The organism is Streptomyces malaysiensis subsp. samsunensis (assembly GCF_024519315.1).
Lineage (GTDB): Bacteria > Actinomycetota > Actinomycetes > Streptomycetales > Streptomycetaceae > Streptomyces > Streptomyces malaysiensis.
The window spans coordinates 1-57,671 of sequence record NZ_JANIIC010000029.1 but is presented as its reverse complement, the minus strand read 5'-3'; the positions used below and the strand labels follow the sequence as shown (position 1 = coordinate 57,671).

The following is a 57,671-nucleotide window of genomic DNA, read 5'->3' as shown; positions in this document are numbered from 1 at the left end:
ACGAATGCAGCCCCAACCCGACCACGATCCCGCCGACGAGGACCACGAACGAGCCGCTCAGAATGGCCGGCAGAAACACGAACGGCCATATGGCCGCGATCGCCGCGGCTACCGCGTACATCCGGCGGCGGTTGACGCGGTCGGACAGTGCCGCGGCGAGCGGGATGAGCGCGAGCTGGGTGGCTGAACCGACCAGTACCGCGATCAGTACTTGCGACGGCGTAAAGCCGGCCTCCTTCGTGCCGTACACGAGGCTGAACACGACGAACAGGGCGTACGTGACGTCCGGCCCCACCCGGGCACACGACGCGGCGATCAGGCCACGCCACTCGGTGGAGAGAACCTCACGGACGGGAGCGGACGGGCTCTCTCCCTTGTCGCGGATCGCGCGGAACACCGGCGTCTCCTCGAGCCGGAGCCTGATCAGCAGCCCGACCCCGACCAGGATCGCCGACGTCAGGAACCCGACTCGCCAGCCCCATGACAGGAAGGCGTCGTCTGACATCGACACCGTGAGCAGCGCCAGCATGCCGTTCGCCAGCAGATTGCCAGCCGGCGGACCTATTTGCGGGGCACAACACCAGAACCCACGCCGTTTCGGGTCGCCGAACTCGCTGGACAACAAGGGGGCCACCCCCAACTCGCCGCCGACGCCCACCCCCTGCGCGAACCGCAGCGACACCAGCAGGATCGGCGCGGCGATGCCGATCGTGCCGTACGTGGGCAGCAAGCCGATGACGAACGTGGCCACCCCGATCAACACCAGCGTCAGGACGATGACTTGTTTGCGTCCAACGACGTCACCGAGCCGCCCGAGCGCGAACGCCCCCAACGGGCGCGAGAGGTAGCCGACGGCATAGGTGGAGAACGCGAACAGCTCCGCGGCCGCGGAGCTGGAGTCGGGGAAGAACAGAACGGGGAACACGAGCGCCGCTGACGCGGAGTAGATCCCGAAGTCGTACCACTCCAGCGCGGTGCCGGACAGACTGGCCGCGAAGGCATTGGCGACCTGTCGGCGCTGCGGGGATGGCGGATTCACGGCTGTATCCGTGGAAGAGGAAAGCAGTTCTTCAGGCATGTTGTCTCCAGCCAAGCGAGGTATACGGAAGGTATATATGACTCGATGGCCAGGTCAAGGGCTCGTCGCCACCTGGCCGCCTCGCCGAAGAAACCACTACTCAGCGTTATATACGTTACGTATATGTCACTTTGGAAGGGTAAATATCAGCCATGATCACAGGCAAGGAAGGGGTCTCGGATTCGTTACTTCGCTGTGGATGCCCAGTCCGTCCGGGACCTGCGCGGCCGGCTCGCATCGGCACCGAGCCGCCGGTCCTCGGCGCCGAAGCGGTGCGGCTCGCCCGGATCCTGATGCGGTCCCACGCGGGGTATCTCGCGACGCTGTCCGGTTCTTGCGTGGTCAGCGCGGCATACGAACGGGCAGTTCGGTGGCACCCCGGAACATCCACCCGCGGACGATGATCTCGTGGTCGGGTTCGAGGCGGATACGGGGATGGCGAGCGAGCAACTCCTCCAGCGCGATGCGCGCGATCTGCGGCGCGAAGGCACTGCCCGAGCATGCGTGGCGGCCGGTGCCGAAAGCCAGATGACCATGCGCGGGCCGGTCGAGATCGTAAATCTCCGGTCGGCCGAACTCGGCCTCGTCGTGATTCGCCGAGCCGTAGCACAGCCACACCGTGTCGCCCTGCCGCAGCCGCACGTCGGCCAGTTCCACGTCTCGGTTGGGCACTCTGGAGGCCCCGCTGAACAGCGGCGACAACCAGCGCAGCCCCTCTGCGATGGCCTTCGGGAGCAAGGCTGGGTTCTCCACGACCCGGCTGAGTTGCTCGGGTCGGGTCGTCAGCCCCAGGAACGTGGACCCGCAAGCGTGGCCCGGTTCCTGGAGCCCTCCAAGCAGGATGATCAGCAGGGACGGCAGCATGTTCTCGATACTGCGTACCTCGCCATCAGGCATGCCGTCGTGCAGCCAGTGCGAGATCGCCGATTCGTCCGGCCAGCTGCGGAGCCGTTCGACCATGTCCCCGACAACTTCACGGATCTCCGCCGCGGCGGCGTCGCCTTCTTCGTACGCCTCGGGGTCGACCAGGCCGCGCGCTGCGGCATGGGACAAGCTGTGGAACCAGCGCTGGAGCCGATCGGTACTGATGTGGGTGAACCCGAATCGGTCCGCCACGCAGCGCACGCTGACCGGTTCGAAATAGTCGGCCAGCAGATCGACGAGTGTTCGCCCGGCCAACTCATCCAAACGAGCACGGGCCGCCGCCCGCACGGTGGTGTCCAGGGTCGGCTTGAAAGCACGCGGACGCAACGGCGGGTCGATCACTCGCCGCAGTTCGCTGTGCGTCTGCCCCTCCGCGCTCAGCACGTTGGGCTGACCGAATACGCGATCGTGGGCGGGACTCGTGCCGCCCCGGAAGTGCTCGGCGTCCTCGGCGATCTCGTGACAGTGACGCCAGGTGGTGGCGATCCACGCGTTGAGCGCCGGTACCCAGGCGACCGGCACCTCCTTGCGCAGCCGGGAGAGGACACGGTCCGCATCGGTTTCCAGCTCGGCCAAGGTCATGTTGTCCAGCCAGCCGACATCGACGGACATCGCCGTCCTCCTAGAGGTCGAGGGACAGGTAGGGGGTCAGGGAACGAGAGGTGCAGATCATCATCGCGTCGCCGGACGCGCGTTCGTCGGCGGAGAGCACGTCGTCGCGGTGATCGGGGATTCCCTCCAGTACCGCCGTTTCGCAGGTTCCGCACGTGCCGGTGCGGCAGGAGGACAGGACCTCGACGCCCGCCTCCTCGACCACTTCCAGGATCGACTTGTCCGGCGGAACCTTAAGGGTGCGGCCGGACTGCGCGAGGCGGACCTCGAACGCCTCACCCGTGGCAGGTCCCGCGGGCCGAAACCGTTCGAAGTGGACCGTGCTCCCCGGCTGCTCGTCGACGCGTTGCCGAACCGCGTTGAGCAACGGCTCCGGTCCACAGCAGTAGACCTGGGTGCCGTCCTCGGCACCGCACAGTGCCGCGGCCAAGGGAAGCAAGCCCTGCTCGTCCTCCGGGTACACGTGCACACGGTCGCCGTAGCGGGCCAGCTCGTCCAGGAATGCCATGGAGGCGCGACGCCGCCCTCCGTAGTAAAGCTGCCACTGGGCCCCCGAACGTTCCGCCTGCGACACCATGGGCAAGATCGGCGTGATGCCGATGCCGCCCGCGATGAAGACGTACCGACGGGCCGGCACGAGCGGGAAGTCGTTTCGGGGCCCGTCGATACGCAGTACCGACCCCGGGGCGACCATGTCGTGCAGATATCGCGATCCACGGCCGGCCGGCACTCGCAGCACGGCGACTCGCCAAACACCACTGTCCTCACCGCCGGTCAGCGAGTATTGACGGCTGAGCCCAGGTTCGAGCGCGATATCGACATGGGCGCCGGGGGTCCACGCCGGTAGGGGCCGGCCGTCGGGATCACTCAGCGTCAAGGCGACGACATTCTCGGCGATGCGTTGCTTACGGGTCACCAACAGGTGCATGAGCGGCCTCTCCAGTCCTATCGCGGCGTGACGACGACCGGAACTCTCTACCGGTCAGGCAGGAGCACGATCTCGATAGACCCGAGGTCATGGGAATCCCGCCCGGCGACGCGGATCGCCGTGACAGTGACAGCGCCCGGCGAACCGCGTCGAAGTCATACGAGAACACGCGCTGCAGTCCGGACTTCGGAAAACATCGGGGCGTCCAGGCGCAACGGCGTCACCGACGCGGCACTAGGCCGTCCATGGCATCGCGAACCGCGGTGAGGGGGGAGACAGGGGGCTCAGGCGTAGGCGCCGTGAAGCGCGCTCGGGTCGAGCAGGCCTTCGGCCTGGCGGCGGAGCATGTCCGCGACATCCGGTGTCGACGACAGCAGAAAGCGGTCCTCGCGCAGCCCCTCGACGTAGGCCCGGCCGATCTCCTCCGGCTGCTGGACGTCGTACGGCACCTTGTCCTCGATGGCTGCCGCACTGTCATCGCCCTGATTCACCGGGACGCCGTAGAACTTGATGGTGCTATCGAAATTCGTCGCGGTGTGGTCCGGAGCCAGCAGAGAAACCCCTACTCCTTGGGGCCGTAGCCACTCGGCGAGGCACTGCGTCAGACCGACGATGGCGTTCTTGGAGGTGATGTACGGCGCGGCCATCGGCGAGATCGGATGCCCGGCGACGACTCCGAGGCTCGATGTCGTGTTCACCACATGCCCGCGGCTCTTCTTCAAATGGGGCAGGAAGGCCATCACGCCGCGTACCTGGCTCAAGACGTTGAACCGCAGCACCCGCTCCCACTCCTCAAGTGGGATCTGGTCGGGAGCCCCGGCCACGCCGATACCCGCGTGATTATGCAGGAGATCCACTCGGCCGAACCGCTCGACCACCTGATCGGCCAACGCCTGCACATCACGGTCGCTTGTGACGTCGCAGCGAATACCGACCGACTCACGGCCCAGTGCGCGAATCTCCTCGGCAGCTTGTGCGGCGCCCTTGGCATCAATGTCCGCGATCACCACCGTACTGCCCTGGCGGGCGAGCCCGGCGGCGCACGCACGGCCGATCCCACCGGCTCCGGCGGTGATCACCGCTACCTTGTCAGCGAACTCCATGGGTACTCCTCGTCGTTGAGTGAGACAAAAGGTGATGGGTTATGAATCCGCATGCCTGAAGAAGAGGGCAAACTAGGGGACGACCAGTCCACCGTCTGCCAAGTAGGTCGCACCGGTGACAAAGGACGCGGCGTCGGAGAGCAGGAACACCGCTACATTGGCGATTTCCTGCGGGTCCGCGAGGCGGCCGATCGGGGTCTTGCCAACGATCATTTCCATTGTCTCGTCGTTACTGAGCCAGTCCAGCAGCATCCTTGTACGGGTCGCGCCGGGCGCGAGACAATTGACCCGGATGTTGCGGTCCGCGTAATCGAGCGCCGCGGCCTTGGTCAGTCCGACGATGCCATGCTTGCTGGCGATGTATGGAGAGAGGAATTTCTCGCCGATAACGCCCCCCACCGACGCCGTGTTGACGATGGCACCACCACCACTGGACAGCATGGCGCTGATCTCGTACTTGAGGCAGACGAACGTGCCACGCAGATTGACGTCCACCACCCGGTCGAAATCCTCGATGGTCAGTTCATGCAATGGTCCTTCGGCGTGCGCTCCGGCATTGTTGAAGGCGAGATCGAGGCGACCGTATTGGTCGACCGCCGCTTGTACGAGACCTTCCACCGAGTCCGGATCAGCGATGTCCACACAAACACCAGTCGCCTCACCTCCCGCCTTCTCGATCTCTTTCACGAGTGCGTCGAGTTCGTCCAGCGAACGCGCTCCACACACGACCGCGGCCCCTGCCGTGGCGAGGGTCCGCGCCGCGGCGGCTCCAATACCGCGACCGGCCCCCGCGACAATGGCGACACGGTCGCGCAGATCAACCTTGAGTTGAGTGGCTCCGGGTGCAAGCTCAGGATTCATGACGATCCTCTCGACGAGGCCATAAATTCGTCGCCAGCCAACGTCAACGCATTGATCCGGTGCATCCAGTGGGTGCTCAATATGCCGGCGCGCTCATCGACTGGCAGGACAGATAGGCCGCGCAATGTCCTTTACGGCATTCTCCGTACTGCGACCTTGCTCACACCGAACGGTAGGCCCAGCACATACATAAAGGCAATTATCATTTTCTCTATGCATGCTTAACCGATGCCTTATGTGCATCAGCACGCCGCCGACCGCCCCGTCGCGCGAAGGCCGGCGACGGCTACTGGTCGCTGATCAGGCGTTCGAGGTGATCGAGGTCCTCACGCAACATGGCGATCACGGCGCCCGGACTGTCGTCTCGCAGCTTCCGGTGGTCGGCGCGCTGTACGCCGGCCACCGCCATGTCCGCGAGGAGCTCGGACACGGTGTCGATGTCCACGCTACCGCCAGGGTGATACCACCATGCCACCCAATTGCACATGCCAAGGATGCCCAGCGCCGCGACGCGGGTGTCCACGGGGCGGAAACGTCCAGCCGTCACACCCTGGTCGAGGACGTTCACCACCGCGTCGAGTACCGCGTGCCGTGCATCGGCGTGGGCCTTGGCGACATCGGCGGGCAGCTCCGCCTCGGACTTGACGAGCAGCCGGAAGCGGTTGGCGTGAGTAGCGATACGGGTGGCCACCGTGCGGACCAGCATGCGGAGCTTGTCGGCCGCGTCCAGGTCGTCGCGGCCGCCGATCTCCTTCAGCGCCGCGGCCGGGGCCTGGACTACCTCTTCGACCAGCTTGGCGAGCAGCTCGTCCTTGCTCTTCACGTAGTAGTAGAGAGCAGGGCGCGTCAAGCTCATCGCGTCGGCGACGTCCTGAAGGCTGGTGCCCGCGAAACCACGTTCGGCAAACAGACGGGTAGCGTGCTCAAGGATCTCGTTTTCCACAAGCTCACGTCGAGATGTCCCTGAGCGTCCGGCCGGAGTCCGCGGGCCGCCGCTGCGGTCGCTGTTCGTCGCTTTGGGCACGGCGACAGCATAAACCGAGGCGAGCCCGGCGTGCGGCGATCACCCACGCACGGCTTTCAACGCGGCCGAAGGGCGCGTGCGCGCCTCGTCGGCGATGCCCTGCACCGGTACCCGCGATCCGGTGACTCAGAACTGGCCGGACCCGTGTCGGGTCAGCCGAGTGGGAACCGTGCCTCGAGCCATCTGCCGATCTCGGCAGCCGCAAGCGTGGCGCCGGTCGGTTCTCCCTTGGCGATCGGACCGCCGAAATGGGTTCCGGCAACCCGTACCGTCGTCACGTCGGACGCGCCCAACGCGGCAGACATCGCGGCGATGTCGGCCGGGAAGCACGCCTGGTCTCCGGACAACTCGACCAACAGGGTCGGCGCCACGACGCCGGGAGCGGCACGGAGGAAACCAGCGTTACTCGAGGTCGCTGACCACGTCGAAAGCCAGGCCTCCGCTGTGGCGATGCGCCCGAAACCGATGAGCCCGTAGTTGGTCACATCCGGGCGACGCCCGAAGAGGGAGCCGTACGGCCGGTCGTTCGGGTCCAGGGTGAGGTCGACACTGCGCAGATCCGCATCCGTGCGAAATACGGTGAGGATGCGCGGAGCCAGTGCCCGCCGCCGGTCCTCCGCGGCCCCGGTGCGACGGAAGCGCGCCCGCGCCTCTTCTGCCTCGGCCACCCGCTCACGCGCCATGGCGTCGATTCGGCGGATGCGTTCGAGTTGGGCTTCTCGGTAGCGCGCGACGAATTGCTCGGAGTAGGACGAAGACGCGGGCGGCTCGGCAAACCCGTTCGATGACGCATACGGGTTCAGGTCCTCATTCACCGAGAGCGGATCCTGCTCATCGGTGACCGAGGGGTCGATCAGCCGGGACAGCAGGACCCCCTGGCCAGGGTGCGGTGCCATGAACACCGCGCCATCCGGTGTCGGCAAGTCGGCCTTGTCGAGTCCCGTCGGACGGTCGGCGGCGGTCGTGGCCAACCGGCTGTGCGGCGGGAGACCGGCCTGCTCGTGATAGAAGGCGAACAGCGCTCCGCCTCCGGAGTGACCCAAGGTGACGACGTGCTCGAACCCACGCTCGCGCAAGAACAGTTGGCCCGCGGCCATGTCAAGCAGGGCTTGCTCGTGCACGAGCGCCAGATCGTTGTTCACCGATCGCGTTCCCTGGGTCCAGACGGCGGCCCCGCGGGCCAGCAGCTCCGCCACCAGCGGATGATGTGTAACGTCCTGACGTGGGTGAGCAAGGCAGACAACGGTCTGCGCACCGGGCACGCTCCGCAGTACGCCGTCGACCGTCGCACCATCGGCGGTTGTCAGCCGGTGCAGGCTCGTCACGGTCCCCACAGGCGGTTCGGCCGCGGTGAGGTAGCGCCCGGCGCCGAGCCGGGTGGAGCCCATGGCAGATTCGGTCATAGCGGGTCCGCCCGCAACGCGTCCTTGTCCCACTGGCTGATCACGCAGCCGGTGGTTCCGGCGATACACGAATACCAAACGGCGTGGCGCATCGCCGTGGCACGGCGGTCGATGACGATCGTGGCATCTGCCGACACCTCGAAATACGGGCCGCGCCGCTGGATCTTCACATCGTCGAGCTGTTCGGCCACCTTGATCGCCCCGGTGTTCTCAGGTACGTCGAGGAGGTAAAGAGCAATCACGAGACGCTCCCTGCCCGATCAGCGTGCTCGCGCCGCTCGGCCTCCCATGCCTCCGCGCGCGTGACGATCAGTTCCGCCTTCCGGGCAATCAGTGCGGCCATGCTCGGATCGGGGCCGGCGACGACATCGAGCAATGCCTCGATGGTGAGCTGCGCGTCGAGATCTTCCTGAGGAAGAACAGGCCGTAGCGCTCGAGTGATCTCGAACATGTAGCCGTTCGGATCGTGCGTGTAGATCGACTCTATCGTCTCGTGCTGTATCTGTAGCTCGACGGGCCACTCACTGGCGTCAAGGCGCCGCCGGTACTCGAGCAGATCCTCCTCGGTGTCGACATGAATGGCCAGGTGACGGGAGCGGACGAAGAAGTCGGGAACATCGGCCCCGAAACGGGCGTACACGTCCCCCTTCTCCGCCGGGTGTCCAGCGACGTCAGTGTCGAGACCGAAGTAGTAGAAGAACGCCAGCCGGTCATCGTTGCCGATATCGAAGAAGAAGTGGATGAAATCCGGGTGGCCTTCGGGGCCCCAACCGGCCGCGCAGATTGAGTGCACTACCGGGAAACCGAGGACATCGCGGTAGAACCGCACCGTGCCGGCCGGATCGAAGGTCGGGAACGCGGCATGGTCGACACCACGAACTACGTGGCGCAGTTGAGACATGGCTTCCTCCATCACACTCAGGCCGGGACAGTTGCGCCGGAGCCCAGCAGGCGGCCGGCACCGGGGAGTACGGGTGGCAGGTCCAGGGGGCGCAGCACGCTGTATGCGCCGGCCGTCGCCGCGGGCAGCACTGGCAGGCCGAATTCCGAACCGGGCACGACCAGTCCGACCCGGCGGATCCCCATTCCGTCCTCCCGCCATCCGCCCGTGTTGACATTCTCATTGAATATTCTACGCTTCCGTAAAAGCTGTCAAGTTGAGGAGGGCACAGAGTGGACGCGCGGCGGATAGCGGTGATCGGGGGCGGCCCGGGCGGGCTGTATGCGGCGCGTTTGATCAAGCTGGCATGCCCGTCCTGGGAGGTCACGGTCTACGAACGGAACGTGGACGGGCGGACCTTCGGATTCGGTGTGGGACTGACCCCCAGCACGCTGCGGAGCCTGGACGAGGCCGACCCCGACTCCGCCGCCGACATCCGTCGAGCCGGGCACGCCGGTCACGGGATGGAGATGCGTGTAGGGGCCGGTGTCCGGCTGCCCGGCGGGGGCAACGTCGCCATCGGGAGAGCCGTGCTCCTGGACATTCTCCGCATACACGCGGTGCGCGCGGGTGTCCGGATGGTGACCGCCCATGTGGACCTGCCCGATCTCGAGGCGGATCTCATCGTGGCCGCGGACGGTGTCCGCAGTGGTGTGCGTGAGAAGCTCGCGCCAGAGTTTCGTGCCCAGGTCGAGCTCGACGACGCGCTGTACCTCTGGGCGGCGACCGACTTCGCACTGGACCACGCCACTTTCGTACCGGCCCACACTCCGCACGGCGTTTTCGTCGTCCATGCCTATCCGTACGGGCCGGATCGCAGCACCTTCCTCGTCGAGACCGACGAGGCGACCTGGCGGAGAGCGGCACTCGATGTCGCCGACGCGCACACGGAAGAGGGCAGCTCCGACGAGCGGAGTCTGGAGTACCTGGCAGACGTCTTCTCCGACGTTCTCCTGGGACATCGGCTACTCGGAAACCGGACCCGGTGGCAGCGGTTCGCCACCGTGCGCTGCGGGCGCTGGTGCCACGACAACGTCGCGCTGCTCGGCGATGCCGCGCATACGGCGCACTACTCGATCGGCTCGGGCACCAAGCTGGCCCTCGAGGACGCCATCGCCCTCGCCCAGGCCCTCGTCGGCGAGGCTTCGATCGCTGCGGCGCTCGAACGATACGAAGCCATTCGCCGACCCTGGGTAGAGCGCTTCCAGGCGATCGCCGCCCGGAGCCACGTCTGGTGGAAGAACTTCCCCCGACGGCTCGATCTCACCCCCGCTCGCCTGATGACCTCATACATGACACGCGCCGGAAACGTCACGGTGGACCGTTTCGCCGAGTGGCATCCCGACGTGGTCGCCGACGCCGCCACCGCCTTCGGCGGTGAGGAACTCTCAGCCGAGACCGCCGCCGATCCGGCACAGCTCGCCAACGCCGTCCTCGGCAGTTCGATACCAGGCATAGGGCGAAGGGTGGTGGACTGCGAGGACCTCACGGCCTTCGCGGTACCGCTGGCCGAGTCCGTCACCGACCCGTGGGGTCCTGAAGGGGCACACGTCGTGGCCCGGGCCCGCGGCATGCTGGAGGCCGGCGCCCGGATGCTCTGGCTGACCGGCGACGGGGGGCGCCCCGCCGCGCTAAGCCGCTGCGATCTGGCCGAACGGCTGCGGCTCGACACAGGCGCCGTCGTCGGGGTCGACCTGCCCGCCTCTCTGGCGGCCGATGCCGTGGGTGCCCTGCTCGGAGCGCGCGCCGACCTCGTTCGCTTTCGTTGAAACCAGAGCTGCTCCGTTCCACGGCGGAGTTCACGGCACCATCATCGTCAGGTCCAAGGAGGGATCCATGACGCGCCACGGTCTTGTCACTCACCCTGCCGCCCTCGTCGAGCGATACCGGCGCGCGGGAGCCTGGAGCGACTCCACGCTGATCCAGCAGTGGCAGAAGATTGCGGACGCCTTTCCGCGGAAGGAGTCGGTAGTAGCGCCCGACGGCCGACTGACCTACGCCGAGCTCTCGGTCGCCGGCGACCGGATCGCAGCGGGTCTGCTCGACCTGGGGCTTGTACCCGGCGAGCGTGTCCTGTTCCAGACAACCAACAGCATCGGCGCGGTGCTGGCGTGGTTCGGGGTATTGAAGGCGGGACTGGTGCCGGTCTGCACTCTGGCCGCGCACCGGCACCATGAGATCGAGGCGATCGGACACCGGGCCGCCGCGGCAGCGCACCTGGTGGAAGTGTCGCCCAAGTTCGACATGCAGAGCTTCGCCGCCGAGATGGCCGAACGGGTCCCGAGCCTGCGCGTCCAGCTCACCGTCGCGGCCGAGCCGGGCACCGCCGGCGTGCGCATCGAGGACCTCGCCGGTGAAGGCGACCCCGCTGCCGCCCGCGAGCGCGTCGAGGCCGTGCAGGCGAGTCTGGACCCGGACGACGTTGCCGTTCTGCAACTGTCCGGAGGAACCACGGGGACCCCGAAGCTGATCCCCAGGCTGCACCACGAGTACTGGTGCAACGCGCGAGAATACGCGCGAACGCTCGGCTGGGACGCCGGCGCCCGCGTCGCGCACGTGCTCCCGATCGTGCACAACGCCGGCATCGTCTGCACGCTGCACGGCGCCCACAGCGTGGGCGCGACGGCACTGCTCCTCCCGCCCGTCGCCGATGTGATCCTGCCCGCCATGGCCGGCGAACGCATCACGGACATCATCGCCGCGACGCCCATGGCGGCATTCGCCGCGCCCATGGTGCAAAGCGCCACTCATCTCCGCCGGGTCATCATCTCGGGCTCGAAGCCGCCTGAGGGCATGTTCGAGGTCTTCGAAGGAGCCGAAATCTGGGTGGGCCAGCTGTATGGCATGGCTGAGGGCTTCTTCAGCGTGACCCCCCTGTCCGCCCCCCGGGCGGCTCGCCGCTACTCGGTCGGCGTCCCCCTCAGCCCACTGGACGAGGTCGTCGTCCTCGCCCCTGGTACGGAGACCGAAGTACCCGACGGCGAGATCGGCGAGTTGTGCGTCCGCGGCCCATACACCATCCGCGGATACTTCGACGCACGTTCCACCGAAGAGGCTGAGGAGACCGTTGCTCACAACGCTCGCGCCTTCACCTCGCAGGGCTTCTACCGCACCGGCGATCTGGGCATGACGCGGATCGAGGACGGTTACCGCTGTTATTCGATCGAGGGCCGGATCAAAGACGTCATCAACCGCGGCGGGGAGAAGATCAGCGTCGACGAACTCGAGGCACTCCTGGCCGGACACCCGGCGATCGCGGCCGTCGCCGTCGTGGCGATGCCTGACGCGCGGCTGGGTGAGAAGGCATGCGCCTACATCGTTCCCCAGCCAGGATCGCCGGTCGATCTTGCCGACATACAGCACTACTTCGCCCACCGCGGCGTAGCGAAGTTCAAGTGGCCGGAACGCGTCGAGAAGGTCGATGCCCTGCCACGTACGGCCGTCGGCAAGATCGACAAGAACGCGATGCGCGCCGACATCGCGACACGGCTCGCCACACCCGCGGCCACCACACCGTAAGCGCGAGTACGCGACGCGGCTGTTCGCCCAGCGAGGGTTCACCGACACCGGCGTGGACAACGGGAGCACACCGAGGGTCACCGGGCATGCGTGCCGAGTAGCGGTTCGCCCTGGCTTCGACGCGGCCCTGGACGCTCGGGGCCATTCGTCACGCAAGGGATGCCGTCCACCCATGGAGCATATGCAGCCAGATTGGACATAATGGACGCAGCGTTCTGGGCAGTAGCATCGCTAATGAGGAGCGAGATGAACGCCTTCAGCGATCATGAGCGAGGCGGAGCGTTCCCGTTCGGCGACGCGGCGGCCGCCCTGGTCGATGGCAACGGCATCGTACGGGGGTGGTCCCGAGCGGCCGCGCGGCTGCTGGACCGCTCACCCGCGGACGTGTGCGGTCACTCGCTCCGGCGGCTGCTCGTCCAGGAACCGGATCCGACGTGGGGGTCTGGAAGCGCGGGGCAGGCGCTGCTACGGCATGGTTCCGACCGCGCGGTGGAGGTCACCTTCGACGTGCTGCCGTTGGACGGCACGCCTCACCTTCTCGTCCTGGCTGCGCCCACGCACCGCGTCACCGGCTGGGAGCGGAACGAGGCCGTCCTGCGCGCGCTGCTGGTGCAGGACCGCGTGGGGATCGGCATCCATGACATGGACTTGGTTACCGTCCACAGCAACGTCACCCCCGAAATGTTCGGCGGGATCATGGTGGTCGACAGCCAACTGCACGAGATCATCTCTGACCCGGACGCTGCCGCGGCGCTGCGGCAGGTACTGGCCACCGGCATTCCGATGATCGATCGGAAGCAGCGCGTTCGGACCCCCCGCGGGCCCGGTAAGGAATGGTGCTTGTCGCTGTCGGCCTTCCGACTGCAGGATGCGAAGGGGCGCTCCACCGGCCTTGTCACCCTGTTCACCGACATCACCGAGCAGCAGCGCTCCAGCCACCACCTGGATCTGCGCCATGAAGCGGCAACACGGGTCGGCCGTTCCCTCGACGTTCTGCGCACAGCTCAGGACCTGGTGGATGTTCTCGTCCCGGCGCTCGGGGACCTGGCCTGGGTCAGCCTCGCCGAAGCCGTGCTCGACGGCGACGAGCCCCCGAAACTGGCCGGCCCGGGACAGTGGCACCTGCGCAGGGCCGCCGCGGCATCGGTCGGTCCCTGGCCACCAGGGCTCTGGCCCCCCGAACTCGGCGATGAACCCCCGATGCCGGACCTACCCGTCCTGCGCAGGGTCCAGCACGGCGAAACCGTGGTGGCATCGGACCGGGCGACCTTCATGGCCATGATTGAGTTCGACCCGCAACTGGCCGCGTTCTTGATTCCCGAGCACGGGCACTCGTTGGTGGCGGCACCTCTGTTCGCCCGAGGGCTCGTGCTCGGAGCCGTTGTGGTCTGGCGGACCAGCCGGCCTGAGCCATTTGACCAGGCGGACGCGGAGTTGCTGACGGAGATCGCTACCCGCGGTGCGCTGAGCGTCGACAATGCCCGCCGATACACGCGCGAGCACCGGGAAGCAGTCGTCCTGCAACAGCGCCTGCTTCCCCGCGCCGCCACGGACACTCCAGCGGCCGAAACCACCGGCTTCTACCGGCCCGCCGGAGGTGGGGCCGACATCAGCGGAGACTGGTTCGAAGCCATCCCTCTGCCGTCCCTGCGGGTCGCCCTCATCATCGGGGATGTGACCGGGCACGGGCTGCCGGCCACCGCCACGATGGGCCGCCTCCGGGCCGCCATCCACACTCTTGCCGACCTGGAAATGGAGCCGGACGAGCTCCTCACGCATGTCGACGACCTCGTCCAGCAACTCGGCAACGAGGCGCCTCAAGGACAGCAGGACACGGTCGGTGCGACCTGCCTTTACGTTGTCTACGACCCCGTCACCGGACGCTGCACGATGGCCAGCGCGGGCCATCCGCCACCCATCGTCGTCAGGCCCGATGGCACGGTGCGGGACATCGACGTCACCCCTGGGCCTCCCCTCGGGGTGGGGGGCATGCCCTTCGAGGTCGCCGAGACCCATGTGGGGCCCGGCTCCATCCTCGCTCTCTACACGGACGGGCTGGTCGAACATGGAGATCACGATCTCGCTGCCGGAATCCAGCAACTGACCGACGACCTGGCCGCCTTTGGTGGCCCTGGTCGAACCCTGGACGACATCGGCTGCTCCCTGCTCGCCGACACCGGCGATGCCCCGGCCCGGGACGACATCGCCCTGCTCCTGGCCCGCACCCGGGCGATCCCGTCGGACAACGTCGCGAGCTGGGAATTCGCCGCCGACCTGACCCAGGTGGCAAGCGCCAGGGAGGCCACCACCCGCCAGCTCGCGGCCTGGGGACTGGACGCGGAGGACGTCGCGTTCACCACCGAATTGCTGGTGAGTGAACTGATCACCAACGCCATCCGCTACGCCGGCGGGCCGGTGGGGCTGCGGCTCATCCGCGAGGACGTGTTGGTATGCGAGATCTCCGACCCCAGCAACACTCAGCCGCGGCTGCGCCGGGCTCGTACCACCGACGAGGGAGGTCGCGGCCTGTTCCTCGTAGCCCAGCTCGCGTCCCGCTGGGGCTGCCGGTACGGACATACCGGAAAGACCATCTGGACGGAACAGCCCCTTGGTGCTGCCGGCGCTAGGGCTGGACAGTGACGGAGAGCAGTCCGTCGGCGTGCAGGCGCCGAAGCTCCTTCTTGTCGAACTTGCCAACCGACGTACGCGGTACCTCCGTCACGAAGGCCCAGCGTTCCGGCAGCTGCCAGCGTGCGATACGGCTGCTGAGAAACTCCCGCAGTTCATGCGTCGTGACGTCATGGCCCGGCGCCACGACGACCACAGCCAGCGGCCGCTCGCCCCACCTGTCGTCGGGCACCCCGACCACGGCTGCCTCGGCGACCGCCGGGTGGCCCATGAGGTGATTCTCCAGTTCGACGGAGGAGATCCACTCGCCACCGGACTTGATGACGTCCTTGGCCCGGTCGGTGAGTGTCAGGTAACCGTCCGGCGAGATGCGTCCCACATCGCCGGTGCGCAGCCAGCCGGAGTCGAACTTGTCGGGGTCGGGTTCCCCGTCGCCGATATAGCTCGCCGTGATCCATGGGCCTCGTACCAGGAGCTCTCCCACCGATGCGTCGTCCCAGGGGAGTTCGGAGCCGGTGCCGTCGATGATTTTGGCTTCCACCGGTGCGAGGAAGCGGCCTTGGGTCAGCCGGTACGTGCGCTCGGTATCGCCGTGGGCAGTGGCCGGTGGCCGGGCGATGGTGCCCAGCGGCGACATCTCCGTCATTCCCCAGGCATGCAGCGTGGTCACGCCGTGCTCCTCGGCGAACGCCTGCATCAGGGACTCGGGCATGGCCGACCCGCCGACGACGGCTTCCTGCAAGGAGGACAGATCGGTCCCGGGTTGCTGGCGCGCGTACTGCAACAGGCCGCTCCATACGGTCGGGACGCCGGCCCCCTTGGTGGGACGAACCGTCTGGATGAACTCGGCCAGTGGTTCCGGCGAGAGGAACCGGTCGGGCATGGCCAGCGAGGAGCCGGTGAGGAAGGCCGCGTACGGCAGTCCCCAGGCCATGACATGAAACTGCGGGACGATGGCCAGTACCAGGTCCCGTTCCGAGAGTCCGAAGGCGTCCGGCAGTGAACTCGCCAGTGCGTGCAGGTAGACGGAACGATGGCTGTACACCACTCCCTTTGGGTCGCCGGTGGTGCCCGAGGTGTAGCACATGGCGGCCGGGGCGTTCTCGTCGATGTCGGGCCACGCGTAGGAGACGGGCGCGTTGGCGGTCAGTTCCTGATACGAGTGCACTGCGATGCCCAGGCCGTCCAGGGGCGAGAGGTCCGCCGGGCCATTGACGATGACGTGCTCGATGGCCTTGCTTCCCGGCAGAATGGACGCCAGGGTCCCGACCAGGGTGTGGTCGACGATCACGACCTTGTCCTGAGCGTGGTCGGCGATGTATTCCACCTGCTCGGGGAACAACCGGATGTTCAATGGGTGCACGATGGCCCCCATCGCCGGCACGGCGAAGTAGACCTCTGCGTGCTCCTGGTTGTTCCACATGAAGGTGGCCACGCGGTCGCCGCCGCGCACTCCAAGGCTGTGCAGGGCATGCGCCAGACGTGCGGCGTTCCGGCCTGTTTCGGCGAAGGTGGCGGACCGCGGGCCGTGCGGGCCCGCTGTGACGATCCGCGAGTCCCCATGGATGCGGGAACCGTGTTCGAGAAGTCTGCGGATCTGGAGCCCGACTCCCTGCATGGTGCTGTGCACTGCGTTTCTCCGATCGGCTTGGGGCCTGCACAGGGGGTTGGCCCGGAGACCATGGGGGCGGGGGCGTCGGCCCTGGCTGGTCACACTGGGTCTCTGACGCCGTTGAGGCTGATCGGCCGCTCGGACCCCCGCCGGGGATGCGGCAGGAAGACGATGAGCAGCGCTCCGACCGCCGCGGGCAGCGCGAAGGCGTAGAAGTTCCACGTCGACGGCAGGTGGGAGTCCAGCAGCACTCCTCCGTACAGAGGGCCGGCGATCCCGCCCAGGCGGCCCAGGGCCAGAGCGGTGCCGAGTGCGGTCGCCCTGAACTCGGCCGGGTATCTGCCGGCGATGTACACATTGAGCAGGATCTGGGTGCCCAGGCTGCCGATGCCGGCGAGGACCACGGCGATGTACACCACCAGCATCGACAGGGGCTGGCTCAGCGTGGCGACGCCCACGACGGCCGTCATGAAAGAGATGATCACTGTCCGCCGAGAGCCGATCCGGTCAGCCAACTTGCCCATGACGACAGGACCGACGGCTGTGCCCAGATTGAGGACGACGAGGAATGTCAGTGCCGATCCGAGGGGGTATCCCGCGGTGCGCATGAGAACGGGCAGCCAGGTGGACAGCCCGAAGACCACCAGCAACGCGCTGAACATCGCCGCGCCGAACATGATGGTCGTGAGGAGATAGGGGCGGGTGAACAGTACGGCGAAGCGCCGTAGACCGGAGTACTCGGCCGCCTCCTGCCCGGCTGTGGGCAGATCCGCCGAACGGGGCAGATGGACGTAGGCGAGAGGCAGCACGATCAGCGCGGCCAGCCCCCCGGCCAGGAACTCGAAGCGGAAGCCCAGGCCGGGTACGAGAGTGGCGGCGATGACGGCGGCCAGGGCGCCCCCGACTCCTGCTCCGGCGAAGGCCAGGGTGGTGTAGAGATTGCGGCGATGGTCGGGGGCGTACTCGTAGACGAGCGCCGCGACGGTGGGCAGTACCCCTCCGACACCGAGCCCGACCGCGAATCGGCTGACGCCGAAGAACTCCGCGTTCGGCGCCATTCCGCAGGCGAGCATCGCCCCCGAGAACAGGGAGACGCTGATGAGGACGAGCCGTCGGCGACCGATCAGGTCCGCGGCCCATCCCATGAGGAGAGCGCCGAAAAGCATACCGATGGGGGTGAGGCTGCCGAGGAAGCCCGCCTGGCTGGACGTCAGTCCCCAGCCCGAGTCCGCCAGGAGGTGCGGCAGGGTGGCGCCGAAGGCGATGACGTCGTAGCCCTCGAGGACCATGCAGACAGCGCACAGCAAGAGGACGGCCGAGGTGCGGGGAGCCGCCTGGGGCATGGCGATCACCAACTGCTCTCGTCGGTCTGGGCCTGTGGCTCGATCCCCAGACGCGTCAGCGACTCGACGTAGTCGGCGACACCTGACGTCAGGTCGAACTCGGGCTCGTAGCCGAGGTCACGGCGTGCGCGGGTGATGTCCATGACACCGTGCACGGGGCCGATGCCGAGATATTCGAACCCTCGGCCGATGGTGATGTCGGCAGACGGGTACTGAGCGCGCACCGCGTCCGCGAAATCTTCCAGTGTGGAGCGTACGCCCGTGCCGATGTTGTACACCCAGGAGCCGAGGTTCGTGCTGGTACAGGCGCGCACGATGGCCTGGGCGACGTCCTTGGCGTACATCATGTCGTCGCCCTGCTGGCCTCCGCGGCCGACGGTGGCGGGAACGCCCAGCATCGCGTTCTCGATGATGCGACTGTGGACTCCGACGGGACCGTGGCGGGCCTTCTTTCCCGGTCCGTAGATCGCGCCGAACCGCAGGGCCACGAAGTCCATGCCGAAACGCTCGGCGTATACCCGTCCGGCCTCCTCGCTCAGGATCTTGGAGGCGCCGTATGCCCGCAGACCGGGTGTGGGGCCGCGGGGGTAATCCTCGGTGACCGGCACATAGGTGGGGTGGGCGAACTCGCCCGTGATCGGGGCGTACACCGCCTTGGAACTGGTGTAGACGACCCGTCGCACCTCCGCCTGGCGCGCGGCTTCCAGTACTCCGACCGAGCCCAGTGCGTTGACTTCGAATGCCCGGTAAGGATCGGACGGCGCCACCACGACGGCGGCGAGATGGGCGACGGTGTCGATGCGTCGGCTGGTCATCAGCCGACTCAGCCCCTCGACGTCCATCAGATCCTGTTGCACGAACTCGAAGTGGGGTTCCAGGTCGGGCAGCAGGTCGAAGTCCGGACGCACATCCAGCACGGTGACCTGGTGGCCTTCGGCCAGGAGTCGTCGTACGGCCCAGGCGCCGTTGACACCGAGACCGCCGGTGACCAGAACCTTCATGGCGTCTCTCCGTTCCGTGCGGGCACAGTCTCGGTGAACAGTGCGGTGAAACATCCCGGGCAGAATCCCTGGCGCAGCACGACGTCCATGTCGAGGTAGTGACGAGCGTTGTCGTTGAGGTGGGGGCCGGCGGTGCTCGGGGCGCCCTCGAAGACCTTGGTCAGCCGGTGGCGCCAGTCGGGACCCGCGGGTGCCACCGGGGTGTCGCAGTGCCGGCACACGTAGTGCGGGGAGCCGTCCATCAGGCGCTGAACGAGGTTGTCGTCCACGGCCTGCTCGTCGGCGAGCATCTGATGCGCGGTGTTGGTGTCAGCCTTGGACACGGTTCCTCCTGTCGGCACGGACGGCTTCGCGGCATGCGGCGGTGGCTGCCGCGTTGACGGTGAACGAGTCGTCGAGGACGACGCCGTAGACCGTGCGCGCCGCATCGCGCGACACCTTCAGTTCACGGACATCCGCGGCGACCAGTTCCGGGTCGCGGAGCACCGGGTCTCCGTATCCGCCGCCGCCTTGCCACCGCATCACGTAGACGTCGCCCTGCTGGAGGAGACTCTCCTCCTGGTTGGAGGGGAACTCGGGGGTGCCGCCGAGTTCCGCCACCGTGGAAGGCAGCTCACCCCGGGCGAGCAGTTCCGCCGCGTCGGATCCGCGTACGGCGATGTCCTCCTGTGCGGCTCCGGGGTGGCCTCCGGCCAGGCCGCGATTCATCGAAACGGCCTTCCCCGAACCGGAGATGACCTGATAGATGGGCGCCGGACTGTGGTAGGGGGTGAAGGCGACGCTGCCGCTCAGGCCGCCGCGATAGCGGCCGGGACCACCCGAGTCGGTCTCCTCGCGTCGCCACAGGTAGAGCAGGGGTGTGGTGAACTCATTCATCTCGACGTCCGGGACCTTGCCCATGGGGATGAACGGCAGACCGGCCGTGTCGACACCATCGTGGTCGCTGCCCGCACCGAAGCCACCGGCCATCGGTTCCAGAATGGAGGTCGCGAACGGTGCGCCGTGCTGGTTGAGGCCGGCGACGATACTGAGGTCCCAGCTGCCACAGCAGACGCTGGCCACCGAGGACCGGGTCGACGGATGCGTGTCCAGCATCTGCGACAGGCACTCCATCACCGCGTTGGTGGTCGCCCAGGAGGATGCGACCGAGCCCTTGCCGACAGCGGCCGGGAAGGTGGCGTTGTTCAGGGTGCCGGGTTCACTGATGATGTCGACGCACCGCATGATGCCGCCGGGCGCCCATGGCAGGTCGCCGCAGAGCAGGGGCATCATGGCCGAGATGATCCCGCCGTAGAGTCCGGTGAAGGTGCAGTTGATCATGCCGGACTGCTCATCGGTCCCGGTGAAGTCGAACAGCAGGTCGGAGCCGGTCTTGGTGAGCTTCAGCCGGATCGCGTGCGCCTCGCGGTCGCCGGTGTGCGACTGCTCCTGGTGATTGACGGCGGTCCAGGTGCCGTCCGGGATCGTGGCCAGCCTGTCCCGCAACCGCTGCTCGGCGTCGCGCATCTGCAACTGCATGACCTGCTGGACCGTATCCGCGTCGAATTTGCGGATCAGCTCTGCGATGCGCTCGTGGCCCAGCTTGTTGGCCCCTACCTTTGCCCGCAAATCCAGGGCGACCAGTTTGGGGATGCGGGAGCGGCGTACGTACGCGTCCTCGACGTCACATTGGATCACTCCACCGCGTACCACCTTGATCGGCGGCATGGGCAGTGACTCCCAGAAGACATCTTCGGCGCGCGGGGTCCAGCTGCCGGGGCTCACTCCGCCGACGTCCAGTTGGTGGGCGACGGCCGCGGTCCAGCCGAACAGCTTTCCGTCGTGGAACAGGGGGGCGAAGAGGGCCACGTCGTTCTGATGGAGGCCACCACCCACCCACGGGTCGCTGCACAGAAACATGTCACCCGGCTCGATGCCCGGGTTGTCGGCGCGATTCCGCAGGATCCAGCCGATGGCCAGCCCGATCGACGCGACAAGCTGGGTGTTGTACGGGCCGACCTGCACGATGTGTCCGTAAGGGTCGGTGAGCGCCACATCGAAGTCGTTGCAATCGGTGACCACAAGGGAGCCGCTCATGCGGCGCAGTGCGTCGCCCATCAGGTCGGTGATGGCGAAAATGCGGTTGCGTACGACCTCATAGGTGAGCGGGTCGACCTCGACGCCGCTGAGGTCCGTGGGGTACAGCGGCAGGTGCTCGGGAAGGTCCGTACGGATCTCTTCGTTCGTATACGGCCTGCTGGCGAAGATCTCCGAGCCGGGTACGGGCGTCACAGCCATCATGGCCTCCGGTCATCAAGGTGAAGAATGATGTTGCGCAGGGAGTCCACCTGAGCCGAGGCGTCGCGGGGTACGACGACGGTGGTGGTGCCGGCCTCGACGATCGCCGGGCCTTCGAGACGGTGTCCGTGGGTGAGGCGGGCGTAGTCGTAGATCGCCGTCACCTCCCACCCCCTGCGTGAGTCCAGGAAGACTCGCCGGGTGCCGCTGAGCGCACCCCTGGCGTCCTCGCTCTCCGCCTTGCGGGCGATCGGCAGCTCAGGAGTGAAGGCGGTGGAGCCGATGCCGAAGACACGGTGGTTGATCAGCTGGAAGCCGGCGTCGGCGTACCCCGTTCCGTGACCGAACATTTGTTCGTACGTGTGTTCGAAGTCGGATATCACGGTGTCCATGTCGGCGTCGGTGAGCGGGCCCGAGCCCACCGGTGTCGGAACTTCGAACATCTGCGCCGTATAGCGGATGTCGAGCTGCCGGCGCATGCCGATGGAGGTGAACGACACCCCTTGAGCCTCGAGCCGAGCGGTGAGTCCTGCCTCGAGTTCGGCGAATTGCCGCTCGACCCGCGCCGCGTCGAAGGGGTAGGTCGCGGGGTTCGAGAGTTCGGCGGACAGCACGACATCGGATGTGGTGAGGCCGTACGCCGAGAACGCGTTGGCGTCACCCAGCGGGATATAGATCTCCTTGATCCCGAGATCGGCGCCGTAGGCGAAGCAGTGCGCGGGACCGCCACCGCCGAAGGCGTAGAGGACGAAATCGCGAGGATCGTGGCCCTGCCCGACCACCACCCGGCGCAGCAGGTCGGCGGTCTGGGCGTTCTGGATCTCGAAGACCGCGGCAGCGGCCTGCTCGGCATCAAGGCCGAGAGGTGCGCCGATCCGGGTCTCCAAGGCCTTGCGCGCCCGATCGACGTCCAGCCTCTTGGTGCCTTCCGCGAACGTCTTCGGATCGAGGATGCCCAGGACGAGGTTGGCGTCGGTCACCGTCGGCTCTTCGCCGTCCCGGCCGAAGCAGGCGGGCCCCGGGCGGGCGCCGGCACTGCGCGGGCCGACGCGCAGATTGCCTCCCGCGTCCAGCCAGGCGATCGCACCGCCGCCCGAGCCGATCGAGGTGACGTTGACCATCGGGGTGCTGACGGTGAACTGGTTCAGCGTGGTGGAGCTGGAGTACACCGGTTCCCCGTCGACCACCAGGCCGACCAGGAACGTCGTGCCGCCGATGTCGGAGGTGATGATATTGCGGTGGCCCAGTTTGCGGCCGAGGTTACGGGCTCCGACCACGCCGCCGGTGAGTACTGAACCGATGGTCGTGATGGCCTGTGCGGGTGCGTCCTGCGCCGAGACCGTTCCCCCGCTTCCTTGCATCACCAGCAGCGCGCCGTTCAGTCCGCGGAGCTCGAGTTCCTCGGTGAGCGGTGCCAGATAGTCCCGCAGGGTCGGACCGACCTGCGCGTTCATGACGGTGGTCACGGTCCGCTCGTATTCGCGGATCTTGGGGCTGAGGTCACTGCTCAGGCATATATAGGTGCCCGGGCTCTCTTCCTCAATAATCTTGCGCAGCCGGATTTCATGCTCCGGATTGACAAAGGACCACAGCAGGCTCACCGCTATCGCGGCCACACCGTCTTCCAGTAGTTCCCGGATGGCGACGCGTGCCTTGTCCTCGTCGAGACGTACGACGACGTTTCCCTGGTAGTCGACGCGCTCGGTGATCTCCTTCACCATGCGTTTGGGTAGGAGCGGCGGAGGCTTGCGTGTCGCCGCGACGTTCTGGATCTCCTCCGGCCCAAGGCCGGCGTACCGGCCCTCGACATTCATGATGTAAATTGAGTCGCGGTGCCCTTTTGTGGTCAGCAGTCCAACCCGGGAGACGTTTCCGGTGACCAATGCGTTGAGAGCCGCCGTTGTTCCGTGACAGATGTAGTCCACATCGGACAGCGTCGATTCACGGGACCGACCGAGCTTGCGGCCGATCTCGTCCACGGCGTTGAGAAATCCCTCCGCAAAATCGGGCGGGGTGGATGGAACTTTGGCGGTGGTGATGTTGCCCTGATCATCACCCAGAAATGCGTCGGTGAACGTGCCACCGATATCTATCCCGAGAATGGCACTCATGTTGTCCCTAGCTCCAAGCATGGCTAAGCCGATCGGCCACGAAGAGGAGTCAAATACCAGGCGCTTTGTTGTCGGCCCAGCAGAGGTACTTGACCCGGCGCATTCATCTCAAGAGATGCGGCGTTGCCGAGTAACTCTAGAGGCATCCAAGCCATATGCATAGTAACGCTTGTTCGATGAATCCATAACGGATACCTTATGGAGAACTGCCAGTGAGGCAGGAACTGAACGACCGTGCGGGAGGGCCGCCCCATGGAATCCCAACTTTCGCTGCGCAGGCTCGAGGTCTTCTGCCTCGTGGTGGAGGAAGGCAGCGTGACGCGCGCCGCCGAGCGGCTGAGGGTCGCCCAGCCAGCGGTCTCCAGCCAGCTCCGCGCGCTGGAGCAATGGATCGGGGCGCGGCTGTTCGTCCGGACCTCCGGTCGCATGGTGCTGACCGAGGCGGGCACCCGGGCCCACCTGTGGGCCCGGGAGATGCTGGCCAGGTGTATGCAGGTCCGCCGCGACGTGGAGGAGCTGACACTCGGCACGGGAGGCAGTGTTGTGCTCGCCTCCAGCCTGGCCGTCGGCACCTATCTGCTGCCGCCCCTGATGACAGCGTTGCGCGCCGAGCGGCCCGGAGCCGATATCACCGTCCATGTCACCCAGCCGGAACACGCACTGCACGCCGTGGAGATCGGCGAAGTCGACTTCGCCGTGATGACCCGCGACGAACGCGCACTCCCCACCTCCATCGTCGCCGAGACGCTGCTGGACGAGCCCTTGATCCTGTGCGCCAGTCCGGGTGGGCCGCCTACGGCGGACTCCGTCTCGCTGAGCGCCCTTCCCAAACTGCCCATGGTGGGAGTGCCCAGGCATGTGGCGTTTCAGCGGAGCATCGACACTCAGCTACAGGAACTGGGCGTCGGGGAGCTCGACACGGTCATTCGACTCGGCCATGCCGAGGCGATCAAGGCAGCGGTCATCGAGCACGGCTGGGCGGCGCTCTTCCCCCGCTACTCAGTGGAACGTGATCTCGCGGAGGGAAGACTTCGGGCGATCGAGTTCACCGACGGAGCCCTGCACGAACGCATCGGGCTGTTCTACCGGACGGACAAGTACTTCTCTCCCCTACAGGCGTCCGCACTGGACGCCATCAGGCTGGCGGGGCGGTAGTCATCGCCAGTACATAAACAATGCGTTATGAAGAATAAAAGAAAACGTTAATGGACTTATGTTCCTTGTTTACCTAGCGTGGTGGGCACAGAGCCGAGCAAGGAGCACACCCGATGAAGCTGGCGCGCTTCCACACACCACCTGACGGATCCGGGGCGTCGTTCGGTGTGGTCGACGGAGACGAAGTGGTTGACCTGGGGCACCGCATGGCCTCCTTCGAGGCGATGCTGACCGAACTCCACAACGCCACGCCACGCCCTGACGATCCCCGCTGGCCCATCAGCACCGTCACATGGCAGCCCCCCATCGGGCCGCACGCCAAGGTCGTGTGCGTCGGGTACAACTACCCGTCCCACGCCGTGGAGTCCCAGGAGGCGCCGCCCGAGTGGCCCACCCTGTTCACCCGTTTCCCCGACTCCTTCGTCGGCGCGGGGCGTTCGGTGGTCCGCCCGTACGACACGGATTCCCTGGACTGGGAGGGCGAAGTGGCCTTCGTGGTCGGTCACCCGGCGCGCCGGGTGACCGCCGACCGCGCGGGCCGGCATATCGCGGGCTTCACCTGCATGGCGGAGAACAGTGTGCGGGACTGGCAGTTGCACACGCGGCAGGCAACCGCGGGCAAGAACTGGTACGCCAGCGGCTCCTGCGGGCCCTGGCTCGTCACCCCCGACGAACTGGGGGACGGTCCACTGCGGGTGACCACCCGGCTCAACGGCACAGTCGTGCAGGACGACTCGACCGATCGGCTGACCTTCTCCTTCGGCGAGCTGCTCGCGTACATCAGCGCCTTCACCCCACTGCGACCCGGCGATGTCATCGCCACCGGGACCCCTCAGGGCATCGGCCACCGCCAAGATCCCCCCCGGTATCTGCGCCCGGGAGACGAGCTCGAAGTCGAAGTGGCGGGCATCGGCGTGCTCCGGAACCCGGTCGCCGACGAGGCTCGCTCCTTGAACCCCGCGGAGGTACACCGATGAGCCCCTACCAGTGGAGCGACCGGGACGTCGAAGCCCGCGCGGACCTTCCGTCCGTCATCGACGCCGTACAAGGTGTCCTGGAGCACGAGGCGACGGGTGCCGCCTGGAACATCGACAAGACCATGGCCACGTGGTCGCCCATGAGTAGCGCCCATGCGCTGGGCGCGATCGACACCGAGGAACAACTCGTCGTCTTCAAAACCTGGGTCAACACCCCGGCCGGAGCGACGGCCCTCCTCACCGCCTTCTCCGCCGCCGACGGCAGCCTGCGGGCCTCGCTGCAAGCCGGGGTGGCCGGTGCCCTGCGTACCGCCGCGGTCTCGGGAATCGCCACCCGCTGGATGAGCCACCCGGACGCCGATGAACTCGCCGTCCTGGGCACGGGGCGCCAGGCCCTGCGCCAAGTGGCCGCGATCGCCGCGGTCCGGAAACTGCGCCGGGTCCGCGTCTGGAGCCGTACCCCCGAGCGAGCAGTGGGCTTCGCCGCCCAGGTGCAAACGGACCTCGGGCTCGCCGCTGAAGCGTTCCCCACGGTTGAGGCAGCGTCCCAGGACGCTCCCATCGTCACGCTGATCACCCGTGCCACCGACCCGTTCTTCACCCTTGACGCCCTGGCCGAAGGGGCCCACCTCAACGCGGTCGGCGCGATCCTTCCCGCCAACGCGGAATTCGACGCGGCTCTGTTGGCGTCCTCAGCACTCACCGTGGTCGACAGCGTGTCCAACGCGCGACGAGGCTCACGCGAACTGGGCGAATTCTTCGGCGACGACTGGACTTCGGTCCACCGGCTCGCCGATCTGGTCACCGGCAAGGTGGCCCGACCTGAGCGGCCACGCTGCACCGTCTTCAAGGGCATGGGCATGGGACTGTCCGACCTTTCGGTCGCCGCACTGCTGCTCCGCGGCGCCCGACTCTCTCCACAGAAATAGACCAAGGAGCCGTTACCGTGAGCGTCACTTCTTCCCCCTCAGACATCGACGCCCTCCCCGCCGCACCGGATGTGCACGCCCGGTTCGTGGACATCAGCGGGCAGGAGCCCGAGCCGATCCGGCCCTGGGCACCGGTGAAGATCTCCCGGGCCCGGATCGAGGCGGAGATCGAGCGCCTCGCCTCTCTCCCCCAGCCGGCAAACGGCCGTCGAGGCACTCTCATCGTGCATCCGGACGCTGTGGGCCTCGGTCCGGGACTCGCTCCCGGCGTTGACGTTACCATCGACGTGCTCAAGCCGGGCGAGCGGACCACACCGCTGCGGCGCAACACGGGGCAGGTCGAGATCGGTATCAGCGGCCGCGGCGTTGTCCACGTCGTCGGCAGGTCCACGCGCATGGAGCGCTGGGACGTGTGCAGCATCCCCTCGATGAAGGGCCATTACTTCGAGAACGACGGCGACGAACTCTGGGTTCGATTGAGCTACTCCAATGCTCCGCTCCTGGCCAAGCTCGGAGTTCTCTACAGTGAGCCGCTCACCGACCAGCAGATGGCCGCGGGCCCCAGTGTCCCGCCTTCCGCCGACCGCAGGTCCGAGCGCTACATCCGCGAAACCGCCCCCGACATCGAACTCAACGACTCCGGCGCCCGGCTGCGGGGTTACGAATACCTCGTAGACATCGAGGTTGTCGAAAACAACCCGCTGCACTGGGCCTGGCGCGAGGTCCGCGAGCACCTGTCCTGGGAGGAGGGCGACGGCAAGCGGACGATCATGGCCCTGTACAACCCGGCGACCGAACGCCGCAACGGGGCCACCCACAGCTTCTTCGTGACCGCCTCCTCGATGCCGCCCGGCGTCGCGGCGCAGCCGCTGCGCCGCGGCCACCGACACAGCTCCGTCGCCATCAATTATCACTTCCTCGGCTCCGGCAAGAGCGTCGTCGAAGGACACGTCGTCGACTGGAGCGCCGGCGACCTGCTGCTGTCGGCCCCCGGGTGGAGCGAGCACGACCACTACCACGGCCCCGACGGCTTCGGCGTCTTCACCGTCCAGGACCACCCCCTGCACATCGGCATGGAATCGCTGATCTGGCAGGAGAAGATGTCCGGCCCGATCCTCGCCCTCGGTTCCGAAGCCGGCCAGACCGGATATGTCGGCCCCCGTACGACAGGCGCCTGAGGTGCGCGAACGAGCACACGACGAGGTGAGGACCGCATGAAGTTCCGTAGCGATCCGACGCAGATCAAGGGTTCCGTGGCTCCCGTCATCACGCCTTTCACAAGCGACGGCACCCTGGACCTGCCATCCCTGCGGGGTCTGGTCCGCCGACAACTGGAGGCCGGCTCACACGGCATCTCGATCGGCGGCTCCACAGGAGAACCGGGAGCCCAGTCCGTCGCGGAGCGGATCGAGGCCATCAAGGCAGTCGCCGAGGAAGTCGCCGACGCGGTGCCGTTCCTTCCTGGCACGGGCTCCGCCAAGCTCGGCGAAACCGTGGAAATCACCGCTGCCGCCCAGAGCGCGGGCGCCGATGCCGCCCTGATCATCACCCCCTACTACGCACGCCCCACCCAGGAGGGCCTGTATCAGTGGTACGCGACGATCGCCCGTGAGTTCCCCGACCTGCCGCTGATCATCTACAACGTGCCTTCGCGCACCGCTGTCGACATCGCGCCCGGCACCGTCAACAGTCTCTACCGCGACTTCGGCAACATCGTGGGCATCAAGGAAACGACCAAGGACTTCGAACACTTCTCGCGCGTCCTGCACAAGACCGGCACCGGCTTCCTGGTGTGGTCCGGGATCGAACTGCTCGGCCTGCCCCTCCTCGCACTCGGTGGCCGCGGCTTCATCAGCGCCGTGTCCAATCTGGCTCCGGCTGCCGTGGCCCGCATGTACGAAGCGTGGGAAGCCGGAGACCACGCCACGGCGCGCGAATTGCACTACGGTCTGCATCCTTTGGTGGATCTGCTGTTCGTCGAGACCAATCCGGCTCCTTTGAAGTACGTCCTCCACAAGCAGGGCCTCATCTCATCGGCACGTGTCCGCGAACCGCTCACCGCGCTGACCGCGCAGGGGACCCTGCGCGTCGAGGAACTGTTGAGGGAAGGCTCTGGACTCCTTGACGGCGAAAGCTGAGCCCCGAGCCGCCGGTCGCTAGTTGGTCCGGCACCCACATGTGCTCGGGGGCGCCGCTGTGGCGGGGCCCCCGAGCATCTGTTGGTCAGCGTCCGATGTGGTGGCCGCCTTCGGCGGGGATGATGGCGCCGGTGGTCCAGCGGCTTTCGTCGGACAGCAGGAACAGGGCGGCGCGGGCCATGTCGTCGGCCAGGGCGATCTGGTTCATCGGGGCCATGGAGGCCAGGTGCTCCTGGAGCTCGATGGGCAGCGTGTCCCACATCTCGGTGCGGGTGGAGCCCGGTGCGAGGGAGTTGACGCGCACGTTGGCGGAGGCCAGTTCCAGGGCCGCGCTCTTGGTGAGGCCGTTGACGGCCCATTTCGAGGCGACGTACTCCGAGATGCCCGCCACTCCGACCATGCCGCCGACGGAGGAGACGTTGACGATCGAGCCGCCCTGGGCGGCGAGCAGCGCGGGGATCTCGTGCTTCATGGACAGGAAGACACCCCTGGCGTTGACCTCCATGACCCGGTCGTAGGCATCGGTGTCCTTCTCATGCAGTGGTGTGCCGTCGCTGGTGATGCCGGCGCTGTTGAGCGCGCCGTCGAGGCGGCCGAACCGCTTGACCGCGGCGGCCACGGCGGCTTCCACCGTGGCCTCCTCGGTCACATCCAGTGGCACGGCGATGACCTGGTTGTCGGCGGTCGACAGCTCGGCCGCCAGCGTCTGGAGGCGGTCGGTGCGCCGGGCACCGGCCACGACGTGTGCCCCTTCGGCGGCGAAGCGACGCGTGGCGGCTTCGCCCATGCCGGCGGACGCGCCGGTGATCAGGATGACCTTGCCCTCCAGCCGGCGGGCCTGGATGGTCACCGGTGCGGGGTGGTGATTGGGGTGGGACGTCATGATGGTGTTCTCCGAACGTAAGAGACATGGGCGACGCGCAAGCGAACCCCCGAAACCCAGCTCAGCGGCCGAGCACGGTCTTCAATGCCCGGGCGCCACCCTGGCGGCCAGGCATCGCGGCCGCCTCCATCACCGTGCCCTCCAGCCTCCGCCGGCACCAGAGACCGCTTCTGCCTAGGACTGGCAGGGCGATGCTCGCCCGTTGTCTCCGAGCGACAACGAATACGTCGATCGCAACGAACCCGTGCATGCCATCCCGCAGGGCATCATGCCGGGTCGTGGCGATACGTCGAGATGTCAATGTTCGGCCGCTCCCGGTCTCCAGGTGCTCGCCACGCCTCAGCGGACCCGCCGCACGGATGGGCTCCCATTCGGTCGTCACCGCACGATCGACGGTTGTCTCATCCTCTTCCAGATGCTCAAACCGGCCGAGCCATAAAGCCCAGCAACCCACCCGTGCCGTATCGTCGATGCGCATGGAACGCCTCGGTTGACGAAGCAGCCAGAGGCCGGACGGGCCTGAAACGTCACGACGGCGCAGTGAAATCGACGACTCACGTCCATTGCCTCGCGGAGGCAGCCGTGGCACTGCGGGCAGCCGCCCGCGACCTGCCGGGCGCACGGCCCACCGCCGAGGCAGAGGAGCCACCGATACTCGGCCTGCTGTCCTTCCGGGCTCCTCTAAAGTTAGTAGTGGAATCGCCAGGCGACGCCACTGCCATCGCCGCACGCGTCCGGCACCGGAGCTAGTGACCTCGGGCGATCCGACCGCTGCGCCGTTCGCGCAAGGTGGTGTGCGGTCCGAGGTCTGGTGGCGGAACGAGAAGAGCTGCTCGTGCGCCCACGGGGGCCGTAGCTGCTGCCTCGCACCTACGGGAGGTTGCGGGCCATGACGATCCGCTGGACCTGATTCGTACCTTCATAGATCTGCGTGATCTTGGCATCGCGCATCATCCGCTCCACCGGATAGTCGCGTGTGAAGCCATAGCCGCCCAGGAGTTGTACGGCGTCTGTGGTGATCTGCATGGCGGCATCCGAGGCGAAGCACTTGGCCGCAGCTCCGCAGAAGGTGAGGTCGGAGTCGACGCGCTCGGACTTGGCGGTCGCGGCATAGGTGAGCTGGCGGGCGGCCTCCAGCTTCATCGCCATGTCGGCGAGCATGAACTGCACGCCCTGGAAGTCGCCGATCGGCTTGCCGAACTGCTTGCGCTCCCGGGCGTACCCCTTGGCATGGTCCAGCGCGCCCTGGGCGATACCGAGGGCCTGCGCCGCGATGGTGACACGGGTGTGGTCCAGCGTCTTCATCGCCGTCGCGAAGCCGGTGCCCTCGGTACCGATCATGCGGTCGGCCGGGATTCGCACGTGGTCGAGGTACACCTCACGGGTCGGCGCCCCCTTGATGCCCAGCTTCTTCTCCGGCGCGCCGAACGACACGCCCTCGTCGGACTTCTCGACGACGAACGCGGAGATGCCCTTCGACCGCTTGCTCAGGTCCCTGCCGCGACGGCCTCGACCCACTCACGGCTCACGCGGGCGCTTGCGCAGGGTTCCAGCGACGTGCGGCCGAGCTCCATGATGACCCAGCCGCCACCCTTCTTCCGCCACTGCGCCCTTCAGCATCACGGCGACCTCCGCCCTGAGATGGCGGACCACGTCAAGGTCGTGAGGAATGAGCAGGTACGTCACCTGTGTTTCACGCTGGATGTCAATCAGCAGGTCGAGGATGCGCGCCTGGTCAATGATCGTCGTTCCGTCGTTTCCACTAGGGCATGCCACCCACCCCACAGGCCGGGGGGCCTTTGTTGCCGTGTGACCGCGTAGAGCAGCCCCTCGGGTGCGGGTGTCCGCACCGGAAGGGCGGGGAGGTCAGCTCTGGGCCGTGGGCCGGACGACGATCTCGTTCACGTCGACCGTGGCAGGCTGTTCGATCGCGAAAGCGATGGCCCGGGCGATGGCGTCGGGCGGGATCGCGATGCGGTCCCGCATCTTCGTGATCTCTGCTCTGACCTGGCTGTTGGTTGACGCCTCGGCGAAGTCGGTCGCAATTGGGCCGGGTGAGACGGTGGTCACCCGCAGGGAGTCGCCGGCTTCCTGGCGCAGTCCTTCGCAGATGGCACGGACCGCGAACTTGGTGCCCGCGTAGACGGCCATGGTCGGCACGATGCGAAACGCCGCCGTGGAGGCGGTGGTGATGAAGTGGCCGGTGCCCTGCGCACGGAAGACCGGCAACGCGGCGCCGATCCCGTGCAGCACGCCCTTCACGTTGACGTCGACCATATGGTCCCACTCGTCGACGCGCAGATCGTCGAGAGGCGAGATCGTGCCGACTCCGGCATTGCTGACGAGTACGTCGAGTCGGCCGAATCGCTCACCGGCCAGCGCGACCAGAGCTTGCAGGTTGTCCCGCCTGGTCACGTCGGTGCGGATCTGCACGGCTGCGCCACCCGCCTTCTCGATCCGGGCCACCAGTTCCGCCAGCCGTTCGGACCGGCGTGCGCCGAGGACGAGTCGCGCGCCGCGTTCGGCGAGCAGCAGCGCGGTTGCCTCACCGATGCCGCTGCTGGCTCCGGTGATCGCCACCACTTTGCCGTTGATTTCGGACATGAAGTTGTCCTCTCCGTTCTCGGTACCGGGGCCGGGGTGCCGAGCGGCAGCGGGTCCTGGAGAAGCGTCCGGAAGCCGCTGCGCACTGGGCCGCCGGGTGCCGGTGTGACCGTGTGAGGCCGTCGGCAGTGCCGCGGCCCGTGCTCGCACACCAGTCTCCGGGGACATTAGCCTGGTATCCAGACCGTATTTATTCTGGAACTGAAAGTACTGCCGTCATGCCTACGCAGCCGGACCAACGCCGTCAGCTGAGTGAGTTCCTGCGCAGCCGGAGAGAGCGCCTGACCCCTGACGAGGTGGGCCTGCCCCAGACTGGTCGCCGTCGCACTCCGGGACTTCGCCGAGAGGAACTGGCGCTGCTGGCCGGGATCAGCGCCACCTGGTACACGTACCTGGAGCAGGGACGGGAGATCCGCGTCTCCGAACAGGTGCTCAACGCACTCGCGGCGGCGCTGCGGCTCGACCGGCACGAGCGCGATCATCTTCTTCATCTTGCCGGTCACGCGCCTGCGGCCGAAGCCGAGGAAGGCGAGCCACTAACGGCCGAGGTGGGTGCCGTCCCCCTGTTGCTCCAGCCGAACCCGGCGTACATCATCGGCGGCAACTATGACGTCCTTAGCCACAACCAGGCGGCCGACGAGTTGTTCCCGAGGCTCATCACCGAGGCGGACCGGCCGGCCAACTTCGTCCGCTGGGTGTTTCTCGAGCCGGTGGCCCGGGACGTTCTGATCGATTGGGAACCCGAGGCACGCGGCTTGCTCGGCCGACTTCGGACGCTAGCCGTACGCCATTCCGGCGACCCGCGGTACACCCGACTGATCGAGGAACTGAGCGAGGGCAGCCCGGAAGTGCGGGACTGGTGGCCCCAGTACGAGGTGCAGGCCCGGCACAGCGGTCGGAAACGGCTACGGCACCCGCAACGAGGAGCGATCGACTATGTGTACACCGCTTTTCACCTTGCCGAACAGATGGAACAGACGCTGGTCGTCTATTTCGACAGCAGCGAACCGCCCGAGGGGGGCGTAGCCGTGACCGGCGAATGAAGGAAGAGGTCGACGGCGGCGTCCGCTCACGGTTACGGCGGCGGAATGCCGGCGGCTGAGAACCGCTGTGCCGTTGCCGGCGGAGACGGCGTCGAATGCGGCGGTGAAATTGCTGTCACCAGACGCCAGTACCAGGTCAGCAGCGTACCTGGGGTGACCAGCTGACGGCGGCGTAAGGCGCATGGCAGGTGCCGGGCGAGAGCGGAGAGCACGGCACGGTCAGCCCATGAGAGCTGCGGCCGCTCGATCTGTCGGCGCAGCGCAGCGACCTCATGGCGAAGCGCGAGGATCTCGGCGTTGTTCGCGGCGGTCGACCGGCCCCACAAGAGGAAGCAGCCCAGTACCCTCGGGCCAGCGACTCCGTCCAACGGAGAAAGGGCTCCTGACCAGGTCGTGATGCCCGGTAGGCGCCCTTCTGAGGTTCGACCTGGGCCGCGAGACGACATTCGACGTTGCTCACGGTTTCTCCCACTCGTCTCCCACCTCTGGCCAAGGGCCCGGACCGGCTCGGCGACCTGGAGACAGTGCCGCGCACCGACCGGCGGTGGGACGAGCAGCCTCCGTGATCCGGCGCATCGGACTCAGGACGGCTCGCAGACCGCCAGGTGGCCGGAGTGACCGTGTCGGCCGAGGTATCCCTCTCCGACCGTCCTGTACGCGCCCGGCGGGAGCGTGGAGCACAGGCCGGTCGCGCCGTCCTGGTAGACGACCATCACACCCACGGTGTCCGCGCAGTTGTTGGCGGCATTGGTGTATCGCCAGCTCTCGGACATCGCCACGCAGGCCGGGGCCGGCCCGGATGTCCGGTCTCCGGCGGCGGCCGGGACACCGCAGCCTGCAAACCGTCCGGCAGCAGTTGGGCCGATCCTCGACCGGAAGGGGGTGGACCGCCGGTCACCGGCTAGCCGAAAACCCAACGGTGCCTCAGAAGGGCAGAGCATCCCGGCGTTGGCTGCCGCATACGCGACGACCGTCCTGCGGCTCGCCACCGGCCGCCACGCCCGTGTGACGACCGCGGCCCTGGCCCCTGCCGGACGCATGACCCTCATCAACTACCTGGCCCAGTCCCTGGTGGGTGCGCTGCTGTTCGCCGGCTACGGCACCGCGTTCGTCGGCCGCGTCGCACCGGTCTGGGTCGCCGTGACCACACTGACGCTGTTCGTCCTCCGGACGACCTGATGCCGCTGGTGGCCGCGCCGACATCCGTACGGGCCCGTGGAATGGCCGCTGCGCGCCTGGAGCAACCTCACCCTGCCGGCCGTGGCGGGGCGGTTGCCCGCGCTCTGGAGCGGGTCGTCCACGGGCTCCGACAGGGCTCCGACAGGGCTCCGATACGACATCACGCGGCGGCCGTACCGTACAGTACTGAACGGCAGTTGGTGTGCGGTCGTCTCTTTTGTGACCACGTGTACAGGTCACGGTCCCCTCAAGGCCAAGTTCTCCACGCAAGATTGGCATGTCGACACCGACCAAGGGAGCGCTTGTGAGAACGCATTGCACTCCGCGTACGGCCGCCGCCCTCGCCCTGGGTTCAGTCCTGCTCGCCCTCCTGACCGCCACCCCGGCTGGGGCCGACGACGAGGGCCTGCCGACGGTCACCCCGACCAGCGAGACCCCTGCACTCTACGACGACGAGGCGGGCGGCAACTCCGACGCGGACGACCCCGCGATCTGGCGCAACGCGGCCGACCCCGACCGCAGCCTCGTCATCGCGACCGCCAAGGAAGGCGGCCTGCGCGTGTACGGCCTGGACGCCCGCCTGGTGCAGTCGCTGCCCGCGCCGCGTCCGCCGGCCCAGGACGACGCCCCGGGCCGGTTCAACAACGTCGACCTCGTCACCGGTCTGAAAACACCCACCGGCCGGGCCGACGTGGCCGTGGTCAGCGACCGGGGCAACGACCGGCTGCGGATCTACCGCATCGACCCGTCCAAGCCGGGCGCCCCACTGACCGACATAACCGACCCGGCCGCCGTCCCGGTCTTCTCCGCCGACCAGGCCGAGATCAACGACCAGCGCACCGCGTACGGCCTCGCCACCTGGCAGGACAAGGCCACCGGCCGCTCCTACGCCCTGGTCAGCCAGCGGGAGCGGACCCGGCTCGCCCTCGTCGAACTGACCCCGACCGCGCGGGGCACCGTCGACTACCGCAAGGTCCGCACCCGCGACCTTCCGGCATCATTCCGTCTGCCCGACGGCGCCACCTGGTCCCCCTGCGCCGAACCCGGTGAACTCCCCCAGGTCGAGGGCATGGTGGTGGACCCCGCCACCGGCACCCTCTACACAGGCCAGGAGGACGTCGGTATCTGGCGGCTGCGCGCCGACCTGACCGACAAGCCGGTCCTGGTGGAGAAGGTCCGCGAGTACGGCATCCCCGGTGTCTACGACAAGACCACCCAAGAGTGCACGGCCGGCGCCGACCCCGGTTTCGGCGGCGAGCGGCTGACCGCGGACGTCGAGGGCCTGACCCTGTTCCAGGAGTCCGACGGCGACGGCTACCTCTTCGCCTCCAGCCAGGGCGAGAACACCTTCGCCCTGTACGACCGTGAGGTGAGCGAGGACAACGAGTACGAGGGCGGTTTCCGCGTCGGCGCGGCCTCCGCGACCCTCGACGGGTCGGAGGAGTGCGACGGCGCCGCCGTCCTGAACGCCCCGCTGGGCAGCCGCTACCCGAACGGCATGCTGGTCGTCCAAGACGGCCACGAGACCCCCGAGGTCCCCGATGGCGAGGGCGGCACCCGCACGGCGACCGGCTTCAAGTTCGTCGACCTGGGCGACGTGATGGACGCCGCCGACTCGACGTCCGCACCGCGCTGACACCCCCGACGGCTGCCGGGTGCTCCACCGCACCCGGCAGCCAGTGCGACCGTGCGAGCCGGACATGCCCCGTCCCCGCGCCAGTGGCACGCCACCTACCGGCAACTCGCCGTCCTCCCCTGTACCACTCCCGACAGCCGCTCGCCCAGCTGTCACCAAGGTGCTCTTCCACCCGATCCGCCCCGGCTGCGCGCGATGCTCTCGTACTTGAGCAAGCCGATCGGTGGCCACCTCGAAGGCACAACGGGCTCGTCGCGAGGGCCCAACGGGCCGTGCCGCACGCAGGAGAGGAGTGCCGCTCCAGTCGCCTCACACCGAGTCCTCGATGGATTCGGTCGGCGCATTCGGTGCGGGCTGTGCGTATCCATTGTTCGGCGAATGGGTTGGACCGTGGGCTTTGCGGCGGGGTCGGGATGACCGCTGTGCCGTTGTCGGCGAAGACGGCGCCGAATGCGCCAGTGAAATTGCTGTGCCGGTCACGACTGATGAGGAACCGGAAGCACCCAGCCCTGTCGCCGAGGTGCACGAGCAGGTTGCGGGCGAGTTGGGCGACCCATGCACCGGTGGGGCGGGCGGTGACGCCCAGGACATGGACGCGCCGGGTAGCGATCTCCATGACGAACACGACGCAGAGACGTTTGAGGAAGACGGTCTCCACGTGCATGAAGTCGCAGGCGAGCAGGATGTGGGCCTGGCACGGAGAAAAGTTCAGCAGGGTGCCCGGGGTGACCAGCCGATGTCAGGCAGAGCAGTCACAGACCTACGGTCACTGCTCATTCCCATCCTTGGACGGCCGCAAAGCCCCAGGTCAACCAGCGTATGACAATAAAGACACCCGTCAGGGGCCCACCAGGTATTTGAGAAGTTGTTGTTCCCGTCGCGAAAGGAGACCGAGCAACCTGACTCAGTGGTGCACCGCCCCGATGCTTGTCGGAAGCTTGCCACATCACACCCTTACCCGCCCGGGAGTGCTGCTCCGCGACATCCAAGAGCATTCGGCTAGTATCAGCAGTATCCATGAAAAGCGGGGAGACAGTGGTAAGACTACAATATGGGAGCAATTTTCCGCTCATTTACTCAGCGCAGAAAAAGCCTTACTTCACCACCAGGACGCTCAGCGACCCGTTGTCTTCGCTCCCTGCTTGACACGCGCAGCGTCGCGAGCCAGATGCTGGTCCTGCAGGTTATTCTCATCGTCCTGCTCGTCGCCGCCGCGGTAGCAGCTCTTGTGCTGCAGGCCCAGCGCGAGAGCACCCGGGATGCTCGTGACCGAACACTCGCCGCAGCCGAGGCTTTCGCCCACTCGCCTGGCATGATCGAGGCCCTGGCCGGCCGGAATCCCACGGCGGTGCTGCAACCGCTTGCCGAGGCTGCCCGGAAGGACGCCCACCTCGACTACATCGTGGTGTGGAACACAGCTGGGATCCGGTACACGCACCCCGACCCGAAGAAGATCGGGGAGCACATCGTCGGCCCGTACGAGGAAACCCTCAAGGCCGCGCGGGCCAATCGACCCTTCATCAGAAGCTTCCCCACGGTCACAGGCGTCAGCATGACCTCCTCTGTGCCCGTGACCAGGCCGGATGGCAAGCTGGTCGGCCTGGTTTCGGCGGGGATCACTATGAAGAGGGTGAACACCATGGTGGCAGAACAGCTGCCGGTGGTGCTGGGTTCGGCGGCGGGTGCACTCCTTCTCGCCTCGGGCAGTTCTGTACTGGCGAGCCGGCGGCTGCGACGGCAGACGCACGGCCTGGGCGCGGCCGAGATCACACGGATGTACGACCACCACAACGCCGTACTGCACTCGGTCCGCGAAGGGGTGCTGATCGTCCGGGGCGACGGGCGGCTGCTGCTGGCCAACGACGAGGCTCGACGGCTGCTAGCGCTGCCCGCGGATGTGGAAGGACGGCCGGTCACCGACCTCAGCCTGGCTCCCGGCATCGCGCAGCTGCTGCTTTCCGGTCGTGAGGCCACGGACAAGGTGTGCCCAGCCGGTGACCGGCTGCTGGCGGTCAATGTTCGGCCGACCGACCGGCGAGGAGGTCCGCCGGGGAGCGTGACGACGCTGCGGGACACCACCGAGCTGCATGCGCTCGCCGATCGGGCCGAGGAGGCCCGCCAGCGGCTTCAACTGCTCTACAACGCTGGTGTGCGCATCGGCACTACCCTCGATGTGGTGCGTACTGCCGAGGAACTGACCGAGGTGGCAGTCCCTGGGTTCGCCGACTTCGTCACCGTAGAGCTCCTTGACCCCGTTCTGCACGGTGAGGAGCCGGTCGGGCCAAGCAGCGAGATGCGCCGCACGGCCTTCTGCGGCATCCGGGATGATCCGCCGTTCTACCCGGTGGGTGAGCTTGTCAGGTTTGTCCCCGCGGCGCCGACTGCGTTGGGTATGGCGAGCGGCCACCCGACCCTTGAGGCCGACCTGCATGCAGCGCCCGGTTGGAAGGCTCAGGACCCGGAACGCACCCAAAGGATCCTCGACTATGGCGTTCGCTCGCTGATCACTGTGCCGTTGCAGGCCCGCGGTGTGGTACTGGGGGCGGTCGACTTCTGGCGCGCTGAGCAATCTGAGCTCTTCGGGGAGGAGGATCTGTCCTTCGCCGAGGAGCTGGCCGCCCGTGCGGCGGTGTGCATCGACAATGCCCGCCGCTACACCCGAGAGCACACCATGGCCGTCACCCTGCAGCGCAGTCTGCTCCCCGGCGGCATCCCCGAGCAGAACGCTCTCGAAGTGGCATACCGGTACCTGCCCGCCCGGGCCGGTGTGGGCGGCGACTGGTTCGACGTCATCCCGCTGCCCGGCACCCGGGTCGCCCTCGTGGTCGGCGACGTTGTCGGGCACGGACTGCACGCAGCGGCCACCATGGGGCGGCTGCGCACCGCGGTGCACAACTTCTCGGCCCTCGACCTGGCCCCCGACGACCTCCTCGTCCGCTTGGACGAGCTGGTCGCCAGAATCGACCAGGACCGGACGACCGAGAGTGCGGGAGAGGGAGCCACGGGAGCCACCTGTCTGTACGCCATCTACGATCCGGTCTCCGGTCGTTGCACCGTGGCCCGGGCCGGGCACCCGGGACCCGCCATCGTCCATCCCGACGGCGCCGTGGAATTCCCCGATGTGCCCGTCGGCCTGCCCCTCGGCCTGGGAGGTCTGCCCTTCGAGACCGTGGAACTGCAGCTTGCCGAAGGCAGCCAAGTCGCCCTCTTCACCGACGGCCTCGTCGAAGACCGGCACCGCGACATCGACGTGGGCCTCGAACTCCTCGGCCGCGCCCTGGCAGGCCATCCGGACCGCAGCATGGACAACACCTGCCAGGCGGTACTGGACGCGCTGGTACCCGACGATCCGAGCGATGACATCGCACTGCTGATGGCCCGAACCCGCATGCTCGCCTCCACACAGGTCACCACCTGGGATGTACCCGCCGACCCTGCCGCCGTCGCCTCCATCCGTAGCCGGGTCACCCGGCAGCTGGCCGACTGGGGGCTGGAGGGGTCCGCCTTCACGACCGAGCTGATCCTCAGCGAGTTGGTCACCAACGCCATCCGCTACGGCAGCGAGCCCATCACCGTTCGCCTTCTGTACGACCGCACCGTGATCTGCGAGGTATCCGACGGCTCCAGCACCTCCCCTTATATGCGCAGTGCCAAGACCACCGACGAGGGCGGGCGCGGCCTGTTCCTCGTCGCCCAGTTCGCGCAGCGTTGGGGAACCCGCTACACGCCGCACGGTAAGGTGATCTGGACCGAACAGGCTCTTGACGACAGCGCAGCAGGCACCCTTGGAACAGTGGAGCCCCTCCTGGAGCAGTGGGAAGAGCCGCCCCTGTGACGGACAATCCCGTGCATGGTTCGCGGTGAGGCGTCGAGGACTTCGGCGGGCTCGGTCTGGGCGGGAAGTCGCGTGCGGACTTGTCACGGACGAGGTTGCCGTCGCCGGTCCAGCGGCGGCCCCACTGGCAGGCACAGGTCATGAACGAGACCTCAATCAAGCGGCTCCTTGACCGCACCCTCGCGGCCACCGGCCTGCGCGACGCCGCCGGCGAGCCCCTGCGCTACACCCCGCACGACTTCCGCCGGATGTTCGCCACCGAGGCTGTCACCGGCGGCCTGCCCGTCCATATCGCCGCGCGCATCCTGTGCCGCTCGAAAAGTCATCGCCGCAGGTGAGCTGGATGCGGTCAGCCCTGAAGGGTGTCAATATTGCGATCAGGCAGCTGAGCTGGGCCTTTCCTGTGGATGGTGAGGCAGACGGGGTGACGTGGTGTGGTACTCGTTGATCAGTCCGCCAAGTACTTGGCGGCGCCTGACTGTGGCAGCAGGCAGGAGGATGACGTTTGGGTCGTCGTCAGGTGCTCGTAGGCCGAGGCCGCGGTGAGCTCGTCCCGCGTTGTAGTGCTTGCTGTACGTGGTGAGGACCGTGCGGAGGTGTCGTTCGCCGGTGATGAGGAGGCGATCGGTGCATTCTGCGCGGGCTGTGCGTATCCATCGTTCGGCGAACGCGTTGTCACGAGTCGTCGACTGCACCCGATCGAAGCGGTCGGGCCGGAGTTGTGCGGGTCACGCACCCGTTCCACCCGTGGGCTGGGCGGGAGTTCACCTTCGTCGACCGGCGGCTGGCGTGGGATGAGGACCGGGTCGCCCTCGTCGACGAGAACGGGGAGGTGGTCTCGCTGCCTGCGGCCTGGACCGACATCGACCCCGTTGATCCGTTCGTCGCGATGGCTGCGGGCCGCTGCGCGTTCAGGGTGGGGGATCTCCTGGCCGTCGCTGACCTGCTCGACGCGCTTCGCGTACGGGCGTCGGGAAGATGATGCCGCGACCGTCGTCTGATCCACGCCGGGCCGGACAGTCTGGTTGATCGACGGCGCGCGGAAGTAGCCAGCCGGCGCACTTGTCACCTGCTGGTTTGCCTCCGCGCGCCTGCTTCGTGGTCTTGGCCAGGCTGCGTGTCGGCGTGAACCTGGTGACACGGCCGAAGACCGGGGAGGCGGGCGTGATGACAGGGGCGGCGGAGGATCCGAAGGTGGCCATGCTGGCAGCATCCAGATCGCTCAACCCGCACCCGGAGAAGGTGACCGACGCGGTGTTCCTGGCCTCGCCGTTCTGCGACCCGCGGGATGTGGTGCAGGTCAAGTACGAGATGGTGCGGCGCGTCCGCGTAGACAAGGTGCCCGTCGCCCAGGCGGCCCGTGCCTTCGGCTACTGCCGCCAGGCGTTCTATGAGATCGCTGCCGTTCTGGACGCCGGCGGCCCGGGCTCTCTGGTTCCCGGCAAGCCGGGCCCGAAGGGCCCGGTCAAGCTGACCGCGACCGTCATGGACCGCATCGACGCCTGGCTGGCAGCCGAGGAGGGCCTGACCTCGAAGGACATCGCGGAAAGGATCGCCGAGGAGTTCGGCTTCACCGTCCACCCGTGATCCGTCGAGCGCGCGTTGTCCCGGCGGCGCGAGCCGGAAAGCGCCGGTGAGGACGCACCCATATCCCGCCTGGCATCCTGGCGGTGACGTCGCGGCGGGCGTTGCCGAATACGAGAGGTTGCGCGAGAGTGCCGGCCGCGGCGGGCGCCGCAATGGACTGGGAGTGCTCGTCGCCCGGGGCATGGTCGCGTTTTTGAAGGTGGCCGCCTCACTGGCCGCCGCGGCAACACCGAGGAACCCGGCCCCGCCACCCGCCAAAGCGGTGGCCACCACGCTCGATGCGGAGGTCATCCGGGTGTGGTCCCGGATAGTCCTGGCCCACGCGCATAGCCCTTGACCTGCGACGACAGCACATGCACGGGAACATCGATGAATGACCAGCTGTTCGGCCCGGCCGCCAAGGTGACCGCGGCCCACCTCGCCAAAGACGCCTACCTGTATATCCGGCAGAGCTCGCTCAAGCAGGTCCTGAACAACACCGAGTCGACGGTGCGGCAGTACGGCCTCAAGGAGCGGGCCATCACCCTGGGATGGCCGGCCGACCGGATCCACGTCATCGACACCGACCAGGGCCAGTCCGGCGCCACGGCCGCGGACCGGGAGGGCTTCCAGCGGCTGGTCACCGAGGTCGGAATGGGACACGCCGGGATCGTCCTCGGCCTGGAGGTCTCCCGGCTGGCGCGGAACAACACCGACTGGCACCGGCTGCTGGAGATCTGCGCGATGTCTGGGACGCTGATCCTGGACGAGGACGGCCTCTACGACCCCTGCGACTTCAACGACCGCCTGCTGCTCGGCCTCAAAGGGACCATGTCCGAGGCGGAATTGCACCTGCTCAAGGCGCGTCTGCGGGGCGGTCAGCTGTCGAAGGCCCGGCGCGGGGAGCTGATCCAGCCGCTGCCGATCGGCCTGGTCTACGACGGCGCCAGCAAGGTCGTCCTCGACCCCGACAGCGCGATCCAGCAGGCGATCCGCACCGTGTTCACGCTGTTCGACACACCGGCTCGGCCACCGGCGTGGTCAAGGAGTTCAACCGGCAAAGGCTGAAGCTGCCGCGACGGATCCAGTCCGGCCCGGACAAGGGGAAGGTCGTCTGGGGGCCGATCGCGCACTCGCGGGTGCTGCAGATCCTGCACAACCCGCGCTATGCCGGGGCCTTCGCCTATGGCCGCCACCAGCACAAAACCGGTGTCAGCGGGAAGAGCGGCCCGGCCCTGCAGCCGCGTGAGCAGTGGATCGCGCTGTTCCCCGACGCCCACGTCGGATACATCTCCTTCGACAAGTACGAGGCCAACCAGGTCCGGCTCACCGCGAACGCCGTCGCCCACGGCAAAGACCGCCGCCACGGACCAGCACGCGAGGGCCCGGCCCTGCTGCAAGGCATCACGATGTGCGGGCTCTGCGGGCGCCGCATGACCGTGCGCTACCACCACCGCAGCGGCGGTCTGGAGCCGGAGTATGTCTGCCAGGCCAAGGGCATCGAATACGGCAACCCGATCTGCCAGCGCGTGCACGGCGCCGTCGTCGACAACGCCGTCAGCCACCTTCTGATCAAAGCCCTGACCCCGCACGCGATCACCGCCGCCCTCGCAGTCGCCGACGAGCTCGCCGCCCGCGCCGACGAAGCCGAGAAACTGCGGGCGGCTGGCGTCGAACGCGCCCAATACCAGGCCGACTTGGCCCGGCGCCGCTACCTCGCCGTCGACCCCGACAACCGACTCGTCGCGGGCAGCCTGGAAGCCGACTGGAACACCGCCCTGCGCGAGCTCGCCACCGCCCGCGAAACATACGAGAACGCCAAAAGCGACGGCGCGGGCGTCCTCGACGACGCCCAGCGAGCCCGGATCACCGCCCTGGCCGCCGACTTCCCCAAACTCTGGAACGACCCCGACACTCCGATGCGGGAACGAAAACGCCTGGTCAGACTCCTGGTCACCGACGTAACCCTGGTCCGTGCCGAACAGATCACCGCCCACGTCCGCCTCACCGGCGGCCAGGAACACAGCCTGACCGTGCCCGTCCCCCTCGCCTCCTGGCAGATCCGCCAGACCCCGCCCGACGTCGTCGCCGCCATCGACGAACTCCTCGACGACCACACCGACGGCCAGATCGCGAAGATCCTCACCGAGCGCGGCCACGTCAGCGGCACCGGACAGCCCCTCAAGCCCACCATCGTGCGTCGGATCCGGGACCAGTACGGCCTGCGCAGCCATCCCCAACGACTCGCAGAACAAGGCATGTTGAGCCTGCGCGAGATCTCCCGCCAACTTGGTATCGGCCTGAACACCGTCAAGACCTGGCGCAACCGCGGCCTGCTGACCGGCCGCGTCGCCAACGACAAGGGCGAGTACTTCTACTTCCCGCCACCACCCGACCTCGAACGTCCCCGCATCGGACGACCACCGGGCCCACGACCAGCACCAACCGAAACACCCATCGAATCAGCCCAAGGAGGCGCAGTATGAAACACGAGGTTTGGACCGCGGGCTCTGCGGCGGAGTCGGTATGACGGCTGTGCCGTTGCCCGCGAAGACGGCGTCGAACGCGGCGGTGAACTTGCTGTCCCGGTCCCGGATGAGGAACCGGAAGCACCCAGCCCTCTCCTCGAGATCCATGAGCAGGTTGCGGGCGAGTTGGGCGACCCAAGCACCGGTCGGGTGGGCTGTGACACCCAGGACATGGACGCGCCGGGTAGCGATCTCCATGACGAAGAAGACATAGAGACGTCTGAGGAAGACGGTCTCTACGTGCATGAAGTCGCAGGCGAGCAGCGTGTGGGCCTGTGAACGGAGGAAGGAACGCCAGGTCTGCTGAGATGCTCGCTGCGGTGCGGGCGGTATGCCGGAGCGGCGCAGAACGCGTCGGATCGTGGCGGCGGCGACCCGATGGCCGAGCCGTCGAAGCTCGCCTTGGATCCTGACGTACCCCCAGGTGGGGTTCTCTCGCGCCAGGCGCTGGATGAGCGCCGCAATCTCTTCCGACAGTGGTGGCCGGCCAGGTCCGACTGCCGTCTGGCGCCACTTCCAGCGCACCAGACGGCGGTGCCAGGCCAGCAGCGTCCCCGGGGTGACCAGTCGATGGCGGCGCAAGACGGATGGCAGGTGCCGCGCGAGAGCGGAAAGCACGGCACGATCAGCCCATGAGAGCCGCGGCCGCTCTACCTGCCGACGAAGCACAGCGACCTCATGACGAAGCGCGAGGATCTCGGCATGGTTCGCAGCGGTCGACCGGCCCAGCAATAGGAAGCAGCCCAGTAGTCGGCAGAAGATCAGGTAGAGCGATCGCAGACCCACGATCACTGATCATGCCCACACTTGGACGATCACAAAGGCCCAGGTCAACCGCCGTACGGCAATAAAGACACCCTCCAGGTCTCCCTTGAGCCGTCCTGCACCTCGGTGCTGCGCTCCGATGCCGCCCACTTGCTGGGTCCGGACGACACGAGGGCAGCCGCGGTCGCTCAGGCCACCCACACGCTGGCCGAACTACTGGCGCACCATCGCCCCGACTGGAGTCCACCCCGTCTTGACGACGTCGAGGCCGTCGCGCAGCCGCACTGCCACCATCACGCCGTCATGGGCTGGGAGACCGACGAACGGCTGCTGCGTGAGGCCGGCGCATCGGTGCGCACGGTCGGCGGATGCTGCGGCCTCGCTGGCAACTTCGGGGCCGAGCGCGGTCATTACGACGTCTCCGTCAAGGTCGCCGAAAACGCTCTCCTGCCCGCGGTGCGCGAACTGCCCGGCGACGGCGTGGTCCTGGCCGACGGCTTCTCCTGCCGGACCCAGCTCGGCCATCTCACCGACCGCCGCGGCAGGCATCTCGCCGAACTGCTCGCCGACCGCCTACCTGCCGCGGACGGCGGAACACCGCAGAGCTGAGGGCCGGTTCGCTAGCCGCCCCACTGCCCCGGATCGCTGTCGAGCGTCCACGTGGGCCTGATGCCGAGCTCCTCCTCGAAGAGCCGCTCGCACTCGCGGAAGGCCCGGTGGGCGGCGGCGGAGTCGCCTGCGGCAAGGTAGGACGCCGCTACGAGTTCGTGGGCGGGCTCGATGAACGGGTCGTGGGCGAGGAGGTGTTGGCATGCGGCGATGGCCGCGATGTGTTCGCCGGCCTCCAGCAGCGACTCCGCGGTGGCCAGGGTGAGTTCGCGGAATCGGACGGCCAGCTCGTCCCGTACGGGAATCGCCCACTCGAAGGCCGGAAAGTCGTGGAGGAAGGGCTGCTGATAGGCGCCCAGCACCTGCTGCCCGCCGCTTAGGTCGCACTTTCCGGAGGCGAGCAGCCGGTCGGCGTCGGTGCGGAAGTCGTCGGCGTCGATGCGGACGCTGTCCGGGTCGAGCCAGATCCGGTCCGCGGAGGTGCGTACCAGGCGAGTGGGCTCGCGCGGCGCCCGGTCGGGCTCGAGAACATGGTGCAGTGAATGCAGGGCCACCCGGAATCTGACGGCCGCCTTGTCGCGTGGCAGTTCCGGCCACAGCTTGTCGAGAAGTTCCGAACGGCTCTGGGAGTGGCGCTCGCTCGCGCACAGCAGGAGCAGGATCTCGACCGCTTTGCGGCGGCTGAAGGACTCCCCGGTCAGGGTGGTGCCGCCGCGGCGGACCGCGAATCCGTTGAGCGTCGTGATGCGAAGTGCCGGCTCCGGAGCTGGGGAAGGGGCGGCCGCCTCGTCCGTCGGGCGGTCGATCCGCGCCCGCAGGTAGCCCGCGTGGGCGGCGGCGTGACCGTCCGCCCGCGCGCCGTCGAGCCAGGCCAGCCGGGCGGCGTCGTCCGTGATTCCGAGCCAGCCGGGGGTGAGCCAGATGTCGGTGAGGTTCAGCGTCACCGTGCGGTCCAGGACGTCCTGTGCCCGGGCCGTGAATCCGGTCCGGTCGCCCTCGGCGTGGTCCAGCGCGGCCAGCCACTGGTCGCAGAGCAGCGGGATGAGCGCGTCGCCGCAGTCGAGCGCCTGCTTCTGGGCCTGCTCGAGCCATTCGCGGGCGGTGGGGTCGTGCCGGCTCGCCAGTGCGGCGCCGAGTGCCAGTCGGGCCATGGCCTCGAGGTAGCGGTCGCCGGCCGCGGCCAGGGTCTCGATCGCGTCGAGGCCGAAACGCAACGTGTCCTCGGGCTGGCCCAGCCGGTCGGCGAGGACCGTCAGGCCCATCAGGGGCTCGGCCCGGAAACGGTCGATGCCGAGCCGCTCGGCGCTCTCCAGGGCTTCGAGGAGGTGCTGGTGGGCTTGTCGGGCGTCGGTGGGGCCGGAGCCGGCGATGAGGGCCAGCCCCAGGCGACCCGTTGAGACGCAGGTGAGCAAGGGGGAGCGCAGGTCGCGTCCCAGGTCGATTCCGGTCCGGGCGTGCTCGGCCGCCCGATCGGTGTGTCCCAGGAGCGCGTGAATCCAGGCGAGCAGGGCCGAGCTCTCGCGGTGGACCATCGGGATGCGGTTGTGGGCGCCGGTGTACCGCTCGAGGAGGCTGCGGGCCTCCAGCAGCCGGCCCTGGCGTACGAGCAGCCGGGGGCGCAGGGCGTGTGCGTGGGCATTACCTGCACCGTCGAGGAGCTGCTCGGCGTGCGTGAGGTGGCCGTGGTTGATCTCGTTCTCGATGCGCTGCGCGATGAACTCGTGCTGGTCCGGGACCGCGGCCGTGAGCCGCTCGAGGACCTGCTCGGCGCGGGCGGGGTGCACGGTGTCGAGATGAACGGCGAGCTCTGCCGCGAGTGCCTCGCGGAGGTCTGCGCCGCCCTCGGGGCCGCTGAGCTGTCCGGCCCGGTGTGCGAGGTCGATCGCCTCGTCGAACCGGCTGCTCAGACGGACCGCGTGACTGCGGGCGACCAGCAGCGCCGGGTGCGCGTCCAGGGCGGAGCCGAGATCGTCCGTCAGCGCCAGGAGCGTCAGGTGACGGCCGCTGGTCAGCAACTGCCCCGCGATCGCGGCCACGTCCCGCGCGGCGGCCTCGGGCTGCTGCGCTGCCAGGGCATGGGAGGCCGCCCGCTCGTACTCCCCGCGGCCGCGGTGGTGGCCGGCCGCGGCCGCGTGCAGTTCGCGCCGCCGTGCGGGGTCGATCCGGCTCCGGAGGAACTGCCCGAACAAGTGGTGCATCCGGTACGAGCCGGCGTCCGTTTCGGCGCAGAACAGCCCTGCGGCCGCGATCCGGCGCAGCGTGCGTGCCGCCGCCGCCACGGTGGTGTTGGCCACGGCCGCGCAGGCGCCGGGCGTGAGCGGGGACAGGATGGATACGTCGAGGAGGAATCGCTGCACGTCCAGGGGCTGCTCGGCGAAGACCTGGTTGCCGAGGAAGTCGAAGGCGGCGTCGCGGCCCGCGGGCAGCGCGGCGAGCAGTTCCTCGGCGTCGTGATGGCCGCAGTGAAGCCGGCGGCCGAGCAGGGACAGCGCGATCGGCCAGCCCTCGGTCTCCTCGACCAGGACCTCGATCACTGTGGGCGGCAGGCTGACCCCGAAGCGCGAGCGAAGGTAGGCGAGGGTCTCGTCGTCGTCGAACGCCAGCAGGGCACGGTCGATGGTGCGTACCGCGTCGTATCCGGTGTTCCGGCCTCCCCAGGTCTCGGGGTCGAGGTGGGTCCGCGACGTCGCGACGATCTGGACAGTGGCCGGGAGTACGTCCAGGAGCCGGCCGACGACCGCGTCCACCGGAGAGCCGTGGACGACGTGGTAGTCGTCGAGGACGAGGTATCTCCCGCCCGCTGCGGTCCACTCGTCGATCCGGTCCAGTGCGCGGTCGAGCGGGGCGGACCAGCTGCCGCGCGGAGATTCCGGCGTTCCAGCTGCTGTCGGCGTGGTCGTGACGGCGGCCGTGAGGTGGGCGAGGAAGGTGTGCGGATCCCGGTCCGCGGGGGTCAGGGCGTACCAGGCCCGGTGCGTGTCGGCGGTGACGGCGTCCACGAAGGTGGTCTTGCCGTACCCGGCGTCCGCCTCGACGCAGACCAGGGGCACGTCGGCCGCAGCGGTGAAGGCGGCCGCGGCGCGGGGCCGTGCGATCCGCGCCGCGACCGGCCGAGGCGGCCGCAGCCGGGTTACGGACGATCTCGGTCACCATCGCATCGTAGGCCCGCTCCGCGGCCATGAGGCCTTCTCCTATCCCTGGGCGGCCGCGAGGTGTGCCGTGCCCGGCGTGCCTGCGGCGTCAGCGCCGGGGACTGCCTGTGGATCACGTCGTACCGAAGCCGGGTTGGTCTCCCGCAGCCGCCAGGTGCACCAGGTCGTCACCAGGGCCATCGCGGCGATGAAGAGGGACACCGGCCAGGTCTCGCCGGTCCGGGCGATGAGCGCCGTCATGAGGACCGGTGTGCCGCCGCTGACGGTGATCGCGGCGAGCTGGTAGGCGAGCGAGGCGCCGGAGAGCCGCACCCGGGGGGCGAAGAGCTCGCCGAGGTAGGCCGCGAGCGGGCCGAAGGTCAGGGCCTGGAAGACCGCGCCGACTGTGACGGCGGCAAGGAGCAGCCACAGTTGTGCCGTGTCCACCAGCCAGAAGTACGGGAAGGCCCAGAGGACGAGCGCGACGGCGCCCACCATGATGACGGGGCGCCGCCCGAACCGGTCGGAGGCGGCCCCCGCGGCGAGCGTCGCCACCCCCGCCACCAGGGAACTCGGCAGCGACCCGGTGAGCAGTGGCTCGCGGTCCATGCCGAGCTCGGCGGTGGCGTAGGCAAGGATGCCGGTGTTGCTGATGTAGAAGAGGCTGTTGGTGGCCGCGAGCAGACCGCAGCCGAGCAGGATCGCGCGCCAGTGATCGCGTATCGCTTCCTTCAGCGGGGCCTGTGCCACCTTCGGGCGGGCGCTTTGTTCGGCGCTGCGCCGCAGCTGCTGGAACTCCGGGGTGTCCTCGACCTTGGTCTGGATGTAGAGGACGACGGGGAACAGCAGGGCGCTGCAGAAGAACGGGACGCGCCAGCCCCAGCCCAAGAAGGTGTCGTCGGACGTCAGTTTGGTGGTGATCAGGAAGGCCGCATTGCCCAGGATGATGCCGAGCGGCACGCCCATCTGCCCGAAGGTCCCGGCGAACCCGCGCCGTTTGGGACTCGCCGACTCCGTCAGCAGCAGCACGATGCCGCCCCACTGACCGCCGCACGCCAGGCCCTGCGCGAACCGCAACACCACCAGCAGCAGCGGCGCGGCCACGCCGATGGTGCCGGCGCCGGGCAGACAGCCGATCAGGAAGGTGGCCAGCCCCATGCCCAGCAGGGCGACCACGACCACCGGTTTACGTCCGTGCCGGTCGCCGAAGTGGCCGGCGAGCGCCCCGCCGAGCGGCCTGGCGAGGAAGCCCGCCCAGAACGTGCTGAACGACAGCAGCGTCCCCATCAGCGCGGAGGAGTGGGGGAAGAACACATGCGGGAAGACGAGGGCGGCGGCGGTGCCGTACAGGAAGAAGTCGTACCACTCGATCGAGCTGCCGAGCAGGCCGGCGGCGAGCAGCTTGCGCTGCGCGCGCCGGGACAGCTGCTCGGGCTCACTCGCGGGGGTAGGTGGGCCCGATGCCTCTTGGGTGGTCATGTGCGGCTCCTTGTTCGGGGAAGGCCGGGGTCGGCCGGGGACATGCGGGTGGGCTGAATCGCGCACCGGGCGTGCTGGGCTGTTGCGCCTCAGTTGCCGGTGATGAAGTCGGCCAGAGCGGCGTTCCACGCGACGCGTTCCTCGATGAACGCGACATGGCCGCTGTTCTCGAAATGGGTGAGGGACGCGCGGGGGATGTCCTTGGCGACCACCTCTGACCATTGGGGGTCCCAGATCTGGTCGTGGCGGCCGCTGAAGACGGCGACGGGGATCGTGATGTCCGCAAGACCGGGACGCAGGTCCTCGTCCAGGAGCGCCTCGAAGGATTTGAGGCCTACGAACGCCGGCACCTGGAGCCCGATGCGGATCAGCCAGTCCCGGGTCGGGTCGAGGTCGGTGCGGTGGAAGTTCTGCCCGTACAGGCCCTGGATGGTCTCCACCCTGCTGAAGCGCACGGCGTCGCACAGCGCCTGCGCGCTGTCCGCGGCACCGCCGTACGGGGCGTCGGGCGCCTGCAGAAGGCGGGGACCGGACCCGGTGAGGACGAGCCGGGTGACCGGCGCGCCGATGGTCTGCACGAACTTCAGGCCGATGTGGCCGCCCATGGACCAGCCCACCAAGGTGACGTCCTCAAGGGACAGCTCGCGCATCAGCGTGGCCAGGTCGGCGCAGAACGTGGCGTAGCCGTAGTCGCCCCAGGACTTGTCCGACGCGCCGTGGCCGCGCAGGTCGACGGTGATCACGCGGAACCGGTCGGCCAGGTCGAGCACCTGGTAGTCCCAGACGTCCCCGCTGCCGCCCCAGCCGTGCACGAAGACAATGGGGCGGCCTTCGCCGCGGTCCTCGTAGGCCATCCGGACACCGGGTGCCACCTCGACGTACGGCATGTGCTTCTCCTCGTTGAGATCCCTGCGAATGGTGAGGTGGCGAGCGTGCGGCTGCGGCGTTACGCCGTAGTTACAGCGCCGGGGTTGCGGCGCCGACGCTCGCGAGATGGCTGCGAATGACCGCGTTGACGTCGCCGGGGCGCTCGAGCCAGCACAGGTGGCCGGCGCCCTGGAGATCGGTCAGGTGTGCCTGCGGGAGGCGGCGGCCGAGCGCGGCGAGGTTTTCGAACGGCACGACGCGGTCGGCGGTGCCGTGGATCCCCGTCACCGGCTGGTCCGGCCACGCGCCCCGCACCCCGTGCGTGAGGAATTCCTCGCCCGCCGCCGACTGCGCTGCCCATGCTTCGGGCGGTACGGGCGACGCCAGGCGGGCGGCCAGCAGCTCGGCGTACTCCCGGGGGTGCTCCTCAACCCAGCCTGGGGCGAAGGAGTTCGGCATGGTCTGCCGCGCGAACTCATCCCCGGGCAGCTGTGCGTGGTCGCGCCACAGCGTGGCCGTTTCCTCGGGCACCGGCAGCGCGCCGGGACCACCGGGTGAACTGGCGATCATGACCACCGACGCCACCAGGTCAGGGTGCGCCGAGGCGAGCTGCAGCGAGATGTACCCGCCCATCGAGGTGCCCACCACGTGGGCTCGGCGGGCGCCCAGCGAGCGCAGCACGGCCGCCGCCCCGTCGGCCATGGTGTCGATGGAATACGGACCAGGCGGGGCGTCGGATTGGCCGGTGCCGCGGTTGTGCAGCAGCACCAGCCGGTACTCCGCGGCAAGGTCGGCTCGCTGCGGAGCGAAGCTCCATGGCCCGTATCCGAGTCCTGGGACCAGCAGCAGGGTCGCCGCCCAGGGCCGCGCGGGCACGAAGACCTCGGCCGCGATCTTGGCCCCATCGGGAGCCGTCGTATACACCAGCTCGGCGTCGCCGTCCTCCACCAGTGCCTCCTCACGTCGTGGTCGACGCTGAGGATCGGCGGCACCCGTTTCACCAGCGTTACAGCCCGGGTGCGACCCGTCCGGGTCAGAGAGCGATGCCGGTGAGCACCATGACGCGCTCGTAGGTGTAGTCGTCCATGGCGAAGCGGACGCCCTCGCGGCCGACGCCCGACTGCTTCACCCCGCCGTACGGCATCTGGTCCGCGCGGTAGGAGGGCACATCGCCGACGATGACGCCGCCCACTTCGAGTTCGCGGTGGGCGCGGAACGCCGTGTGCACGTCGTGCGTGAAGACTCCGGCCTGCAGGCCGAACTTCGAGTCGTTCACGGTCGCGAAAGCCTCGTCCGTGCCATTCACCTTGTGCAACGTCAGCACCGGGCCGAAGACCTCCTCGCAGGCAAGGGTGACGCCGGTGGGGAGGCCCTCGAGCACGGTCGGGGCGTACGTGGCCGCGTCGCGCTCGCCGCCGGTGAGCAGCTGTGCGCCGGCGTTGACGGCCTCGTTCACCCAGGACTCCACGCGTTTGGCAGCGTCCTCGCTCACCAGGGGGCCGACGTCCGTCTCGTCGTCGAGCGGGTCGCCGGTGCCCTGCGCCTCGACTGCCGCGACCACCCTCGCGACGAGGCGGTCGTAGACGGAGGTATCGGCGATCACTCGCTGCACGGCGATGCAGGACTGGCCGCCCTGGTAGTTGGCGAAGGTGGCGATGCGGGACGCGGCCCAGTCGAGATCTGCTGCGGAGGACCAGTCGCCGAGGACGACGGCAGCGGCGTTGCCGCCGAGTTCGAGGGTGCAGTGCTTGGTGGGCACCGATGCCTGGATGGCGTAGCCGACCGTGTCGGATCCGGTGAAGGAGATGACCGGGAGGCGCTCGTCCTTCACGAGTGCGGGCATCCGGTCGTTGGGTACGGGCAGCACGCTGAAGGCGCCGGCCGGCAGCTCGGTCTCGGCGAGCAGCTCACCGAGGACCAGGGCGGACAGCGGCGTGGCGGGGGCGGGCTTGAGGATGATCGGGGCGCCGACGGCGATCGCCGGGGCGACCTTGTGGACACACAGGTTCAGCGGGAAGTTGAACGGCGCGATGCCCAGTACGGCGCCCTTGGGGAAGCGGCGGGTCAGCGCCAGCCGGCCGACGCCACCGGCGTCGGTGTCGAGGCGCTGTGTCTCGCCGCCGTTGAAGCGGCGGGCCTCCTCGGCCGCGAGGCGGAACACCGAGACGGCGCGGCCGACCTCGCCGCGCGCCCACTTGATCGGTTTGCCGTTCTCCGCGGAGATGAGCCGGGCGATTTCCTCGGTGCGTTCGGCCAGGCGGCGACAGACGTGGTCAAGCGCCGCGGCGCGCACGTGCGCCGGCGTCGCGGCGAGTGGGCCGCGGACGGCGTGTGCGGCGGCGACGGCCTCCTCGACCTGGGACTCGGTCGGCACGGCGACCCTGCCGACGAGACGGCCGTCCCAGGGAGAAGTGACGTCGAGACAGGCATGGCTGGTCGCCGGGCGGCCGGCGAGCCAGAACGGTTGGTGGGTGGTCACTTGGCGTCCCGGTCCTTTCGGGTGCCGGGGGTGGCGGGAGCGGTTTCGTCGCCGTCGAACACGATCACTTGCCGCAGCTGGGATCCGCCGGCGAGCAGATCCATGGCCTCGTTGATGTCGTCCAGGCGGATGCGGGAGGAGATGAGCCGGTCCACGGGAAGCCGGCCCTCGCGCCACAGTTGCGCGTAGATCGGGATGTCGCGTTGCGGCACGGCCGAGCCGAGGTAACTGCCCACGATCGTCCGGGCTTCCGCGGTGAGCGTGAGCGGCGAGACGGACGAGCGGGCCTCGGGTCCGGGCAGTCCGACCATCACCGTGGCTCCCCCGGGCGCGGTGATGGCGACGGCGGTCTCGAACGCCCGGGGGTGCCCTGCGGCTTCCACGACGAGGTCCGCTCGAAGCCCCTGGTCCGTGGCCTGTTCCGGGGTGAGTGCCTGCGCGACGCCGAACGACCTCACCAGTTCCAGTTTGGATTCGACCGCGTCGACCCCCACGACTTCGGCGCCCAGGGACATGGCGGTGAGCACCGCCGCCATGCCGACGCCGCCGAGGCCGACGACCGCCACGGTCTGTCCCGGCGCGGGGCGCACCGCGTTGAGTACGGCACCGCCGCCGGTGAGGACCGCGCAACCGAGCAGTGCGGCGACATCCGGAGGCACATCGTCGTCGACCGGGGTTACGGACCTGCGGTCCACGGTGGCGTGCGTGGCGAAGCCGGAGACGCCCAGGTGGTGGGAGACCGGTTTGCCGTCGCGGGACAGCCGGATACCGCCGCCGAGGAGCGTGCCCGCATTGTTCGCCGCGCTGCCGGCGGTGCAGGGCATCTTGCCTTCGGTGCGGCATCCTGGGCATTCCCCGCAGCGGGGCAGGAAGGCCATGACGACCCGCTGACCGATCTTGAGGTCGGTGACGTTGTCGCCGACCTCGACAATGCGGCCCGCGGATTCGTGCCCGAGCAGCATCGGAGTCGGCCGGCACCTGTTGCCGTCCACCACGGACAAGTCCGAATGGCACACGCCGGCGGCTTCGATGCGGATGAGCACCTCATCGGGTCCGGGGCCGGAGAGCTGGAGATCGCACACGGTGATCGGCCGGCTCGTGGCGAAGGGGCGCCGGTTGTCGCATGACTCCAGCACGGCCCCTCGAATCTGACGGGGGTTGGTTGTTTCGTTCATCGTGCGGCTCCTGCCAGTGGCGCTTCCGGCGCCGTCACCAGCGACGATGCCTGCGCACAGCTTCCCCGGGCCACCCCAGCGGGGCTATGGAGAAAACTCCATGCTCTGTTCGTATTGCTGTAACCTTCTCCATCACCGGCGGGTGGTTCTCGGGCGATCAAGGAGGCTCTGCCTGTGTCCGACGATCACGCCGCAGCGTTGCCCGGCCACGCTGTCGAGGCCGTCCTGACCGCGCTGGCCCGCGAGGACGACGCCGCGACGCTCGACGCTCTGCTGGCAGGCCACGATCTCCGGCAGCTCTCCCCCGCGGCGCAGCAGGCGGTACGGACGATCGGCCACACCCTCGCCGAGGCGCGCTCGCGGCAGGCCCTTCTGAATGCCATCTACGAGACGGCCCTGGAGATCACGGCCAAGCGCGACCGCGAGGCGGCGATCCGCACGATCGTGCGCAGTGCCCGAACGCTCGTCGGCTCCGACATGGCCTACCTGAGTCTCAATGACTACGAGACGGAGGAGACGTACATCCACACCACTGACGGCGTGGTCACGTCGGCCTACCGCTCCTTGCGCATGCCGTTCGGCACCGGCGTCCTCGGTGCCGTCGCCGACTCGGACGTACCCGCTGCCACTCGCGACTATCTGGCCGACGAGACCCTGCACCACATCCCGTCCGTCGATGAGACGGTCCGCGCCGAGGGAGTGCACGCGATCCTCGGCGCACCCTTGCACGTCGAGGGCCGCGTCATCGGCGCGCTCCTGGTCGCGGACCGCTACACCCGTGCGTACGAGCACGCCGAGGCCTCGACGCTGGCCTCGCTGGCCTCGCTGGCCGCCGTGGCCATCGAGACCGCGCAACTGGTGGAGAGCCTCAACCACTCGCTCGATCAGGCACGTCATGCCGAGGCCGAGAGCCGGCGTCACGTCACGGACCTGCAGCGGCTGGCGCGCGCCGACGCGTCCCTGGTCTCCGCGCTGTCCTCGATGGAGGGCCTGAGCCGCATCGAGTCGGAGCTCGCGACGATCCTCGGCACCGACGTGCACATGGTGACCGCCGACGCGCTGCGCGCCGGGTCGACAGTAAGCGGGCATGACGCCCGGAGGCTGAGCGAGCTGGCGGAGGAGTCCCGCCGGTCCGGCGGGCCGGTGACGGGCAATACCCGGCCGGCCGACCGACCGGAGCACTCCACGGCAGAGACCGGGCCGACGACCGTGATGGCTGCGGCGGTGGGCGACAAGGTGCTGGGCGCGATCTGCACCACCGGCCCCGTCCACGCCCTCGACCGGCTCATCCTGCAGAGAGCCGCTACCACCCTCATCGCCCAGCTGTTGTTCGATCAGGCGATCGCGGAGGCGGGGACGCGCGAGCAGTCCGAGCTCCTGGATCTCATGCTGGCCGAGACCATGACCGCCCCTTCCACTCCCACGCTGCGGCGAAAGCTCGCCGAGTACGGCATCACCGACGACGCATCACTGGCGGTCCTGGTCGTCGATTCCCCAGGACCGGAGACCGCTCATGCGGTCGTCGCCCGCGTCGTTCAGGAGTCAGCCGACGGCGCCGGGCTCGTCGCGTCGCACCGGGGGCACGTATGCGCCCTGCTGATCTCCGAAGCGCCCTTGCGGCTCGGTGCCGAGATCTCCACCGAGCTGGAGCGCCGGAACGTAGCAGCCACGGTCGGTTGCGCGGGGCCCGGACGTGGCATCACGTCGGTCCGTGAAACGCACGAGAGGGCACACCGGCTCGCGCGAGCGCTGCGGGTACTCGGACGGGAGGGCGAGGCGGCCACGGAGTCGACGCTGGGCAGCGTCGGGCTCGTGCTCGGGGCGCAGGACACGACCCTGCACCAGGCCATCGTGCAGGACGTCATCGGCCCGGCCCTTGCCTACGACACCCAGCACAGCACCTCCATGGCGCCCACCGCCCTGGCATACCTGGACGCCAACCGCAGCGTCGCCGCCACCGCCGCCCGCCTCCACCTGCACCAGAACACCGTGCGCCAGCGCCTGGACAAGCTCGACCGCCTGCTAGGTGCCGACTGGCGAGACGGCACCCGCGTACTCGACGTCCACCTCGCCCTGCGCCTCTGGCAACTCTCGCAGCTCTGATGCGTCTGTAACCCTCCTGTAACGCGGGAACCTAGCGTTCCGTCCGCGATGGACCGCAACGAGCCACCTCATGCGGTCCGTATCCCCCAGCAAAGGAGCAGACATGAGCCGCACTCCTGATGCCTCCGCCGGACGCCGCCTTCGACCCGCACTCATAGCCCTCGCCCTCGCGGGCGCACTCACCGCCGGCGGCGTGCTGGCCGACTCGCATGCCGAGGCCGCGGAGAACACCCCGGTCGTCTTCGTACACGGCTACGCCGGAAGCGCCGCCAACTGGAGCACCGCGAAGTCGTCATTCCAGTCGGCCGGCTACTCGGCCGATGATCTGTTCACCTACACGTACACCTCGGCGCAGTCCAACAAGACCAGCGCCGAGGGCCTGGTCGACTACGTGAAACAGGTACGGGCCGCCACCGGAGCCGGCAAGGTCGACATCGTCAACCATTCCATGGGCGGCATGGTCACGAGTTGGTACCTCAAGAAGCTCGGCGGGCAGCCGTACGTGAAGCACGTAGCCTCGCTGGCCGGCGCCAATCACGGCAGCTACAACGCCTCTTCCTGCCAGACCAACGCCTCATGTCAGGAGATGCTCCCCGGCTCGTCCTTCCTGACCACCGTCAACTCCGGCGACGAGACCCCCGGCGACACCAAGTACGCCACCTGGTACTCGCCCTGCGACGGGATGATCAGCCCCTACACCAGCACCAAACTCAACGGGGCCACCAACCACGCTGTGGCATGCGAGAGGCACATGGCATTTCTCACCGACTCGGCAACCCTCGGCGCCGTAAAGAAGTTCCTGGCGACCTGACTCGATCAGGCACAACCCGCAGGCACGCCCTGGCCATCGGGTACGCGTACCCGATGGCCAGGGCACTGCGCGGTCAGTGGTGGACGAGGTCGCCGTTGTGCCAACTGAAATTCTCATGCGCCAACTAAAGTTCTCGGTCACAGTCAGCGCGGTCCAGAAGGAGTGGTCCGCCTTCGGTCGCTCGAACAGCTGCTTGATGCGGATGTCGTAGATGGGGATGAGGTGGGGACGCTTGCGCGCCAGCAATTTGCCTGCGACAACCGGGCCGCTGCCGTCGGGCTTGCTGGGGTACTGTTTGGCGCCGGCCAGGCGTTCCCACAGCTCCCACGCGGGTTCGCCCTCCTCGATAAGCGCATCGCTTCCAGCGATTCTCCAAACGCGCGTCACGAGGGATGAGCGGCAGCAGGCGCGCCCA

The 57,671-nt window shown here is 68.1% G+C and carries 46 protein-coding genes and 3 pseudogenes (1 of these 49 running past the window's edge); 20 read left to right on the top strand and 29 right to left on the bottom strand.

The genetic code is table 11. The annotated features are described in order from the left end of the window. From NQU54_RS24000 to NQU54_RS23960, 9 genes are all read right to left on the bottom strand, one after another. Window positions 1-1,078, bottom strand: the 5' portion of a protein-coding gene (locus tag NQU54_RS24000) for an MFS transporter (RefSeq protein ID WP_257632908.1). The gene continues 272 nt to the left of window position 1, outside the view; the window shows 1,078 of its 1,350 coding nt (coding positions 1-1,078); it begins with the start codon at window positions 1,076-1,078; its stop codon lies beyond the left edge, outside the window. Between the two features lie 342 nt (window positions 1,079-1,420). Beyond that, window positions 1,421-2,614, bottom strand: coding sequence for a cytochrome P450 (locus NQU54_RS23995; RefSeq protein WP_257632907.1), 1,194 nt, complete (start codon window positions 2,612-2,614; stop codon window positions 1,421-1,423). A gap of 10 nt (window positions 2,615-2,624) precedes the next feature. Next, window positions 2,625-3,542, bottom strand: a complete 918-nt coding sequence (locus tag NQU54_RS23990; protein WP_257632906.1) for a PDR/VanB family oxidoreductase — start codon at window positions 3,540-3,542, stop codon at window positions 2,625-2,627. A 284-nt stretch (window positions 3,543-3,826) separates the two neighbouring features. Beyond that, window positions 3,827-4,645: an SDR family NAD(P)-dependent oxidoreductase gene (locus NQU54_RS23985; protein WP_257632905.1), complete on the bottom strand. Its 819-nt coding sequence runs from the start codon at window positions 4,643-4,645 to the stop codon at window positions 3,827-3,829. Window positions 4,646-4,717: 72 nt separating this feature from the next. Continuing rightward, entirely contained in the window at window positions 4,718-5,506 is a 789-nt protein-coding gene (locus tag NQU54_RS23980; RefSeq protein ID WP_257632904.1) for an SDR family NAD(P)-dependent oxidoreductase, read from the bottom strand. Window positions 5,507-5,792: 286 nt separating this feature from the next. Further along, window positions 5,793-6,530: a TetR/AcrR family transcriptional regulator gene (locus NQU54_RS49805; RefSeq protein ID WP_257632903.1), complete on the bottom strand. Its 738-nt coding sequence runs from the start codon at window positions 6,528-6,530 to the stop codon at window positions 5,793-5,795. Window positions 6,531-6,682: 152 nt separating this feature from the next. Further along, on the bottom strand, window positions 6,683-7,933 hold the full coding sequence (locus NQU54_RS23970; RefSeq protein ID WP_257632902.1) for an alpha/beta fold hydrolase: 1,251 nt from the start codon (window positions 7,931-7,933) through the stop codon (window positions 6,683-6,685). After that, complete coding sequence (locus tag NQU54_RS23965; protein ID WP_257632901.1) at window positions 7,930-8,175, bottom strand: hypothetical protein; 246 nt, start codon at window positions 8,173-8,175, stop codon at window positions 7,930-7,932. The genes NQU54_RS23970 and NQU54_RS23965 overlap by 4 nt, the downstream gene beginning before the upstream one ends. Continuing rightward, window positions 8,172-8,834, bottom strand: coding sequence for a VOC family protein (locus NQU54_RS23960; protein WP_257632900.1), 663 nt, complete (start codon window positions 8,832-8,834; stop codon window positions 8,172-8,174). Before NQU54_RS23960 ends, NQU54_RS23965 begins: the two co-directional genes overlap by 4 nt. A gap of 272 nt (window positions 8,835-9,106) precedes the next feature. Here NQU54_RS23960 and NQU54_RS23955 point away from each other — a divergent pair, with 272 nt between their 5' ends. From NQU54_RS23955 to NQU54_RS23945, 3 genes are all read left to right on the top strand, one after another. Beyond that, a complete protein-coding gene (locus tag NQU54_RS23955) occupies window positions 9,107-10,642 on the top strand; it encodes an FAD-dependent monooxygenase (RefSeq protein WP_257632899.1) in 1,536 nt (511 codons plus the stop codon). 67 nt (window positions 10,643-10,709) lie between these two features. After that, window positions 10,710-12,392 (top strand): AMP-binding protein, encoded by a 1,683-nt coding sequence (locus tag NQU54_RS23950; RefSeq protein ID WP_257632898.1) that lies wholly within the window; start codon window positions 10,710-10,712, stop codon window positions 12,390-12,392. A 159-nt stretch (window positions 12,393-12,551) separates the two neighbouring features. After that, window positions 12,552-15,032: an ATP-binding SpoIIE family protein phosphatase gene (locus NQU54_RS23945; RefSeq protein WP_441005753.1), complete on the top strand. Its 2,481-nt coding sequence runs from the start codon at window positions 12,552-12,554 to the stop codon at window positions 15,030-15,032. Here the strand turns inward: NQU54_RS23945 and NQU54_RS23940 are convergent. The 6 genes from NQU54_RS23940 to NQU54_RS23915 form a co-directional block, all read right to left on the bottom strand. Further along, on the bottom strand, window positions 15,016-16,650 hold the full coding sequence (locus NQU54_RS23940) for a long-chain fatty acid--CoA ligase (RefSeq protein ID WP_257632897.1): 1,635 nt from the start codon (window positions 16,648-16,650) through the stop codon (window positions 15,016-15,018). The genes NQU54_RS23945 and NQU54_RS23940 overlap by 17 nt on opposite strands. Before the next feature lie 80 nt (window positions 16,651-16,730). Continuing rightward, complete coding sequence (locus NQU54_RS23935; protein ID WP_257632961.1) at window positions 16,731-17,975, bottom strand: MFS transporter; 1,245 nt, start codon at window positions 17,973-17,975, stop codon at window positions 16,731-16,733. A 5-nt stretch (window positions 17,976-17,980) separates the two neighbouring features. Next, on the bottom strand, window positions 17,981-18,976 hold the full coding sequence (locus tag NQU54_RS23930; protein ID WP_257632896.1) for an NAD-dependent epimerase/dehydratase family protein: 996 nt from the start codon (window positions 18,974-18,976) through the stop codon (window positions 17,981-17,983). Next, window positions 18,973-19,299, bottom strand: coding sequence for a hypothetical protein (locus tag NQU54_RS23925; protein WP_257632895.1), 327 nt, complete (start codon window positions 19,297-19,299; stop codon window positions 18,973-18,975). Before NQU54_RS23925 ends, NQU54_RS23930 begins: the two co-directional genes overlap by 4 nt. After that, a complete protein-coding gene (locus NQU54_RS23920) occupies window positions 19,286-21,253 on the bottom strand; it encodes a hydantoinase B/oxoprolinase family protein (protein ID WP_257632894.1) in 1,968 nt (655 codons plus the stop codon). The genes NQU54_RS23925 and NQU54_RS23920 overlap by 14 nt, the downstream gene beginning before the upstream one ends. Continuing rightward, window positions 21,253-23,364, bottom strand: coding sequence for a hydantoinase/oxoprolinase family protein (locus NQU54_RS23915; protein WP_257632893.1), 2,112 nt, complete (start codon window positions 23,362-23,364; stop codon window positions 21,253-21,255). The genes NQU54_RS23920 and NQU54_RS23915 overlap by 1 nt, the downstream gene beginning before the upstream one ends. 252 nt (window positions 23,365-23,616) lie before the next feature. On the opposite strand from NQU54_RS23915, the gene NQU54_RS23910 reads away from it, so the two are divergent. The 5 genes from NQU54_RS23910 to dapA all read left to right on the top strand — a co-directional run bounded on the left by NQU54_RS23910 (window position 23,617) and on the right by dapA (window position 28,563). Continuing rightward, window positions 23,617-24,519, top strand: coding sequence for a LysR family transcriptional regulator (locus NQU54_RS23910; protein WP_257632892.1), 903 nt, complete (start codon window positions 23,617-23,619; stop codon window positions 24,517-24,519). Between the two features lie 113 nt (window positions 24,520-24,632). After that, on the top strand, window positions 24,633-25,496 hold the full coding sequence (locus NQU54_RS23905) for a fumarylacetoacetate hydrolase family protein (protein WP_257632891.1): 864 nt from the start codon (window positions 24,633-24,635) through the stop codon (window positions 25,494-25,496). Beyond that, window positions 25,493-26,425 (top strand): ornithine cyclodeaminase family protein, encoded by a 933-nt coding sequence (locus NQU54_RS23900; protein WP_257632890.1) that lies wholly within the window; start codon window positions 25,493-25,495, stop codon window positions 26,423-26,425. Before NQU54_RS23905 ends, NQU54_RS23900 begins: the two co-directional genes overlap by 4 nt. 17 nt (window positions 26,426-26,442) lie before the next feature. Next, window positions 26,443-27,603 (top strand): cupin domain-containing protein, encoded by a 1,161-nt coding sequence (locus NQU54_RS23895; RefSeq protein WP_257632889.1) that lies wholly within the window; start codon window positions 26,443-26,445, stop codon window positions 27,601-27,603. A gap of 75 nt (window positions 27,604-27,678) precedes the next feature. Further along, complete coding sequence (dapA, locus tag NQU54_RS23890; protein ID WP_257632888.1) at window positions 27,679-28,563, top strand: 4-hydroxy-tetrahydrodipicolinate synthase; 885 nt, start codon at window positions 27,679-27,681, stop codon at window positions 28,561-28,563. Window positions 28,564-28,648: 85 nt separating this feature from the next. Here the strand turns inward: dapA and NQU54_RS23885 are convergent, their stop codons facing one another. The 4 genes and pseudogenes from NQU54_RS23885 to NQU54_RS23870 form a co-directional block, all read right to left on the bottom strand. Next, window positions 28,649-29,446, bottom strand: coding sequence for an SDR family NAD(P)-dependent oxidoreductase (locus NQU54_RS23885; RefSeq protein WP_257632887.1), 798 nt, complete (start codon window positions 29,444-29,446; stop codon window positions 28,649-28,651). An 870-nt stretch (window positions 29,447-30,316) separates the two neighbouring features. Then, window positions 30,317-30,940, bottom strand: a pseudogene (locus NQU54_RS23880) (acyl-CoA dehydrogenase family protein); the annotation flags it as partial. A 24-nt stretch (window positions 30,941-30,964) separates the two neighbouring features. Next, window positions 30,965-31,222: a P-loop NTPase family protein gene (locus NQU54_RS23875; RefSeq protein ID WP_257632964.1), complete on the bottom strand. Its 258-nt coding sequence runs from the start codon at window positions 31,220-31,222 to the stop codon at window positions 30,965-30,967. Between the two features lie 90 nt (window positions 31,223-31,312). After that, window positions 31,313-32,050, bottom strand: a complete 738-nt coding sequence (locus NQU54_RS23870) for an SDR family oxidoreductase (protein ID WP_257632886.1) — start codon at window positions 32,048-32,050, stop codon at window positions 31,313-31,315. A 218-nt stretch (window positions 32,051-32,268) separates the two neighbouring features. On the opposite strand from NQU54_RS23870, the gene NQU54_RS23865 reads away from it, so the two are divergent. Beyond that, window positions 32,269-33,093: a helix-turn-helix transcriptional regulator gene (locus tag NQU54_RS23865; RefSeq protein ID WP_257632885.1), complete on the top strand. Its 825-nt coding sequence runs from the start codon at window positions 32,269-32,271 to the stop codon at window positions 33,091-33,093. 581 nt (window positions 33,094-33,674) lie between these two features. Here NQU54_RS23865 and NQU54_RS23860 read toward each other — a convergent pair. Beyond that, the gene (locus NQU54_RS23860; RefSeq protein ID WP_257632884.1) at window positions 33,675-34,034 is read right to left on the bottom strand and encodes an alpha-amylase inhibitor; all 360 of its coding nucleotides are present in this window, start codon (window positions 34,032-34,034) and stop codon (window positions 33,675-33,677) included. 7 nt (window positions 34,035-34,041) lie between these two features. Between NQU54_RS23860 and NQU54_RS23855 the strand changes: the two genes are divergently transcribed. The 4 genes from NQU54_RS23855 to NQU54_RS23840 all read left to right on the top strand — a co-directional run bounded on the left by NQU54_RS23855 (window position 34,042) and on the right by NQU54_RS23840 (window position 40,081). Then, on the top strand, window positions 34,042-34,272 hold the full coding sequence (locus tag NQU54_RS23855) for a DUF418 domain-containing protein (RefSeq protein WP_257632883.1): 231 nt from the start codon (window positions 34,042-34,044) through the stop codon (window positions 34,270-34,272). A gap of 304 nt (window positions 34,273-34,576) precedes the next feature. Further along, window positions 34,577-35,908 (top strand): phytase, encoded by a 1,332-nt coding sequence (locus tag NQU54_RS23850; RefSeq protein WP_257632882.1) that lies wholly within the window; start codon window positions 34,577-34,579, stop codon window positions 35,906-35,908. A gap of 1,051 nt (window positions 35,909-36,959) precedes the next feature. After that, the gene (locus tag NQU54_RS23845) at window positions 36,960-39,743 is read left to right on the top strand and encodes a SpoIIE family protein phosphatase (RefSeq protein ID WP_372506003.1); all 2,784 of its coding nucleotides are present in this window, start codon (window positions 36,960-36,962) and stop codon (window positions 39,741-39,743) included. 140 nt (window positions 39,744-39,883) lie between these two features. Further along, the gene (locus NQU54_RS23840; protein ID WP_257632881.1) at window positions 39,884-40,081 is read left to right on the top strand and encodes a hypothetical protein; all 198 of its coding nucleotides are present in this window, start codon (window positions 39,884-39,886) and stop codon (window positions 40,079-40,081) included. Window positions 40,082-40,120: 39 nt separating this feature from the next. Here the strand turns inward: NQU54_RS23840 and NQU54_RS23835 are convergent, their stop codons facing one another. Beyond that, window positions 40,121-40,438: an integrase core domain-containing protein gene (locus NQU54_RS23835; RefSeq protein ID WP_257632880.1), complete on the bottom strand. Its 318-nt coding sequence runs from the start codon at window positions 40,436-40,438 to the stop codon at window positions 40,121-40,123. A 26-nt stretch (window positions 40,439-40,464) separates the two neighbouring features. Here NQU54_RS23835 and NQU54_RS23830 point away from each other — a divergent pair, with 26 nt between their 5' ends. The 4 genes from NQU54_RS23830 to NQU54_RS23815 all read left to right on the top strand — a co-directional run bounded on the left by NQU54_RS23830 (window position 40,465) and on the right by NQU54_RS23815 (window position 43,795). Next, the gene (locus NQU54_RS23830; RefSeq protein WP_257632879.1) at window positions 40,465-40,725 is read left to right on the top strand and encodes a DUF5372 family protein; all 261 of its coding nucleotides are present in this window, start codon (window positions 40,465-40,467) and stop codon (window positions 40,723-40,725) included. A 218-nt stretch (window positions 40,726-40,943) separates the two neighbouring features. Continuing rightward, window positions 40,944-41,330, top strand: a complete 387-nt coding sequence (locus NQU54_RS23825) for a helix-turn-helix domain-containing protein (RefSeq protein WP_257632878.1) — start codon at window positions 40,944-40,946, stop codon at window positions 41,328-41,330. Window positions 41,331-41,699: 369 nt separating this feature from the next. Beyond that, window positions 41,700-42,377 carry a recombinase family protein gene (locus NQU54_RS23820; RefSeq protein WP_257632877.1) on the top strand — a complete coding sequence of 226 codons (678 nt, stop codon included), beginning with the start codon at window positions 41,700-41,702 and terminating at the stop codon, window positions 42,375-42,377. Continuing rightward, window positions 42,347-43,795, top strand: coding sequence for a recombinase family protein (locus tag NQU54_RS23815; protein WP_257632876.1), 1,449 nt, complete (start codon window positions 42,347-42,349; stop codon window positions 43,793-43,795). Before NQU54_RS23820 ends, NQU54_RS23815 begins: the two co-directional genes overlap by 31 nt. A 12-nt stretch (window positions 43,796-43,807) precedes the next feature. Here NQU54_RS23815 and NQU54_RS23810 read toward each other — a convergent pair. Further along, window positions 43,808-44,623, bottom strand: a pseudogene (locus tag NQU54_RS23810) (IS3 family transposase); the annotation flags it as partial. Window positions 44,624-44,644: 21 nt separating this feature from the next. On the opposite strand from NQU54_RS23810, the gene NQU54_RS23805 reads away from it, so the two are divergent. After that, window positions 44,645-45,211: a (Fe-S)-binding protein gene (locus tag NQU54_RS23805; protein ID WP_257632874.1), complete on the top strand. Its 567-nt coding sequence runs from the start codon at window positions 44,645-44,647 to the stop codon at window positions 45,209-45,211. 11 nt (window positions 45,212-45,222) lie between these two features. Here the strand turns inward: NQU54_RS23805 and NQU54_RS23800 are convergent, their stop codons facing one another. The 6 genes from NQU54_RS23800 to NQU54_RS23775 form a co-directional block, all read right to left on the bottom strand. Further along, window positions 45,223-48,261, bottom strand: a complete 3,039-nt coding sequence (locus tag NQU54_RS23800; RefSeq protein ID WP_257632873.1) for a winged helix-turn-helix domain-containing protein — start codon at window positions 48,259-48,261, stop codon at window positions 45,223-45,225. A gap of 141 nt (window positions 48,262-48,402) precedes the next feature. Further along, complete coding sequence (locus tag NQU54_RS23795) at window positions 48,403-49,821, bottom strand: MFS transporter (RefSeq protein ID WP_257632872.1); 1,419 nt, start codon at window positions 49,819-49,821, stop codon at window positions 48,403-48,405. 89 nt (window positions 49,822-49,910) lie between these two features. Further along, window positions 49,911-50,708 carry an alpha/beta fold hydrolase gene (locus tag NQU54_RS23790; protein ID WP_257632871.1) on the bottom strand — a complete coding sequence of 266 codons (798 nt, stop codon included), beginning with the start codon at window positions 50,706-50,708 and terminating at the stop codon, window positions 49,911-49,913. Window positions 50,709-50,778: 70 nt separating this feature from the next. Then, the gene (locus NQU54_RS23785) at window positions 50,779-51,636 is read right to left on the bottom strand and encodes an alpha/beta fold hydrolase (protein WP_257632870.1); all 858 of its coding nucleotides are present in this window, start codon (window positions 51,634-51,636) and stop codon (window positions 50,779-50,781) included. An 85-nt stretch (window positions 51,637-51,721) separates the two neighbouring features. Beyond that, complete coding sequence (locus tag NQU54_RS23780; protein WP_257632869.1) at window positions 51,722-53,167, bottom strand: aldehyde dehydrogenase family protein; 1,446 nt, start codon at window positions 53,165-53,167, stop codon at window positions 51,722-51,724. Beyond that, a complete protein-coding gene (locus NQU54_RS23775; RefSeq protein WP_257632868.1) occupies window positions 53,164-54,342 on the bottom strand; it encodes an alcohol dehydrogenase catalytic domain-containing protein in 1,179 nt (392 codons plus the stop codon). The genes NQU54_RS23780 and NQU54_RS23775 overlap by 4 nt, the downstream gene beginning before the upstream one ends. A 174-nt stretch (window positions 54,343-54,516) precedes the next feature. Between NQU54_RS23775 and NQU54_RS23770 the strand changes: the two genes are divergently transcribed. Then, window positions 54,517-56,445, top strand: a complete 1,929-nt coding sequence (locus NQU54_RS23770; RefSeq protein ID WP_257632867.1) for a helix-turn-helix domain-containing protein — start codon at window positions 54,517-54,519, stop codon at window positions 56,443-56,445. Window positions 56,446-56,548: 103 nt separating this feature from the next. Further along, on the top strand, window positions 56,549-57,256 hold the full coding sequence (locus tag NQU54_RS23765) for an esterase/lipase family protein (protein ID WP_257632866.1): 708 nt from the start codon (window positions 56,549-56,551) through the stop codon (window positions 57,254-57,256). A 201-nt stretch (window positions 57,257-57,457) separates the two neighbouring features. Here NQU54_RS23765 and NQU54_RS49800 read toward each other — a convergent pair. Then, window positions 57,458-57,643, bottom strand: a pseudogene (locus tag NQU54_RS49800) (DUF6308 family protein); the annotation flags it as partial. Between the last annotated feature and the right edge of the window lie 28 nt (window positions 57,644-57,671).

Bases quoted from the DNA above. Each gene is read 5' to 3' on its own strand.
- NQU54_RS23765 (WP_257632866.1), top strand. From the start codon at position 56,549: ATGAGCCGCACTCCTGATGCCTCCGCCGGACGCCGCCTTCGACCCGCA.
- NQU54_RS23995 (WP_257632907.1), bottom strand. From the start codon at position 2,614: ATGTCCGTCGATGTCGGCTGGCTGGACAACATGACCTTGGCCGAGCTG.
- NQU54_RS23915 (WP_257632893.1), bottom strand. From the start codon at position 23,364: ATGAGTGCCATTCTCGGGATAGATATCGGTGGCACGTTCACCGACGCA.
- NQU54_RS23900 (WP_257632890.1), top strand. From the start codon at position 25,493: ATGAGCCCCTACCAGTGGAGCGACCGGGACGTCGAAGCCCGCGCGGAC.
- NQU54_RS23825 (WP_257632878.1), top strand. From the start codon at position 40,944: ATGCTGGCAGCATCCAGATCGCTCAACCCGCACCCGGAGAAGGTGACC.
- NQU54_RS23985 (WP_257632905.1), bottom strand. From the start codon at position 4,645: ATGGAGTTCGCTGACAAGGTAGCGGTGATCACCGCCGGAGCCGGTGGG.
- NQU54_RS23885 (WP_257632887.1), bottom strand. From the start codon at position 29,446: ATGACGTCCCACCCCAATCACCACCCCGCACCGGTGACCATCCAGGCC.
- NQU54_RS23980 (WP_257632904.1), bottom strand. From the start codon at position 5,506: ATGAATCCTGAGCTTGCACCCGGAGCCACTCAACTCAAGGTTGATCTG.
- NQU54_RS23860 (WP_257632884.1), bottom strand. From the start codon at position 34,034: ATGCTCTGCCCTTCTGAGGCACCGTTGGGTTTTCGGCTAGCCGGTGAC.
- NQU54_RS23845 (WP_372506003.1), top strand. From the start codon at position 36,960: ATGGGAGCAATTTTCCGCTCATTTACTCAGCGCAGAAAAAGCCTTACT.
- NQU54_RS23910 (WP_257632892.1), top strand. From the start codon at position 23,617: ATGGAATCCCAACTTTCGCTGCGCAGGCTCGAGGTCTTCTGCCTCGTG.
- NQU54_RS23840 (WP_257632881.1), top strand. From the start codon at position 39,884: ATGAACGAGACCTCAATCAAGCGGCTCCTTGACCGCACCCTCGCGGCC.
- NQU54_RS23775 (WP_257632868.1), bottom strand. From the start codon at position 54,342: ATGAACGAAACAACCAACCCCCGTCAGATTCGAGGGGCCGTGCTGGAG.
- NQU54_RS23990 (WP_257632906.1), bottom strand. From the start codon at position 3,542: ATGCACCTGTTGGTGACCCGTAAGCAACGCATCGCCGAGAATGTCGTC.
- NQU54_RS23795 (WP_257632872.1), bottom strand. From the start codon at position 49,821: ATGACCACCCAAGAGGCATCGGGCCCACCTACCCCCGCGAGTGAGCCC.
- NQU54_RS23820 (WP_257632877.1), top strand. From the start codon at position 41,700: ATGAATGACCAGCTGTTCGGCCCGGCCGCCAAGGTGACCGCGGCCCAC.
- NQU54_RS23870 (WP_257632886.1), bottom strand. From the start codon at position 32,050: ATGTCCGAAATCAACGGCAAAGTGGTGGCGATCACCGGAGCCAGCAGC.
- NQU54_RS23790 (WP_257632871.1), bottom strand. From the start codon at position 50,708: ATGCCGTACGTCGAGGTGGCACCCGGTGTCCGGATGGCCTACGAGGAC.
- NQU54_RS23950 (WP_257632898.1), top strand. From the start codon at position 10,710: ATGACGCGCCACGGTCTTGTCACTCACCCTGCCGCCCTCGTCGAGCGA.
- NQU54_RS23865 (WP_257632885.1), top strand. From the start codon at position 32,269: ATGCCTACGCAGCCGGACCAACGCCGTCAGCTGAGTGAGTTCCTGCGC.
- NQU54_RS23920 (WP_257632894.1), bottom strand. From the start codon at position 21,253: ATGGCTGTGACGCCCGTACCCGGCTCGGAGATCTTCGCCAGCAGGCCG.
- NQU54_RS23945 (WP_441005753.1), top strand. From the start codon at position 12,552: ATGCCGTCCACCCATGGAGCATATGCAGCCAGATTGGACATAATGGAC.
- NQU54_RS23930 (WP_257632896.1), bottom strand. From the start codon at position 18,976: ATGAAGGTTCTGGTCACCGGCGGTCTCGGTGTCAACGGCGCCTGGGCC.
- NQU54_RS23905 (WP_257632891.1), top strand. From the start codon at position 24,633: ATGAAGCTGGCGCGCTTCCACACACCACCTGACGGATCCGGGGCGTCG.
- NQU54_RS23970 (WP_257632902.1), bottom strand. From the start codon at position 7,933: ATGACCGAATCTGCCATGGGCTCCACCCGGCTCGGCGCCGGGCGCTAC.
- NQU54_RS23960 (WP_257632900.1), bottom strand. From the start codon at position 8,834: ATGTCTCAACTGCGCCACGTAGTTCGTGGTGTCGACCATGCCGCGTTC.
- NQU54_RS23935 (WP_257632961.1), bottom strand. From the start codon at position 17,975: ATGCCCCAGGCGGCTCCCCGCACCTCGGCCGTCCTCTTGCTGTGCGCT.